Source organism: Amaricoccus sp. W119 (genome assembly GCF_047275745.1).
Classification (GTDB): domain Bacteria; phylum Pseudomonadota; class Alphaproteobacteria; order Rhodobacterales; family Rhodobacteraceae; genus Amaricoccus.
In genome coordinates this window covers 1-46,277 of record NZ_JBKQWU010000027.1, presented here as the reverse complement: position 1 = coordinate 46,277, position 46,277 = coordinate 1, and the positions used below count along the sequence as shown (strand labels likewise).

The 46,277-nt window shown below is 68.5% G+C and carries 44 protein-coding genes and 2 pseudogenes; 16 read left to right on the top strand and 30 right to left on the bottom strand.

The window, feature by feature from the left end; translation table 11 throughout:
* The 3 genes and pseudogenes from ACLJK8_RS14005 to ACLJK8_RS13995 all read right to left on the bottom strand — a co-directional run.
* Positions 1–136, bottom strand: a pseudogene (locus ACLJK8_RS14005) (IS5/IS1182 family transposase); the annotation flags it as partial.
* 328 nt (positions 137–464) lie between these two features.
* The gene (glgX, locus tag ACLJK8_RS14000) at positions 465–2,546 is read right to left on the bottom strand and encodes a glycogen debranching protein GlgX (RefSeq protein WP_413150920.1); all 2,082 of its coding nucleotides are present in this window, start codon (positions 2,544–2,546) and stop codon (positions 465–467) included.
* Between the two features lie 224 nt (positions 2,547–2,770).
* Positions 2,771–3,010 (bottom strand): hypothetical protein, encoded by a 240-nt coding sequence (locus ACLJK8_RS13995; RefSeq protein ID WP_413150918.1) that lies wholly within the window; start codon positions 3,008–3,010, stop codon positions 2,771–2,773.
* A gap of 265 nt (positions 3,011–3,275) precedes the next feature.
* Here ACLJK8_RS13995 and ACLJK8_RS13990 point away from each other — a divergent pair, with 265 nt between their 5' ends.
* From ACLJK8_RS13990 to ACLJK8_RS13970, 5 genes are read left to right on the top strand one after another with little or no spacing between them, the layout of a single operon-like run.
* Positions 3,276–4,490, top strand: coding sequence for an imelysin family protein (locus ACLJK8_RS13990; protein WP_413150917.1), 1,215 nt, complete (start codon positions 3,276–3,278; stop codon positions 4,488–4,490).
* Between the two features lie 4 nt (positions 4,491–4,494).
* Positions 4,495–4,662: a hypothetical protein gene (locus tag ACLJK8_RS13985; protein WP_413150916.1), complete on the top strand. Its 168-nt coding sequence runs from the start codon at positions 4,495–4,497 to the stop codon at positions 4,660–4,662.
* Positions 4,663–4,671: 9 nt separating this feature from the next.
* Positions 4,672–6,261, top strand: a complete 1,590-nt coding sequence (locus ACLJK8_RS13980; protein ID WP_413150914.1) for a di-heme oxidoredictase family protein — start codon at positions 4,672–4,674, stop codon at positions 6,259–6,261.
* A complete protein-coding gene (locus ACLJK8_RS13975) occupies positions 6,261–7,313 on the top strand; it encodes an imelysin family protein (RefSeq protein ID WP_413150912.1) in 1,053 nt (350 codons plus the stop codon). The genes ACLJK8_RS13980 and ACLJK8_RS13975 overlap by 1 nt, the downstream gene beginning before the upstream one ends.
* A gap of 22 nt (positions 7,314–7,335) precedes the next feature.
* Positions 7,336–8,442, top strand: a complete 1,107-nt coding sequence (locus tag ACLJK8_RS13970; RefSeq protein WP_413150910.1) for a DUF1513 domain-containing protein — start codon at positions 7,336–7,338, stop codon at positions 8,440–8,442.
* Positions 8,443–8,479: 37 nt separating this feature from the next.
* On the opposite strand, the gene ACLJK8_RS13965 is transcribed toward ACLJK8_RS13970, so the two are convergent.
* From ACLJK8_RS13965 to pqqA, 6 genes are all read right to left on the bottom strand, one after another.
* The gene (locus ACLJK8_RS13965; RefSeq protein ID WP_413150908.1) at positions 8,480–9,955 is read right to left on the bottom strand and encodes an NAD-dependent succinate-semialdehyde dehydrogenase; all 1,476 of its coding nucleotides are present in this window, start codon (positions 9,953–9,955) and stop codon (positions 8,480–8,482) included.
* Positions 9,956–10,056: 101 nt separating this feature from the next.
* Complete coding sequence (gene pqqE / locus ACLJK8_RS13960; protein ID WP_413150907.1) at positions 10,057–11,208, bottom strand: pyrroloquinoline quinone biosynthesis protein PqqE; 1,152 nt, start codon at positions 11,206–11,208, stop codon at positions 10,057–10,059.
* Positions 11,205–11,585: a pyrroloquinoline quinone biosynthesis peptide chaperone PqqD gene (pqqD, locus tag ACLJK8_RS13955; RefSeq protein WP_413150906.1), complete on the bottom strand. Its 381-nt coding sequence runs from the start codon at positions 11,583–11,585 to the stop codon at positions 11,205–11,207. The genes pqqE and pqqD overlap by 4 nt, the downstream gene beginning before the upstream one ends.
* Positions 11,582–12,436, bottom strand: a complete 855-nt coding sequence (gene pqqC / locus ACLJK8_RS13950) for a pyrroloquinoline-quinone synthase PqqC (protein WP_413150905.1) — start codon at positions 12,434–12,436, stop codon at positions 11,582–11,584. The genes pqqD and pqqC overlap by 4 nt, the downstream gene beginning before the upstream one ends.
* On the bottom strand, positions 12,433–13,332 hold the full coding sequence (gene pqqB / locus ACLJK8_RS13945) for a pyrroloquinoline quinone biosynthesis protein PqqB (RefSeq protein ID WP_413150904.1): 900 nt from the start codon (positions 13,330–13,332) through the stop codon (positions 12,433–12,435). The genes pqqC and pqqB overlap by 4 nt, the downstream gene beginning before the upstream one ends.
* A 47-nt stretch (positions 13,333–13,379) precedes the next feature.
* The gene (gene pqqA / locus ACLJK8_RS13940; protein ID WP_413150903.1) at positions 13,380–13,472 is read right to left on the bottom strand and encodes a pyrroloquinoline quinone precursor peptide PqqA; all 93 of its coding nucleotides are present in this window, start codon (positions 13,470–13,472) and stop codon (positions 13,380–13,382) included.
* A gap of 230 nt (positions 13,473–13,702) precedes the next feature.
* Here pqqA and ACLJK8_RS13935 point away from each other — a divergent pair, with 230 nt between their 5' ends.
* From ACLJK8_RS13935 to ACLJK8_RS13920, 4 genes are all read left to right on the top strand, one after another.
* Positions 13,703–15,079: an aldehyde dehydrogenase family protein gene (locus tag ACLJK8_RS13935; protein WP_413150902.1), complete on the top strand. Its 1,377-nt coding sequence runs from the start codon at positions 13,703–13,705 to the stop codon at positions 15,077–15,079.
* 294 nt (positions 15,080–15,373) lie between these two features.
* A complete protein-coding gene (locus tag ACLJK8_RS13930) occupies positions 15,374–16,948 on the top strand; it encodes a Re/Si-specific NAD(P)(+) transhydrogenase subunit alpha (RefSeq protein WP_413150901.1) in 1,575 nt (524 codons plus the stop codon).
* A gap of 10 nt (positions 16,949–16,958) precedes the next feature.
* Complete coding sequence (locus ACLJK8_RS13925) at positions 16,959–18,395, top strand: NAD(P)(+) transhydrogenase (Re/Si-specific) subunit beta (protein ID WP_413150900.1); 1,437 nt, start codon at positions 16,959–16,961, stop codon at positions 18,393–18,395.
* A 166-nt stretch (positions 18,396–18,561) separates the two neighbouring features.
* The gene (locus tag ACLJK8_RS13920; RefSeq protein WP_413150899.1) at positions 18,562–18,990 is read left to right on the top strand and encodes a Fur family transcriptional regulator; all 429 of its coding nucleotides are present in this window, start codon (positions 18,562–18,564) and stop codon (positions 18,988–18,990) included.
* 63 nt (positions 18,991–19,053) lie between these two features.
* On the opposite strand, the gene ACLJK8_RS13915 is transcribed toward ACLJK8_RS13920, so the two are convergent.
* The 6 genes from ACLJK8_RS13915 to ACLJK8_RS13890 form a co-directional block, all read right to left on the bottom strand.
* Entirely contained in the window at positions 19,054–22,329 is a 3,276-nt protein-coding gene (locus ACLJK8_RS13915) for a cadherin domain-containing protein (RefSeq protein WP_413150897.1), read from the bottom strand.
* A gap of 161 nt (positions 22,330–22,490) precedes the next feature.
* Positions 22,491–24,062, bottom strand: coding sequence for an argininosuccinate lyase (locus tag ACLJK8_RS13910; RefSeq protein ID WP_413150896.1), 1,572 nt, complete (start codon positions 24,060–24,062; stop codon positions 22,491–22,493).
* 295 nt (positions 24,063–24,357) lie between these two features.
* Positions 24,358–25,710 carry a sigma-54-dependent transcriptional regulator gene (locus ACLJK8_RS13905; protein ID WP_413150921.1) on the bottom strand — a complete coding sequence of 451 codons (1,353 nt, stop codon included), beginning with the start codon at positions 25,708–25,710 and terminating at the stop codon, positions 24,358–24,360.
* A gap of 381 nt (positions 25,711–26,091) precedes the next feature.
* The gene (locus ACLJK8_RS13900; RefSeq protein WP_413150895.1) at positions 26,092–27,066 is read right to left on the bottom strand and encodes an HpcH/HpaI aldolase/citrate lyase family protein; all 975 of its coding nucleotides are present in this window, start codon (positions 27,064–27,066) and stop codon (positions 26,092–26,094) included.
* A 133-nt stretch (positions 27,067–27,199) separates the two neighbouring features.
* On the bottom strand, positions 27,200–28,372 hold the full coding sequence (locus ACLJK8_RS13895) for a MalY/PatB family protein (RefSeq protein WP_413150894.1): 1,173 nt from the start codon (positions 28,370–28,372) through the stop codon (positions 27,200–27,202).
* Between the two features lie 191 nt (positions 28,373–28,563).
* The gene (locus tag ACLJK8_RS13890) at positions 28,564–30,537 is read right to left on the bottom strand and encodes a polysaccharide pyruvyl transferase family protein (protein WP_413150893.1); all 1,974 of its coding nucleotides are present in this window, start codon (positions 30,535–30,537) and stop codon (positions 28,564–28,566) included.
* A gap of 158 nt (positions 30,538–30,695) precedes the next feature.
* Here ACLJK8_RS13890 and ACLJK8_RS13885 point away from each other — a divergent pair, with 158 nt between their 5' ends.
* The 6 genes from ACLJK8_RS13885 (at position 30,696) to ACLJK8_RS13860 (ending at position 37,219) form a co-directional block, all read left to right on the top strand.
* Entirely contained in the window at positions 30,696–31,418 is a 723-nt protein-coding gene (locus ACLJK8_RS13885) for a class I SAM-dependent methyltransferase (protein WP_413150892.1), read from the top strand.
* Positions 31,415–32,599 (top strand): glycosyltransferase family 2 protein, encoded by a 1,185-nt coding sequence (locus tag ACLJK8_RS13880; protein ID WP_413150891.1) that lies wholly within the window; start codon positions 31,415–31,417, stop codon positions 32,597–32,599. The genes ACLJK8_RS13885 and ACLJK8_RS13880 overlap by 4 nt, the downstream gene beginning before the upstream one ends.
* A gap of 135 nt (positions 32,600–32,734) precedes the next feature.
* The gene (flhA, locus tag ACLJK8_RS13875) at positions 32,735–34,945 is read left to right on the top strand and encodes a flagellar biosynthesis protein FlhA (RefSeq protein ID WP_413150890.1); all 2,211 of its coding nucleotides are present in this window, start codon (positions 32,735–32,737) and stop codon (positions 34,943–34,945) included.
* Entirely contained in the window at positions 34,942–35,727 is a 786-nt protein-coding gene (locus tag ACLJK8_RS13870; protein ID WP_413150888.1) for a flagellar biosynthetic protein FliR, read from the top strand. Before flhA ends, ACLJK8_RS13870 begins: the two co-directional genes overlap by 4 nt.
* Positions 35,724–36,809: a flagellar biosynthesis protein FlhB gene (locus tag ACLJK8_RS13865; RefSeq protein ID WP_413150887.1), complete on the top strand. Its 1,086-nt coding sequence runs from the start codon at positions 35,724–35,726 to the stop codon at positions 36,807–36,809. Before ACLJK8_RS13870 ends, ACLJK8_RS13865 begins: the two co-directional genes overlap by 4 nt.
* Complete coding sequence (locus ACLJK8_RS13860; RefSeq protein ID WP_413150886.1) at positions 36,806–37,219, top strand: hypothetical protein; 414 nt, start codon at positions 36,806–36,808, stop codon at positions 37,217–37,219. The genes ACLJK8_RS13865 and ACLJK8_RS13860 overlap by 4 nt, the downstream gene beginning before the upstream one ends.
* A gap of 8 nt (positions 37,220–37,227) precedes the next feature.
* Here the strand turns inward: ACLJK8_RS13860 and ACLJK8_RS13855 are convergent, their stop codons facing one another.
* From ACLJK8_RS13855 to ACLJK8_RS13805, 11 genes are all read right to left on the bottom strand, one after another.
* Positions 37,228–37,719, bottom strand: a complete 492-nt coding sequence (locus ACLJK8_RS13855) for a hypothetical protein (RefSeq protein ID WP_413150885.1) — start codon at positions 37,717–37,719, stop codon at positions 37,228–37,230.
* A 119-nt stretch (positions 37,720–37,838) separates the two neighbouring features.
* The gene (locus ACLJK8_RS13850) at positions 37,839–38,000 is read right to left on the bottom strand and encodes a hypothetical protein (protein ID WP_413150884.1); all 162 of its coding nucleotides are present in this window, start codon (positions 37,998–38,000) and stop codon (positions 37,839–37,841) included.
* 126 nt (positions 38,001–38,126) lie between these two features.
* A complete protein-coding gene (locus ACLJK8_RS13845) occupies positions 38,127–38,651 on the bottom strand; it encodes a flagellar basal body-associated protein FliL (protein WP_413150883.1) in 525 nt (174 codons plus the stop codon).
* Positions 38,652–38,670: 19 nt separating this feature from the next.
* Complete coding sequence (flgH, locus tag ACLJK8_RS13840; protein ID WP_413150882.1) at positions 38,671–39,465, bottom strand: flagellar basal body L-ring protein FlgH; 795 nt, start codon at positions 39,463–39,465, stop codon at positions 38,671–38,673.
* Positions 39,462–39,887, bottom strand: a complete 426-nt coding sequence (gene flgA, locus ACLJK8_RS13835) for a flagellar basal body P-ring formation chaperone FlgA (protein WP_413150881.1) — start codon at positions 39,885–39,887, stop codon at positions 39,462–39,464. Before flgA ends, flgH begins: the two co-directional genes overlap by 4 nt.
* 4 nt (positions 39,888–39,891) lie before the next feature.
* Entirely contained in the window at positions 39,892–40,677 is a 786-nt protein-coding gene (gene flgG, locus ACLJK8_RS13830; RefSeq protein ID WP_413150880.1) for a flagellar basal-body rod protein FlgG, read from the bottom strand.
* Positions 40,678–40,705: 28 nt separating this feature from the next.
* Positions 40,706–41,428 (bottom strand): flagellar hook-basal body complex protein, encoded by a 723-nt coding sequence (locus ACLJK8_RS13825; RefSeq protein WP_413150879.1) that lies wholly within the window; start codon positions 41,426–41,428, stop codon positions 40,706–40,708.
* 90 nt (positions 41,429–41,518) lie between these two features.
* Complete coding sequence (locus ACLJK8_RS13820; protein WP_413150877.1) at positions 41,519–41,785, bottom strand: flagellar biosynthetic protein FliQ; 267 nt, start codon at positions 41,783–41,785, stop codon at positions 41,519–41,521.
* Positions 41,786–41,885: 100 nt separating this feature from the next.
* Positions 41,886–42,179 (bottom strand): flagellar hook-basal body complex protein FliE, encoded by a 294-nt coding sequence (gene fliE / locus ACLJK8_RS13815; protein ID WP_413150876.1) that lies wholly within the window; start codon positions 42,177–42,179, stop codon positions 41,886–41,888.
* A 28-nt stretch (positions 42,180–42,207) separates the two neighbouring features.
* The gene (gene flgC, locus ACLJK8_RS13810) at positions 42,208–42,600 is read right to left on the bottom strand and encodes a flagellar basal body rod protein FlgC (RefSeq protein ID WP_413150875.1); all 393 of its coding nucleotides are present in this window, start codon (positions 42,598–42,600) and stop codon (positions 42,208–42,210) included.
* An 11-nt stretch (positions 42,601–42,611) separates the two neighbouring features.
* Positions 42,612–43,007, bottom strand: coding sequence for a FlgB family protein (locus ACLJK8_RS13805; protein WP_413150873.1), 396 nt, complete (start codon positions 43,005–43,007; stop codon positions 42,612–42,614).
* A gap of 84 nt (positions 43,008–43,091) precedes the next feature.
* Here ACLJK8_RS13805 and ACLJK8_RS13800 point away from each other — a divergent pair, with 84 nt between their 5' ends.
* Positions 43,092–44,408: a FliI/YscN family ATPase gene (locus ACLJK8_RS13800; protein WP_413150871.1), complete on the top strand. Its 1,317-nt coding sequence runs from the start codon at positions 43,092–43,094 to the stop codon at positions 44,406–44,408.
* On the opposite strand, the gene ACLJK8_RS13795 is transcribed toward ACLJK8_RS13800, so the two are convergent.
* The 4 genes and pseudogenes from ACLJK8_RS13795 to ACLJK8_RS13780 all read right to left on the bottom strand — a co-directional run.
* Positions 44,401–45,246, bottom strand: coding sequence for a DUF1217 domain-containing protein (locus ACLJK8_RS13795; RefSeq protein WP_413150870.1), 846 nt, complete (start codon positions 45,244–45,246; stop codon positions 44,401–44,403). The two genes, ACLJK8_RS13800 and ACLJK8_RS13795, sit on opposite strands and share 8 nt — an antisense overlap.
* Before the next feature lie 22 nt (positions 45,247–45,268).
* Positions 45,269–45,679: a flagellar biosynthesis repressor FlbT gene (flbT, locus tag ACLJK8_RS13790; RefSeq protein ID WP_413150868.1), complete on the bottom strand. Its 411-nt coding sequence runs from the start codon at positions 45,677–45,679 to the stop codon at positions 45,269–45,271.
* Positions 45,676–46,056 carry a flagellar biosynthesis regulator FlaF gene (flaF, locus tag ACLJK8_RS13785; RefSeq protein WP_413150867.1) on the bottom strand — a complete coding sequence of 127 codons (381 nt, stop codon included), beginning with the start codon at positions 46,054–46,056 and terminating at the stop codon, positions 45,676–45,678. Before flaF ends, flbT begins: the two co-directional genes overlap by 4 nt.
* Positions 46,057–46,180: 124 nt before the next feature.
* Positions 46,181–46,277 (bottom strand): annotated as a pseudogene (locus tag ACLJK8_RS13780) (IS5/IS1182 family transposase); the annotation flags it as partial.

The following is a 46,277-nucleotide window of genomic DNA, read 5'->3' as shown; positions in this document are numbered from 1 at the left end:
CGTAGCCGAGACCCTCAACCAGCCAGCCCCGGAAATATTCGAAATCGACCGTCGCGGCGAGCACCTCCAGCGGGTCACCGTGCGCGCTCAGCTTCTCGAGGTGCTCCGACAACCCCAACAGGGAACGCTGCTCCATCTCACCCCTCCGATCTCGACGGAGCCAGTGAATCACGACCGCCCTTCAAAGGGGAGGGTTATTGCGGGCGTCCAGATGGGTCACCTCGGCGGTCGGATGCGGGAGTTGATTGATCCCGAGTCCGAGGTTCGTCAGCTTTCATGCGACGACAAAAGTCGGAGGATGGCGTTTCTCCACGCCACTCATCTCCTTCCGTCCATGACCGCAGCACCGAGAATCGAACCTTGATCATCGAGGGTGCGATCTCGGCTGCTTCGGCGTTTCCCGTGCACCGGCACACTGGCATTCGTCGCTGCTGCGAGACGGGCGTGTGGTCAGGCAGCGTCGATCAGACGGCGGAGAAGAGCAGGATGGCGCGGCCCGGCATCGGGATGGTCTCGCCCGCGACGATGCGCTTCACCTCGGGGTCGATCTTGCACGTCCCGCTGTCGAGCCGGAGGCGCCATTTCCGGTCCTGCCCAGCCTCGGGCGCGACCACGGAGATCTCCTGGTCAGAAGAATTGGCGATGATGAAGACCGCGGTCTCGGTGTCGCGCAGCACGACCGCGACATCGCGATCCTCCGCGTTGGCCCAGTCGGCCTGCGTCGTGTCGGCGCCGTCGCGGCGGAGCCAGCGCACGTCGGGCGGGCCGCCCTCGCAGACCGGATCGCCGTGGAGGTAGCGGTCGGAGCGGAGGGGCGGGAGTTCCCGCCGAAGCCGGATCGCGCCCGCGACGAATTCCTTGAAGGCCATCGCCCGTTCGTCGAGTTCCCAGGCCATCCAGGTCAGCTCGCTATCCTGGCAGTAGGCGTTGTTGTTGCCCTGCTGCGAATGGCCGATCTCGTCGCCCATCAGGATCATCGGCGTGCCGTTGGAGATGATGAGCGCCGAGATCGCCATCCGCCGCATCCTGTCGCGCAGCGCGATGATCGCCGGGTCGTCGGTCGGCCCTTCGACGCCGCAGTTCCAGGAGCGGTTGTCGTTGTGGCCGTCGCGGTTGCCTTCGCCGTTCGCCTCGTTGTGCTTCTCGTTGTAGCTGTAGAGGTCCATGAGCGTGAAACCGTCATGCGCGGTCATGAAGTTGACCGAGGACCAGGGTCGGCGCCCGCGGCGGTCGAAGATGTCGGCCGAGCCCAGCAGATGCGTGGCGAAGGCCGGGATCGCGCCCGGATCGCCCTTCACGAAGCCGCGCATGTCGTCGCGGAACCGCCCGTTCCATTCGGCCCAGCCGGGGGGGAAGCCGCCGACCTGATAGCCGTTCGGCCCTACATCCCAGCTTTCCGAGATCAGCTTCACATGCGCGAGCACCGGGTCCTGCGCCACCGCGTCGAGGAAGGGGCTGTTTGGATCGAACCGGTCGCGGTCGCGCGACAGCGTCACGGCGAGATCGAAGCGGAAGCCGTCGATATGGCAATCCTCGACCCAGTAGCGCAGCGAATCCATCACCATCTGCAGCACGCGCGGGTGCCGGACGTTGAGATTGTTGCCGACGCCGGTCGTGTCGAAGATGTAGCGCGGGTCGTCGGCCGGCACGTAGTAGCTGAGGTTGTCGATGCCCCGGAAGCTCAGCGTCGGCCCGAGATGGCTGCCCTCGGCGGTGTGGTTGTAGACCACATCCATGATGACCTCGATCCCGGCGTCGTGGAGCCTTTGCACCATGAGCTTGAAATCGTGCAGGTCGTGGCCGTGCGCGATGTAGCGCGGCGCGGGCGCGAAGAAGCCGAGCGTGGAATAGCCCCAGTAGTTGCGTAGCCCGGTCTCGGTCAGATAGCGGTCGTCGAAGAAGGCATGGATCGGCAGAAGCTCGATCGCCGTCACGCCGAGGGTGGCGAGATGTTCGATCACGCCCGGCGTCGCGAGGGCGGCGAAGGTGCCGCGCAACTCCTCCGGAACGTCGGGCTTGCGCGCGGTGATGCCCTTGACATGCGCCTCGTAGACGATCGTTTCCGACCATGGGCGCCTCGGCCGCTTGTCCATGCCCCAGGTGTGGGCTGGATCGATGATCTGGCATTTCGGCATCGCGCGCGCGCTGTCGCGCCGGTCGAAGGAAAGATCCTGTTTCGAATGGCCGATCCGGTAGCCGTAGAGGGAATCGTGCCAGCGGATCTGGCCCTGGATCTGCTTCGCGTAAGGATCGAGCAGGAGCTTGTGCGGATTGAACCGGTGCCCCGCTTCCGGGGCATAGGGGCCGTGGACGCGAAGCCCGTAGAGCTGGCCCGGCCGGAGGTCGGGGAAATAGCCGTGCCAGACCTCATGAGTGAACTCGGGAAGCGGAATCCGCGCCGTCTCGCGCTTGCCGTCGACATCGAAGAGACAGAGTTCGATCTTCGTGGCATGGGCGGAGAATACGGCGACGTTCACGCCGATCCCGTCCCAGGTCGCACCAAGAGGATAGGGCAGGCCGGGCGCGACGCGGATGGTCTCGGGCATGGAATGACGAACCTCGTTCTCGATGTGAAACAGCGCCGGGGAAACGTTCTCGCCGCGGGCCGGTTCCACCTCGCTTGCCCTGTGCGCGTCGGGTCAAGCGTGATCGCCCGCGGAATTGCTCACCGGCGGGGCGCACGCGCGCGAACTGCATGAATTCGCGGCAGGGCGAGCGGTTTGCAACCATCCCCCGCCACGATCATGAGCGCCGCGCCCCGCGTGCGGCCTCAGGCGCCGCCGAGCTTCTCCTCGATTTCGTCGAGCTTCCTGTGCGCGCGATCATGGACTTCGTCGCGTTTCTCGGGGGGGTGGCCTCGGGCCTCTTCGATATCCTCCGACAGATCATGGAGAATCGACCCGATCTCGGCCCATTCCATCTTCTCGCTGTCGGCGAGCCGCTGACGCGCGGCATCGATCCGAGCCTGCAGCGAGGCGGTCCGATCCGATGATTTGTCCGTGTCAGCCATCTGGCATCACTCCGTAATTGTTCACCCAGGCGGCCGGGCGCATGTCCCGAGCCGAGATCCAGACTGCGGCATCGGGCGGGCTGTTCCCAGAGAAATCGCCGAACCCCCGCGACAAAAAGGGCCCGCAATCCCGACAAACTTCATTGGGATTGACTTAGCTGACCGGAAGAGTCAGGCATTGTGCGGATTTCAGCCATCGGGTGTTGAACGCCGATGGAACCGCCGCCCCCGCGAGGGCCGGCGATCGCGCATGGGGAGGGATCGAATGCGGGTTCTGATGGCAACTCTGGCGGCGGGGGTTCTGGCCACGCCGGGCTTCGCGCAGGACAAGGCGGCGGTCGTGGCGACCTACGCCGATATCGCCGAGGCCGGGTACTCGGACAGCGCGACGACGGCGAAGCGTCTCCAGGAGGCGGTCAAGGCGCTGGTCGATACCCCGTCCGCCGAAACGCTCGCGACGGCCAAGGCGGCGTGGGTCCAGGCCCGCGTGCCCTATCAGCAGACCGAAGTCTACCGTTTCGGCAATGCGATCGTCGACGACTGGGAGGGCAAGGTGAACGCCTGGCCGCTCGACGAGGGGCTGATCGACTATGTTGATCCGACCTATGGCGGCGCGACCGACGAAAACCCGATGGCGGCCTTGAATGTGATCGCGAATCCCGCGCTCCAGATCGGTGGTGAGGAGATCGACGCCGCGACGATCACGCCCGCGCTTCTGGAGGAGAGCCTGCAGGAAGCGGGCGCCATCGAGACCAATGTCGCGACCGGCTATCACGCGATCGAATTCCTGCTCTGGGGTCAGGACCTGAACGGCACCGAGGCGGGCGCGGGCGTCCGGCCCTGGACCGACTTCGCCGCCGGCGAGGCCTGCACCAACGGCAATTGCGACCGCCGCGGCCAGTACCTGACCGCCGCCACGGATCTGCTCGTCAGCGACCTCGAATGGATGGCGGCGCAATGGGGCGCGGAAGGCGAGGCGCGCCAGGCGGTGACGGCGAACCCGGATCAGGGCGTGGTTGCGATGCTGACCGGCATGGGGAGCCTCTCCTACGGCGAACAGGCGGGTGAGCGGATGCGGCTCGGCCTGATGCTGAACGATCCCGAGGAGGAGCACGACTGCTTCTCCGACAACACGCATAACAGCCACTATTACGACGGGCTTGGCATCCGGAACGTCTATTCCGGCCAGTATGTCGGGGTCGACGGGCGGGTGATCGAGGGCGCCTCGCTCTCCGATCTCGTGAAGGCGGCCGATCCGGCGGTGGACACCGATCTGACCGCTGCGATCAATGCCTCGGTCGCGCGGCTCGGCGAGTTGAAGACCGTGGCGGAATCCGGCACCGCCTATGATCAGATGCTGGCCGCGGACAACCAGGTCGGAGGCGCCGTGGTGCAGCGCGCCGTCGACGCGCTCGTCGCTCAGACGCGGGAGATCGAACGCGCGGTCTCGGCGCTGAAGCTCGATCAGANCCGCCTATGATCAGATGCTGGCCGCGGACAACCAGGTCGGAGGCGCCGTGGTGCAGCGCGCCGTCGACGCGCTCGTCGCTCAGACGCGGGAGATCGAACGCGCGGTCTCGGCGCTGAAGCTCGATCAGATCGCCTTCGAAGGGTCCGACAGCCTCGACAACCCGAGCGCCGTCTTCCAGTAGGATGATGCGATGTGGCGCATAGTGGCGGCGGGCCTCGGCCTCGCCGCCACCGGCCTGATCACGGCGGCGATCGCCGGTGGGGTCACGGGGGGGATCGCCGGGGAGAATGCCGGAGGCATTACCGGGGCGGCGGAGCTGCCGGAGCTTCGCGACGACCACCTCTCCGTTGTGCCGAGGACCGAGGCCGAGGCGGCGCGGATCGGCAAGGTGCTCGCGCCGCTCGACCCTCTGGCCCTGCCGCCGCCCCTCGCCTTCGAGGCGCTGCCGGGTGGCGCGGCGACGGCCAAGCCGCGCGCCTTGAACCGGCAGGCGTTCAGCCATCCTTCCGGCAACATGGATTTCGAGAAGCGGGCGGACTTTTTCGTCGGCAACGGCTTCTTCCAGAAGCTCTGGGTCACCGCGCCCTCCTCGACGCTCGGCTCGGACGGGCTTGGGCCGCTCTACAACGCGCGGTCCTGCCAGCGGTGCCACCTGATGGACGGCCGCGGCCACCCGCCTTCGGGCCTTCCGGACGACGACGCGGTCTCGCTCCTGCTGCAGCTCGGCCGGCCCGGCGGGCCGGAGATGCCCGAGATACCGGACTACCTGCCGATGGAGCCCGATCCGGTCTACGGCCACCAGATCCAGGACTTCGCCGCCCCCGGGCTCGCGCCGGAGGGGCAGGTGGTGCTCGAATACGAGGAAGTGCCGGTGGAACTGGCCGGCGGCGAGACGGTGGCGCTGCGGAGGCCGAGCTTTTCCATCCGGGACTTCGCCTATGGCCCGCTCGATCCGGAGACCCGGATCTCGGCGCGGATCGCGCCGCCGATGATCGGCGTCGGGCTGCTCGAAGCCGTGCCCGCCGAGCGCATCCTCTCGCTCGCCGATCCCGAGGACGCCGATGGCGACGGGATCTCGGGACGGCCCAACGTGGTCTGGTCGCGGGAGACCGGCGGGCCGGCGCTCGGGCGTTTCGGCTGGAAGGCCGGGCAGCCGACCGTCGCGGCGCAGAGCGCGGTCGCCTTCTCGAACGACCTCGGCATCTCCTCGCCGACGCAGCCCGCGGCCTGGGGCGATTGCACCGCCGGCGAGGAGACCTGCCGGACCGCGCCGATGGGGGCGGTCGGGGGCGAGACGGAGATCGAGGCCGAGGCCTTCGACATGGTGGTCTTCTACAGCCGCAACCTCGCGGTGCCCGGACGGCGGAACGCGGATGATCCTGAAGTGCTCCGGGGCCGCGAGATGTTCCACGCGGCCGGCTGCGCCGCCTGCCACGTGCCCTCGCATGTGACGGCGCGGCTGAGCGACCAGCCGGAGCAGAGCTTCCAGCTGATCTGGCCCTATACCGACATGCTGCTGCACGACATGGGGCCGGATCTCGACGACGGGAAGCCCGAGGCGCGGGCGACGGGGGCCGAGTGGCGGACCGCGCCGCTCTGGGGGATCGGCCTGACGGAGATCGTGAGCGGCGAGGTCGCGCTCCTGCACGACGGGCGGGCGCGCAACGTGTTGGAGGCGGTGCTCTGGCATGGCGGAGAGGCCGCGGCGGCGCGGGAGCGGGTAATCGGGCTCAGCCCCGAGGATCGCGCCGCGCTGATCGCATTCGTGGAGAGCTTGTGATGCGGTTCTGGATCGGACTGGCGCTCGGAGCGGCGGTTGTATGCGCGGCGCCCCTCGCGGCGGCGGCGCAGGATCACGCGGCGCTCGCACGGCGGGCCTATGACGCGCATGTGCTGCCCCGCTTCGAGGCTTTCGACGCCGCCGCCACCGCGCTGGGCGAGACGGCGCGGGAGTATTGCGCGCCGGGGGATACCGCGCTCCGCGACGCCTATCAGACGGCCTTCGACGCCTGGATGGGGGTCCAGCACCTCCGCTTCGGCCCGACCGAGGTCGAGGACCGGGTCTATGCGCTCGCCTTCTGGCCAGACACGAAGGGACGGACGCCGGCGGGGCTGAACGCGCTCCTGAAAAAGCAGGACGCGGGCGTCGTGACGGCGGAGGGGATCGCCAGTCAGTCGATCGCCGTCCGCGGCTTCTTCGCGCTCGACTACCTGCTCTATGACCCGGCCGCGGCCGGTGTGGCCACGCCCTATGGCTGCGCGCTCATTCAGGCGATCACCGGTGACATCGCCCGGATCGCGCGGGACTTCGAGGCGGAATGGGCCGGGCCCTATGGCGAGTTGTTCCTCAGTGCCGGGGCGGAGGGCAACACGGTCTATCTCGCCCCGCGTGAGACCACGGTCGCGCTCTTCACGGCGCTGATGACCGGGCTGGAGGCGAACAAGGACCAGCGTCTCGGCCGGCCGATGGGCACGTTCGAGGCGCCGACGCCGCTTCGCGCCGAGGCCCGCCGCTCGGGCCGGCCCCAGCGCAACCTCGTCCTGTCGCTCGAGGCGCTGACCGAACTCGCCGAGATTCTGGCCGATGGCGCGGCCACGCTGCCCGAGGGGGCGGAGACGCCGGAAAGGCTCGATCTCGCGACCGCCCGCGCGCTCCGCCTGGCGCGGAAGCTGACGCCGCGGTTCGAGGAGGTGGAAACGCCCTCCGGGCGCCTGCGTCTCGAACAGGACCAGCAGGCGATCGCGGCGGTCTCCACGGCGATCCTGCAATACGTCGGCCCGGTCCTCGGCGTCTCGCAGGGCTTCAACGCGCTCGACGGCGATGGGGGGTGAGGTTGGGTACAAGGGAGGCGAGATGACCACGCGGCGTGGATTCCTGCGCTACCTCGGCGCGGCGGGCGCCGGGGCCGTGGTGCCGACCCTCGCCTGGGCCGATCTCGGGGCGCCCGCCTGGCTCGCCGCAGCGCGCCGGCCGGACGGGCGGTTCGCGCTCTACGGCGTCGATGCCGAGGGGGCGGATCTCTTCTCGGTCGATCTGCCCGACCGGGCGCATTCCTCCGCGATCCATCCCCGGCTCGCGCAGGCGGTGGTTTTCGCGCGGCGGCCGGGGACCTACGCCGTCGTGCTCGACTGCGGGACGGGGCGGGTGCTCAACGAGCTGGCCGCGGCGGAGGGCCGTGTCTTCTGCGGGCACGGCGCCTATTCCCCGGACGGCCGCCTGCTCTACACGAGCGAGGCCGAGGCCGAGACCGGCGAAGGACGGATCGGCATCTGGGACATCGCCGCGGGGTTCCGGCGGGCGGGCGAAATGCCGTCCGGTGGCATGGGGCCGCACGAGATCCTGATGCTGCCGGGTGGCGGACTCGCGGTTGCCAACGGCGCACTGGAGAATGGCCCGGACGGGCGGCCCGATCCGATCGCGCTCAGCGAGATGGCCCCGAACCTCGCCTATCTCGATCCCGCGGCGCGCGAGATCACGCAGGTGGTCGAACTCAGCGGCCCTTTTCGGCGCAACTCGATCCGCCATCTCGCGGTCAGGCCGGACGGGCTCCTCGCCTTCGCGATGCAGTGGCACGGGGCGGAAACGGAGGCTCCCGCGCTGCTCGGGTTGCACCGGCGCGGGGAGGCGGCGCCGAAGCTCGTCTCCGCCGGCGCCGAGGCGCAGTTCGCGCTCAAGGGCTATGCCGGGAGCGTCGCCTTCTCGGGAGACGGGCGGCGCGTCGCGATCTCGTCGCCGATCGGCGGGCTCATCGACGCGTTCGAGGCCGATACCGGCGCCCACGCCTGGCGCTGCCGCCGGGCCGATGTCTGCGGCCTCGCGCCGGCGGCGGGCGGGTTCGTCGCGAATACCGGGACGGGGGACTGGCTCATGCTCGACAGGGGCGGGCCGGAGCCGCGCGGCATCGTCACCGCCGAGGTGGGCCGGTCCTGGGACAACCACATGATGGCGCTCCGGGGGTAAGGCGGACACCTGTCCGCCCCGCGGGGCCTCGCCGGGATCAGATCCCCATGCAGAGATACTTGATCTCCATGTAGTCCTCGATCCCGTGACGCGAGCCCTCGCGCCCGAGGCCGGACTGTTTCACCCCGCCGAAGGGCGCGACCTCGGTCGAGATGAGCCCGGTGTTGATCCCGACCATGCCGTATTCCAGCGCCTCCGCCACGCGCCAGACCCTCCCGAGGTCACGGGCGTAGAAATAGGAGGCGAGGCCGAAGATCGTGTCGTTCGCCTGTTCGATCACATCGGCCTCGTCCTCGAAACGGAAGAGCGGCGCGACCGGGCCGAAGGTCTCGTCATTGGCGACCAGCATGTCCCGCGTGATCCCGGTCAGCACGGTCGGCTGGAAGAACGAGCCGCCGAGTTCGTGCCGCTTGCCGCCGGTCAGCACCTTCGCCCCCTTGGAGAGCGCGTCGGAGATATGCGATTCGACCTTCTCGACCGCCTTCGGCGTGATGAGCGGCCCGGCCGTCACGCCGGGCTCGAACCCGTCGCCGACCTTCATCGCCGCGGCCTTCGCCGCCAATTTCTCGGCGAAGGCGTCGTAGACACCGGCCTGGACGTAGATGCGGTTCGCGCAGACGCAGGTCTGGCCGTTGTTGCGGTACTTCGAGATCATCGCGCCCTCGACCGCCGCGTCGATGTCGGCGTCGTCGAAGACGATGAAGGGCGCGTTGCCGCCAAGCTCCATCGACATCTTCAGAACCTGCTGCGCGCCTTGTGCGAGCAGGATGCGCCCGACCTCGGTGGAGCCGGTGAAGGTGAGCTTCCGCACCTTCGGATGCGAGCAGAAGATCTTGCCGATGGTCGAACTGGAGGTGGAGGTGATCACGCTGAAGAGCCCGGCCGGCACGCCCGCCCGCTCGGCCAGCGCCGCCATGGCGAGGGCCGAGAGCGGCGTTTCGGCCGCGGGCCGCGCGACGAAGCCGCAGCCGGCGGCGAGCGCGGGAGCGACCTTGCGCGCGATCATCGCATTCGGGAAGTTCCAGGGTGTGATCGAGGTGGCGACCCCGATCGGCTGTTTCAGGACGATGATGCGCTTGTCGGGCTGGTGGCCCGGGACGGTCTCGCCATAGACCCGCTTCGCCTCCTCGCCGAACCATTCGATGAAGCTCGCGCCATAGAGGATTTCGCCCCTCGCCTCCGCGAGCGGCTTGCCCATCTCCGCCGTCAGGATCGCGGCGAGATCTTCGGCGTTCTCGACCATGAGATCGCGCCACTTCCGCAGGATCTCCGCCCGGGTCTTCGCGGTCTCCCGCGCCCATGCGCGCTGGGCATCATAGGCGGCATCGATGGCGCGCCCGGTCTCGGTCTCGCCGAGGTCGGGCACGGCGCAGATAACGTCGCCGCGCGCGGGGTTGGTGACGGCGAAGGTCGCGCCGTCGTCGGCCTGCGCCCATTTGCCGGCGACATAGGCCTGCGTCCGCAACAGATCCCTGTCGCGCAGCATTGATCTGAGATTGGTTTCGTCGAGCATCATTCACCTCCCCGGCCCGGCCTCGGATGACCGGTCCTCCCGCCGCCAGAGGTTGGAGCGGCGCGGCGAGGGCGTCAACCGGTCCAGCGTGATGCGATGGTTCAGCCGGCCTTCGCCGGAAAGGCCCGGTAGACCAGCGGCGCGTCGGGGGCGGAGGTGAAATCGGCGGTCAGTTCACGGAGCCGGTCATGCGCCGGAGCCTTCTCGCAGACCGGGTCCGCCTCCGCCGGATCGCCCGCGATCGCCATCGCCTGGCAGCGGCAGCCGCCGAAATCGACCAGCTTGCGCTCGCAGGAGACGCAGGGCTCCTTCATCCAGTCCGTGCCGCGAAAGGCCTGGAAGGCCGGACCCCCGGCCCAGATCTCGGCGAGCGGCGTGTCGCGGACCGACTGGAAATCCAGCGAGGGGATCGTCTGCGCCGCGTGGCACGGCAGAACGAGCCCGTCGGGGGCCACATTGAGCCCGGTCGAGCCCCAGCCGCCCATGCAGGGCTTCGGATAGCGCGCATGGTAATCGGCGGGCACGTAGTCGATCACCAGCCGCCCCCTGAGCGCCACCCGCGCCTCGGCGACGATCCGCCCAGCCTCGCGCGCCTGTTCGCGCGTCGGCATCAAGCTCGCGCGGTTCGCCATCGCCCAGCCGTGGAACTGCACCGTGGCGACCTCGATCCGCCGCGCGCCGTATTCGACGGCCATCTCCAGCGCGCGGGGCAGCTGGTGGAGGTTGCGGCGGTGCATGACGAAGTTGAGCGTGAGCGGGAAGCCGACCCGGGCGATCCAGCCGAGGACCTTGAGCTTGCGCTCGAACCCGCCGCGATAGCCGCCGATCATGTCCGCCATCGAAGCATTCGTGCCCTGAAGCGAGAGCTGGACATGATCGAGCCCGGCGGCGTCGAGCTCGCCGAGCCGTCGCTCGGTCAGGCCGATGCCCGAGGTGATGAGGTTGGTATAAAGCTCCGCCTCCCGAGCCGCCGCGACCAGGGCGGTGAGATCGGGCCGCGAAGCCGGTTCGCCGCCGGAGAGGTGCAGCTGCAGCACGCCGAGCGCCGCCGCCTGCCGGAAGACCGAGATCCAGGTCGCGGTGTCGAGCTCGGACTCCTTCCGCGCCAGTTCCATCGGATTGGAGCAATAGGGGCAGGAGAGCGGGCAGCGGTGCGTGAGTTCCGCCAGCATCGCGATCGGAGGATTCGGCCGGTCCGCGCCCGTGGTGGCCTTCGCGGAAGCTTCACGGACGGATGGATCATGCGCGGTCATGGGCGAAGCTCCAGAATCCGGCGATCCAGCAGTTGCGAGAGATAGCCGGCGCTGTCGGCGAGGATCCGGTCGAGCGGCGCGTCGAAGGTCGCGGCGAGGTCGCGGGCGATCGCATCGAGGCTGCGCGCGCCATCGACGCGGGACAGGATCGCATGGCCGATGGCATCGAGCCGGAGCGCCCGTTCGGGGGCGAGCAAGACCCAGGCCCCGCGCACCTTGTCGAAATGGAGCCGGACGCCTCGCGGCAGGAACGGCACAGCCTCGGGCGAAAGCGCGGGTGTCGGTTGGCTCGCGGCTTTTCGCGCGGGTGTCCCCTGCGCGGGCACCCCCTCGACAGGGGCTCCCTGCCGCCGCGCCGGGACCGGCCCGCCGCTCATTGCGCGGCCCGTGGCGGCGTGGCGAGGCCCTCGCCCGGCTGCCAGCCGCCGGGCGGAATCCGGCCCGGGGTCACATAGGCGCCCTCGAGCGCGTCGAGCTGGGCCCAGAGCACCTCGGTCTTGAAGGTCAGCGCCGCCGCCGCCGCGTCCTGCTTTTCGAGCGTGTCGGCATGGTCGAGCACGTAGGCGAGGCCGAAGGCCACGTCCTTCGGCGCCTCGGTCAGCCGGTTGCGGAAATAGGCGAGGCTTTTCTCATCGGCGAAGGCGTAGTTCGCGAGCAGCCCTTCGATCCTTCGCGCATGGATCTTCGGGGCGAAAAGCTCGGTCAGCGACGCGGCGATCGCCTCGAGGAGCGTGCTGTCGCGGACGAAGCGGACATAGGCGTCGACGGCGAAGCGCGTCGCGGGCAGGACGCCCCTGGTGCTCGCCACGTAGTCGGGGTCGAGCCCGACCGCCTCGGCGAGCCGCAGCCAGCGGCGGATGCCGCCCTCGTTCGTCGCCGTCCCGTCGTGATCCTCGATCCGCGACCGCCAGGCGCGGCGCAGGTCGGGATCTTCCACGCGGCTCATGAAGGCGGCGTCCTTCATCGGAATTCGCGACTGATAGTAGTAGCGGTTGATGACCCAGGCCCGGACCTGATCGGGCGTACAGCCGCCGGAATGCAGCAGATGATGGAACGGGTGGCGGTCGTGGTAGCGCTCGGCGCCGATCCGGCGCAGGCGGGCCTCGAAATCCTCCCGACCGTCGGGCAGGGCACGGCCGGGAAGGGCGGGGTCACTCCGGTCAGTGGGGGCACGGCCAGAGGTGGCACCGCCAGAGGGCGCACGGTCAACAAAGGCGCGGTCGGTCATGCGCTGATCTCCATCCCGTCCTGGCCGATGGTCCAGCCGGCAGCCTCGGCCTCGGCCCGCTCGGGCGAGTTCGGGCGGAGAACGGGGTTGGTGTTGTTCATGTGGACGAAGACGCGCCGGCCGATCGAGAGCGGCGCCAGCGCGGCGATGGAGCCGTCCTCGCCGCTCATCGAGATATGGCCCATGCGCCGGCCGGTCTTGGTCCCGACGCCGCTCCGGACCATTTCTTCGTCCTGCCAGAGCGTGCCGTCGAAGAAGACGAGCGCGGCGCCGTCGAGCCTCCGGGCGAGCGCGGGCGTCACCCTGGCGCAGCCGGGGATGTGGAAGATGTCCCGCCCGCCGGCGCGGAGGTGCGCCCCGACGGTCTGCTCGCCGATCAGATCGGTGCGGACCTCGGCCTCCGCGCCTTCCATGTAGAGCGGCACCTTGCCCGGCACGGCGAACAGCTCGGCGGTCAGTCCGGGGGCGATCTCGACCTCGGTGTCGAGCGCGAGCGGCCGGCGCGTCACCTTTTCCGGGGCGAGGGCGTCGAAGATCGGGTTGGCCGCGATCACCGCGAGGATCTCCGGTGTGGCGAACAGCGTGAAAGGCTGCTGTTCCCGCAGCGTCAGAAGGCCCGCGACATGGTCGATATCGCCGTTGGTCAGCAGGACCGAGCGGATCGGAACCTCGCGGGGACCGGTCGGATGAAGCTCGGGCGTGGCGACGAGCTGGCCGCGGATGTCGGGCGATGTGTTCAGGATCGCCCAGAAAATCCCATCGCCGCTCACGGCGAGGGATGATTGCGTCAGCGAGGGGATTTCACCCCGCCGGGCGGCCTGACAGTTGGCGCAACCGCAGTTCCATTGCGGAAGCCCACCTCCGGCCGCGGCCCCGAGTATGCGTGCGCGGAACATGGCAGGTCAGCTTTGCTCCGCGCCCCGGAGTCTCGGCGCCGGGAAACTCAGAACAGGACCCCGTCGTCCTCCGCCGGGCCGTACATGTTGATTTCCATGCCGCAGTTGACTTCGAGCAGTTCGGGTTTGGTCCAGGCCATGTGGTGTCCTCCCAGGTTGTTGACATCTGGTCCGGGGAGGCTGCGTTGTTTCTGATATCGAGTCAATTGGACCATCGGCCCGGCTCACAAAGTTTTGGGCGGATACAATACTTTGGTCGCAAGTGCGCCGGGACCGTCGTCGTCATTGCCTGGTCCCCGCTTGCGCGGTGTTTCGCGGCCGGGATAGCTTGGGCGGATCGTGCGCCGGAGGGCGCGGAGGGAAGCGCGCCATGAGCGATATCACTTGCGTCTCGCCGGTCGACGGGAGCGTCTATTTCACCCGCCCGGCCGACGATGTCGGATTCGCACGCTCGAAGGTGAAGGCCGCGCGGAAGGCGGCGAAGGACTGGGCGCGGCTGCCGCTCGCCGAGCGGATCGCGCTGGTCGAGGAAGGGATCGCCCGGCTCGACGGGGTGAACGCTGATCTCACGCGGGAACTCGCCTGGCAGATGGGACGGCCGGTGCGTTACGGCGGCGAGATGGGCGGCGCGCGGGAGCGAACCGCCTACATGGCCCGCATCGCCGCCGAGGAACTCGCCCCGCGCGTGATCGAGGACAGCGAGCGGTTCAAGCGTTTCCTCGCGCGGGAGCCGCTCGGGGTCGTCCTCGTGATCGCGCCCTGGAACTACCCCTATCTCACCGCGATCAACACCATTGTCCCGGCCCTGATCGCGGGCAATGTCGTGGTGCTGAAACACGCGAGCCAGACGCCGCTCGCGGGAGAGCGGCTCGCCCAGGCCTTCGCGCATCTGCCCGAGGGCGTCTTCACCAACCTCTTCCTCGATCACGAGACGGTGGCGGCGCTGATCGGCGAGGGCAGGTTCGATTTCGTGAATTTCACCGGCTCAACGGCGACGGGCCGCGAGATCGAGCGCATGGCGGCGGGCACCTTCACGGGGCTGGGGCTCGAACTTGGCGGCAAGGACCCGGGCTATGTCCGGGCCGACGCCGATCTCGACGCGGCGGTCGAGACGCTGGTCGATGGCGCCTTCTACAATTCCGGGCAATGCTGTTGCGGGATCGAGCGGATCTATGTCGCCGACCCGCTCTACGACGTTTTCGTCGAGAAGGCGGTGGCGCTCGTCTCCGGCTACCGGCTTGGCGATCCGCTCGATCCGGAGACGACGCTCGGGCCGATGGCGAATCGGCGCTTCGCGGACGCCGTGCGGAAGCAGGTCGCCGACGCGCTCGCCCAGGGCGCGCGGCAGTTGATCGACCCGACGGCCTTCCCGCGGGACAACGGGCAGGACGCCTATCTCGCGCCGAGGCTGCTCGTCGATGTGGACCATTCGATGCGCGTCATGAAGGAGGAGAGTTTCGGGCCGGTGGTGGGCATCATGAAGGTGCGCGACGATTCCGAGGCCGTGGCGCGGATGAACGACAGCCGCTACGGGCTGACGGCCAGCGTCTGGACCTCCGACACCGCCGCCGCGGAGGAGATCGGCGCGGCGCTCGAGACCGGAACCGTTTTCATGAACCGTTGCGATTACCTCGACCCGGCGCTGGCCTGGACCGGGGTCAAGGATACCGGGCGGGGGGCGAGCCTCTCCTATCTCGGCTACCTCAACCTGACGCGGCCGAAGTCCTATCATCTGCGTAAACTCTGAGCGTACCGACCGGGCCGCGGCCGGCGTCCCGGTCGGTGGGGCGCCAGCCCGCGATCAATAGCGCGCGAGATGAGCCCGGAAAACACGAATTCAATCTCAGGTAGAGAATGGCGCCCGCCGGTCGTGGTACGCGCCGGCACCGCCGGTCGCGAGCAGGTGTTTTCGCAGCGCCGTTGGACGTTCGCAGCGTTTGACAGGGAGCGGAGGGCGCCCCATACAAGCCGAGCCACACCGACACATACGCGTGATCGCCGCCCGCGGCCGCGCAGACCCGTCAACACAGGGAGGAAGGCCTTGATAATCGGAGCGCCAACCGAAACCGTTGAGGGCGAGAAGCGCGTCGCCCTGACGCCGCAATCCGCGCTCGCGCTCAAGAAGCTCGGTTACGACACCGTCGTGCAGGCCGGCGCCGGGGAATCGGCGCAGTTCACGGACGACGCCTATCGCGAAGCCGGAGTCGAGGTCCTGCCGACCGCGGCCGATGTCTGGGCCAAGGCGGATGTCGTCACCAAGGTTCGCCCGCCGAGCCCGGAGGAAGTGGAGCTGACCCGCTCGGGGCAGATCGTCATCTCCTTCGTCTATCCGGCGCAGAACGAGGAACTGCTTGAATCGCTCAAGGCGAAGGGCGTCACCGCGCTCGCGATGGACATGGTGCCCCGCATCAGCCGCGCGCAGAAGATGGACGCGCTCTCCTCCATGGCGAATATCGCCGGCTATCGCGGCGTGATCGAGGCGGGCAACAACTTCGGGCGGTTCTTCACCGGCCAGATCACGGCGGCGGGCAAGGTTCCGCCGGCGAAGGTGCTGGTGATCGGCGCCGGTGTCGCGGGTCTCGCGGCGATCGGCACGGCGACCTCGCTCGGCGCGATCACCTATGCCTTCGACGTGCGGCCGGAAGTTGCCGAGCAGATCGAGTCGATGGGCGCGGAATTCGTCTATCTCGACTTCGCCGAGGAACAGACGGACGGCGCCGCGACCGGCGGTTACGCCGCTCCGTCGAGCCCGGAATTCCGCGAGGCGCAGCTCAAGAAGTTCCGCGAACTCGCGCCCGAGATGGACATCGTCATCTCGACCGCGCTCATTCCCGGCCGTCCGGCGCCCAAGCTCTGGCTCGAGGACATGGTCGCGGCGATGAAGCCGGGCTCGGTCATCATCGACCTCGCCGCCGAGCGCGGCGGCAACTGTGACCTCACGGTACCCGACCAGATCGTCGAGAGCCCGAACGGCGTGAAGGTGGTCGGCTATACCGATTTCCCGAGCCGGATGGCCACGCAGTCCTCGACGCTCTATTCGACGAACATCCGTCACATGATGGACGACCTGACCCCCGGCAAGGACGGGACGCCGGTCGTCAACATGGAGGATGACGTCATCCGGGGCGCCACCGTGACCCACGAGGGCGCGGTGACCTTCCCGCCGCCGCCGCCGAAGGTGCAGGCGATCGCGGCGCAGAAGCCGAAGGAGAAGGCGAAGGAGCTCACGCCCGAGGAACGCCGGGCGCAGGAGGTCGCGGCCTTCAAGGCGGAGACGAAGAGCCAGGCCATGCTGCTCGGCGGGGGCGGCCTCCTGCTCCTGCTCGTGGGCCTCGTGGCGCCGGCGAGCTTCATGTCGCATTTCATCGTCTTTGTGCTCGCCTGTTTCGTCGGCTTCCGGGTGATCTGGAACGTGGCGCATTCGCTGCACACGCCGCTGATGGCGATCACCAACGCGATCAGCTCGATCATCATCCTCGGCGCCTTGATGCAGATCGGCTCGGGCTCGGCGCTCGTCGTGGTTCTCGCCGCGCTCTCGATCCTGATGGCCGGCATCAACATCTTCGGTGGCTTCATGGTCACCCGTCGCATGCTCGCCATGTTCCAGCGGTCGTAAGGAGAGCATCATGGAATACGGTTTCACGACCGCCGCCTATGTGGTCGCCGCGATCCTCTTCATCCTGTCGCTCGGCGGGCTGTCGGGTCAGGAGAGCGCGAAACGGGCGATCTGGTACGGCATCGTCGGCATGGGACTCGCCGTGCTGGCGACGCTCTTCGGGCCGGGCGCGGGCAACTGGCTCATCTCGGCGATCATGATCGCGATCGGCGGCGCCATCGGCTGGGTGGTCGCCAAGCGCGTCCAGATGACCGAGATGCCGCAGCTGGTCGCCGCGATGCATAGCCTCGTCGGTCTCGCTGCGGTCTTCGTCGGCTTCAACGCGCAGCTCGAACTCATCCGGGTGATGGAGGCCGCCGGCGCGGTCGAGGGCTTCCGCGGCTTCGCCGCGGTCCTGACGCACAAGACCCCGGCCGAGATCAACATGCTGCAGATCGAGGTCTTCCTCGGCGTCTTCATCGGCGCGGTGACCTTCACCGGCTCGATCGTCGCCTTCGGCAAGCTCGCGGGCAAGATCGACGGCAAGCCGAAGAAGCTGCCCGGCGGGCACATGCTGAACGCCAGCGCGGCCGCCGGTTCGCTGATCCTCGGCCTGCTCTACTGCGCCGACATCGGCCCGTCGGTGTTCTGGCTCATCCTGATCGCGCTGCTCGCCTTCTTCATCGGCTGGCACCTGATCATGGGGATCGGTGGCGCGGACATGCCCGTCGTGGTCTCGATGCTCAACTCCTACTCGGGCTGGGCGGCGGCTGCGATCGGCTTCACGCTGTCGAACGACCTCCTGATCGTCACCGGCGCGCTGGTCGGCTCCTCGGGTGCGATCCTCTCCTATATCATGTGCAAGGCGATGAACCGGAACTTCGTCTCCGTGATCCTCGGCGGCTTCGGCGGCACGACGGGACCGGCGATGGAGGTCGAGGGCGAGATGATCGCGACCGACGCCGACAGCGTGGCGGATGCGCTGAAGGAAGCCGACTCGGTCATCATCGTCCCGGGTTACGGCATGGCCGTCGCGCAGGCGCAGGGCGCGGTCTCCGACCTCACCAAGAAGCTGCGCGGCATGGGCAAGGAGGTGCGCTTCGCCATCCATCCCGTCGCCGGCCGTCTGCCGGGGCACATGAACGTGCTGCTCGCCGAGGCGAAGGTCCCCTATGACATCGTCATGGAAATGGACGAGATCAACGACGACTTCCCCTCGACGGACGTGGCGATCATCATCGGCTCGAACGACATCGTGAACCCGGCGGCGCAGGAAGACCCGAACTCGCCGATCGCCGGCATGCCGGTTCTGGAAGTCTGGAAGGCGAAGCAGGTCTTCGTCTCCAAGCGCGGCCAGGGCACGGGCTATTCCGGGATCGAGAATCCGCTCTTCTACAAGGAGAACACGCGGATGCTCTACGGCGATGCGAAGAAGTCGGTGGACGACCTCATCCACAGGATCGACTGATCCCACTCGGCCTCGAGGCTCTTCTCCATCTGAACGGCGCCGGTCATCCGGCGCCGTTTTCCGTTCTGGCGGTGCCTAAGCGCGCGGACGACCCGAGACAGGTGGCCGGGAGGATGGCGCGATGCCCCCTTCGCATCCTCCCCCGCCGCGGCTATTGTTCCGGCCCATGAAACCCTCGGTGAAACAGGCCAAATACGAGGCGGTCCTGCGCGACGCGGGGCTCAGGATCACCAAGCCGCGGCGGGTGATCCTGGAAGTGCTGGACCAGACCGAAGGTCATCCCGACGCGGCGCAGATCTTCGAGCGAGCGGTGGCGATCAACAACCGCATCTCGCTCGCGACGGTCTACCGCACGATGAAGGCGCTGGAGGAGAGCGGGGCGATCGAGCGGCACGCCTTCGCCGGCGGCCCCGCCCGTTTCGAACAGGCCCGCGAGGGCGGCCACCACGATCACCTCATTGATCTCGACACCGGGCAGGTTTTCGAATTCGCCAATCCGATGATCGAGGCGCTGCAGGAGGAGATCGCGGCCAAGCTCGGCTACGAGATCGTCCACCACCGGCTGGAGATCTACGGCCGCAAGATCAAGGGCTGATCCGTCGTCGGTGCCTGCGAGGCGGGGCCGACACGCCCCGAAGGACGTATCGGCCACCCGTGATCAGGCGAACTGCAGATCGTCGAAGCTGCTCACGCCCTGGAAGACGAGAATATCCGCGTCGTCGCCGATCTCGACGCGGATGGCGCCCGCGTCCTCGGTCACGGAGGTGATGCTCGCATCGTCGATTTCGATCGTGTCGACCGAGTCATAGCCCAGAACGTACAGTTCGCTCGCCTCGCCGTTGGACAACTCGTCGGTGAAGACGAAGGTGTCCGCTCCCTGACCACCGTCGAGACGGTCGCCGTCACCCAGCCCGCGGATCAGGTCGTCGCCCTGATCACCGCGGATCGTGTCGGCGCCTTGTCCCCCGGAGAGGGAATCGTCGCCTTGCCCGCCGGACAGCAGGTCATCGCCGGCACCACCGTCGAGACTGTCCGCGCCATGGTGTCCGTCGAGACGATCGTCTCCTTCGTCGCCGGTAAGCGCGTTCGCGCCCTGATCGCCCTTGATCCTGTCGTCGCCGGAGCCGCCGATCGCGTTTTCGATCGAGTTCAGCGAAGCCCGGCCGATCTCCGAACCCGAGATCCTTCCGGCCAGCAGGTCGATCGTATTGTCGGACGCCGTCGCCGAGAGGTCGACCGTATCGGTTCCCGCTCCGCCGTCCAGAGAACGGCCGCGTGCGGCGACGCCCGGCAGGAGGCTGATCGTGTCGTCCCCAGCGCCCGCGGATACGGTGAGATTGGTGGCACCGATGATGATCGTATCGTTGCCCGGCGTGCCGGAGACGACCGCCTGCCCAGGCTGCCCGATGATCGTGCTGTCGGCTTCGTCGGTCACCTCGACGCTGATCGACTGCGTGTCGGCGGCGTTCCCATCGCTCGCCTGGACGACCACGTCGTAGACATTGTCGCCGCCGGCGTCGGTCGGCTGCTCGTAGTCGGGCGCCTCGTTGAAGCTCAGCGCGCCGGTCACCGCGTCGATCGCGAAGGCATCCGCGTCGGCGCCGCCGGCGATCGAATAGGTGGGCGCGGCACCTTCCGGATCGGTGGCGACGACCGTCGTCACCTCGGTCTCGCCCTCCGGAACGCTGATCGTCACGCTGTCGGCGCCGCCACCCGAGGTCACCGTCGGCGGGCCGTCCGAGGTGCCGTTCAGCGTCACCTCGATCTCGCGCGTGGAGGAGTCGCCGCCGCCGTCCGTCACCGTCAGGAGGAAGCGCTCCACGCGGGTTTCTCCGGGTGCGAGCACAGCCGAGGCGGCGTTCTCGACGGTATAGATCCAGTTGACCGCGCCGCCGGTGCCGTCGCCGGTGGAATCGGTGTGGATCTCGGCGCTGAGCGCGCCGAGCGCGTCCGGCGTCAGCGGGGTCACCTCGACGGTATGGCTCTCGGCGGTGTCGGAATCCGAGAAGCCGAAGGCGCCCGCCGTCGCGAGCAGGCCGGCGCCGCCCTCGACTTCGGTGACCTGCCCGGGCGCCGTCCAGTGCGCGTCGAGCGACAGGCCGAGCGTCGCGGCCGCGATCTCCTGCAGCGCGGTGGCCTCGGCCTCGGTGATGCCGAGATCGGACGCCGCCCTGTCGCCGGCGCCGAGCGCGCGCGGGTCGACCCCGGTGATGGTCCCGAAGAGCGTCAGCCCGCTCAGGTAGGAGCCGTACTTGCTCGCATGAAGATTATCGTCCCACCAGAGATCGACCCTGCCATCGGTTCCCGCGTCGGAGGCATAGGGATCGCGCGTCGCCACGCCCCGCTGCACCGCCAGCATGAAGGCTTCCCCGACCGGCGCGACGCCTTCGAAGATCGGATTGGCCTCCGCGAGTCCACGATAGGCGTCGCGCAGATCGTCGGTCATGTCCTCGAGCGAGAGGTAGTATTCCGGCGCGTGCGTCTCGTAGGTCGTCACATCGCCGGTTTCCTCATCCGTCGAGGCTTCGCGCGCGCCAACGACGAGGTTGGGGCGGGCCCAGGTTTCATAGAGGAACACGTCGGTCGCGGCGTTGGCGTTCGGATTGGCCGGAATCTCGCCATCCGCCGCGCCGCTGGTCGCATATTCCGCGAGCTTGACGGCGTAGATGTTGAAGGCTTCGAGATCCGGGTTCTCCGCGCCGCCGGTGGTGAAGCTCTCCGCCCCCGCGACGCTGAAATCCTCCGAGGGAAGGGTCCCGGTTCCGCCCACCTCGAAGCCGACCGTCAGCGCGTCGGCCGCCGAACCCGTCCGCTGGAATTCATAGACCAGATTGCCGTCACCGTCCTCATAGACCGTGGCCGAGGACAGGCCGAGGCTGACGCTCGACACCGAGGGGTCCGTGCCGGGCTCGAGATCGTCATTCTGGATCGTCGCGCTGATCGGCCCGGGTGTGCCGACATTGTAGGCGTCATTGTCGGCGAGCGTCAGCCGCATGGCCTCGTCGCTCTCGATATCGGTGTCCGCGCGCGGCTCCAGCGTGAAGGTCGCGCTGCTGGCGCCCGCCGGGATGACGACCGAGCCTCCGCCGCTGGTGAAGCTGAGGTTGCCTTCGGTCTGCGCGCCGTTGGCGGTGAAGCTGGTTCGGAACTGGCTGACGAAGTTCTCGAAATCACCCGTCGAGGTGTTGACCGAGGGGGCGGTGCTCCCGTCGCGATCCGCGAGGAAATCGATCGTCAGCGGCTCCGCGGTCGGTCCGGTGCGGGTGAAGGTGTAGACGAGGTTCTCCGACCCGTCCTCCTGCACCGCGGACGGCGAGGCGGCCAGCGTCACGGTCGGAAGCGACGGGTCGATCACCGGGGTGGATTCGTCGTCGTCGAGAATCGTGCCGATGATCTCGCCCGTGGTTCCGACGCGGTAGCCCGCGCCCTCGGCGAGCGTCACGCTGACGGTCTCGTCGGTCTCCAGCTTCGCATCCGCCGTCGGGTCGAGGATCAGCCGCGCGACCGTCTCGCCCGGCGCGAAGGTGATGGTTCCGCTGCCGGAGGGGAGCGGCCGGGAACTGTTGTCCTGCAGGATCAGCGTGTCCCAGGACTGGCTCGCCACATTGCCGCGCAGATCCCAGCCGGCGGGGCTGCTGTTGAGATAGTGGCCCTGCAGCGAGGCGGCGTTGCGCGTGGAGATCGCCACGTCGTAGTCGAGCCCGACCTGATCGGTGAAGACCTCGAAGATGCCGGGAACGCCGCCCCAGGGATGCGGCTCGAAGACGTTGCTACCGGTGGTGTCCTCGAAACTCGTGCCGGGCACCGGCGCGGTCAGGTCCCTGACGTTCTCGGTGTTGTAGCTCATGACCGGATCGACCCGGCCGAAGGTGAAGCTGTTCCCCACGAAGAGGATGGAGGCGGTCGAATTCATCTCGATCGTGTTGTCGGGCATGGTTTCCTCGCATGTTCGTTGGCGCTGGGCCGCCGTTGATGGCGGTCCAGTTCAGGCACCGGCGGTTCGCGCCGGGTCGTGCGGCTGGTCAGTTCGCGTGCTCGCCTGAACGCATCATCCGAGCACAGCAGTTCAACTTGTGGCTGATGATCGCCTGGGCTTCAATTGCCAAGAAGCGCGCCGAACTCCGTGTCCAGCTTGGCGAGCGATGCGTCGATATGGCCGCGCCGCTCGGCGATCCATGCATCCCGCGCGGCGATCCGGTCGCGGGCTTCGCCGAGCATCCGCTCGACTTCGGCGGGCTGCGGCCCTCCCGAGGTCGCCCGGTTCCGCACGATGGCGACCGGATCGAGCGCGGCGCGGAACTGTTCCTCGCTGAGCGGCAGTTCCTTCGGATGATCCGTTCCCGCGACGGTCTCGGCATAGATGCGCCGGGCCTCCGCGTAGGGGAAGTCGAGCGGGCCGATGCCTTCGGCGCGGGCGTGGCTGACGATCTCGGAGGCGACGTGATGACCTTCGCGGAACGGCAGCCCGTGATCGCGCATCAGGATGTCGGCGACCTCCTGCGAGGCGGTCCAGTCGCTGTTCAGCTCCTCCAGCGCCCGTTCGGGATTGATCCGAAGCGCCTTCAGCACCCGGTCGAGCCGCGACAGCGTGTCGATCCCGGCGGCGACGACGGCGGAATTGTCCTCGACATCCTTCGGATCGCTCATCCCCGGGGTGATGTTGTGGGTTTGCAGGACCGGCCCCATGGCGAGCGTCACCGCCTTCGAGGCATCGCTCCGGGCCGAATTCAGGATGCCCGGATTGCGCTTCTGCGGCATGGCCGAGGAGACATAGGTGTTGTCGCCGCCTTCCTCCAGCAGGATCCAAGGCCGGCTCTGGGCATATTGGGTCATCACGTCCTCGACGAAATTGCCGGTGTGGAGCGCGATCGAGGTGACGATGGAGGCGACCTCGACTGGTTGATCCATCGAGGAGATCTGCGAGGCGTCATAGGCGTTGTCCACCACCGCCGCGAAGCCGAGATAGTCGGCCATCCGCTGCCGGTTGAGAGGCCAGCCCGTGCCGTTCAGCACGGTGGTGCCCATGGCCGACCGGTCGATCCGGGCATAGGCCTCGCGGATGCGCTGGGCGTCGCGGTCGAGCCCGGCGGCATGGCCCAGCAGGTAGTGCGCGTAGCTGTTGGGCTGCGCCGCCACGCCGTTGGTGTAGTTGGGCACGATGGTGTCGACATGCTGCCCGGCCAGCTCGACCAGCGTCCCGGTCGTCGTGTTGAGCTGATCCGCGAGCGACAGGAGTTCGTCGCGCAGGATCGCGGCGCGGTAGGTGGCATGCATGTCCTGGCTCGACCGGCCGGCATGGATCAGCGTCACCTCGACGCCGCCTTCCTCGATCAGGAGCGGCTCGAAGGTGATGACGGTGCCCGGCCGCTCGGCATCGGGCGCGTTCCCGTTCTCGATGACGGTCTCGAGCGCGCTCGCGATCTTCGGGGCCAGTTCCGGGCTGAGCAACCCTTCCTCACTGTTGATCAGCGTGGTCGCCTTGTTGATCTGGCCCAGCCAGAAGAACTCGTCGCGCTCGGGTACGGGACCGGGTACAGGCTCGGGCGCCTGGGCGGCGGCGAGGCCGGCCTGACAGATCAGCGCGCCCGCGATCGCGAGGCTGGCAAGGCGCGGCGCGGGTCTCCGCGGGAGGCGGGCCGGTCGCGGGTGGGATTGGTGCATGGTCATCTTGTCTCCTCCCAGAGTGATCGCGGACCGCCGGGGTCATCCGGGCCAGGTGATCCGGGGCCGGGGTGATCCGGGGCTGGTGTCCCCAGCGCTTGTCGACCGGATCGCCTCGGCACGGCGGGCCGAGAAGCGCGAAACCGCGGGTCGGATGCCCGTGGGATGCCATGTAGAAACAGCCCCGGCGTGATTGTCGCAAGACGCGCGGGTACCGAACCGTCGGGAAAACCGGCGGCGCGGCGCGGGAATGGGTGGAAATGGTAACATCGGCTGCGACGCGTGTACCGATCGGGCCACATCAATCGCCGGTGTTATCCTCGTCTGTGCCGAACTGGCTCTTGTCGATCCCGTATTTCCGCAGCTTCTCGTAGAGCGACTTGCGCGACAGACCGAGCGATTCGTAGACCGGCTTCAGCTTGCCCCCATGCGCCATGAGCGCGCCGGCGATGACGTTCCTCTCGAATTCGGAGACCTGATCGGCGAGGCGCACCGGTTCCTCGCCCTGGCCGCCCGCGGGTTGCAGCGCGACGCCGATCGCGTAACGATCCGCCGCGTTACGCAACTCGCGGACATTGCCCGGCCACGGACGGGCGTTGATCTCGCCGAGAAGCCGCGGCGACAGTGTCGGCGGCTCGCAGCGATAGCGGCCCGCGGCTTCCCTCAGCAGCCTCGTGAAGAGCAGGGGAATGTCCTCGCGCCGTTCCGAGAGCGGCGGCACCGCCAGCGTCACCACGTTCAGCCGATAGAGCAGATCGGCCCGGAAACGCCCGGCGGCGACCTCGGGCTCCAGGGCCGCGCGGGAGGTCGCCATGAACCGCACGTCGAGCGGCCGCTCGTCATGCGATCCGAGCCGCGTGACGACACGATTCTCCACGACGCGCAGGAACTTGCCCTGCACATCCAGGGGAAGCGACCCGATCCCGTCGAGCAGGATCGTGCCGCCGCGGGCGTGTTCCAGCTTGCCGTAGCGTTCGCGCATCGCGCCCGCGAAGGCGCCGGCCTCATGCCCGAACAGTTCGGATTCGATCAGGCTGGCGGGCAGGGCGGCGCAGTCGATCGAGATGAAGGGTCTCGACGCCCGGGGCGACAGGCCATGCAGCGCGCGGGCGACGACCTCCTTGCCGACCCCGGTCTCGCCGACGATCAGCACATCGGCATCGGTCGGACCGATGGTCCGCATCCTGCGGCGCAGGTCGACCATCACGCTCGACCGTCCGATCAGCCGCTGTTCGAGATCGTCTGCCTGACCGGCGGCGGCGCGCAGCACGCGGTTCTCGAGGAGGACCCGCCGGAACTCCATGGCACGGGCCGCGGTTTCGATCAGCTGTTCGGTCTGGAACGGCTTCTCCAGGAAATCATGGGCGCCTTCCCGCATCGCCCGCACGGCGAGCTGCACGTCGCCATGACCGGTGATGAGGACAACCGGGATCTCGGCGTCGATCTCGGCCACCCGGTTCATCAGGCTCAACCCGTCCAGCCCCGGCATCCGGATGTCGGTGACGATGATACCGGGGAAGCCGAAGCTGACCAGATCGAGCGCGGATCGCGCGTCGGAGAAGTCCTCGACCGTGAAGCCGGCCAGATCCAGCGCCTGTGTCAGGGCGAGCCGGATGTCGTCGTCGTCATCCATCAGCAGAATCCGACCGTTCATGCCCATGCCGCGTCGCCTCCTCCGCCCGGCGAAGCTCGATACCGCCGCCGCCGGTCCCGGCGTCCGCGCAGCGCCCCCTGTGATCGCCGGAAATCTCGGGGCCGAGCGGGGTCAATGGCCGGCTCCCGCGGTTCCGCTCCCAGAGTTGCGCGTCGGAGGGTCGGCCGCAACGTCTGTCCGCGCGAGGTTGACGGAGGCACTCCCGCGGAGGCGGGCAGCGGGGGGCAGGTTGGGGGGCGTCTTGGGGGTGGCGCCCTCGCAACGTGGCGCCGCCCGGGGCGCCCCGGCGACGGACAGAGTCTGGTGCGCTTCGAACCTCACCGCGGGGCTCGGGGGTTCGGCTCGGAAAGAGCCCGGCCGACGGTCGGCCGGGCCGGTGCCTCAGGCGCCCATCATCTCGGCCTGTTTCACGATCACCTCGGCCTGCTTGATCGAGGCGATGTCGATCAGGCGGCCCTTGTAGGTGGTCGCGCCCTGACCGCTCTTCGTGGCTTCTTCCATCGCCTTCAGGATCTCGCGGGCCTCGGTCACCTGCTTTTCGGAGGGCGTGAAGACCGAGTTGGCGAGCGCGACCTGCTTCGGATGGATCGCCCATTTGCCGACCATGCCGAGGGTCGCCACGCGGCGGGCCTGGGCGATGAAGCCGTCGTCGTCGGAGAAGTCGCCGAACGGCCCTTCGACCGGGAGCACGCCGTTCGAGCGGCAGGCGGCGACGATCGCCGACACCACCGAATGCCAGGCGTCGCCGAAGGCCGGCGCGCGGTCGCCGTCCGAATCCTTGGGCGGCAGCACGTAATACCCGTCCTGCGTGCCGCCGATCCCGGTCGTCTGCATGCCCATCGAGGCGGCGAAATCGGCCGCGCCGAGATGGAGCGACTGGAGCCGCTTGCTGGCGGCGGCGATCGCATGGACGTTGGAGAAGCCGAGGGCGGTCTCGATGATCGCCTCGAAGCCGATCTTCTTCTCGCTCTTCTTCGCAAGCTCGATGGAGGAGACCAGCGCGTCCACCGCGTAGAGGTCCGCGGCGACACCGGCCTTCGGGATCATGATGAGATCGAGCCGGCCGTTGGTCTGCTCGACGAGATCGACGACATCGCGATACCAGAATTCGGTGTCGAGCCCGTTGATGCGGACCGAGAGCGTCTTCTTGCCCCAGTCAATCTCGTTGATCGCCTTGACGGTATTGGCGCGGGCCGCCGCCTTGTCATTGGGCGAGACGCTGTCCTCGAGGTCGATGTTGATCACATCGGCCTCGGAAGCCGCGAGTTTCTCGAAGAGCTCCGGCCGCGAGCCGGGACCGAACAGCTGGCAGCGATTCGGACGGGCGGGCGGGCTTGGGGGAATCGTGAAGCTCATGCACGGGTCCTTTCGGTGATCACGCAACAATCTTTCGTCCGGGTAGTAAATGCCGGGTCCGGAGGCGTCAACGCATCCGAACGTGCCGGTATCCTTTTGGACAAGACCCGCGCGCGCGACCCGTTCCGGGGCGTCACTGAACGTCGGCGAAGGCCTCCCGAAGCCGGCCGACGGCCTCGATCACCCGCGACCGCGGCGTCGCGAGGTTGAAGCGCAGAAAGCCCTCGCCGCCCGCGCCGAAGGTCGGCCCGTCGTTCGCGGCGATCCGGGCCCGGCCCCGGACCCGGGCCTTCAACTCGTCCTCGTCCATGCCGAGCGCCCTGAAATCGACCCAGGCGAGATAGGTCGCCGCGAGCTTCATCGATTTCGAACCCGGAATGGCTGCGATCCCCTCGTCGAAAATGCGCGCGTTCCCGGCGATATAGTCGCAAACCGCGTCGCACCAGGCGTCGCCATGCGCGTAGGCCGCCGTCGCCATCGCGATCCCGAAGCGGTTCGGGGAGGAGCCCGCCGCCGCCTGCGCCTTGTGGAAACGTTCCTTGAGGCCCGGGTCGGAGATGATGACATTGCCGGTCATGCCGCCCGCGAGATTGAAGGTCTTGCTCGGCGCCGTCAGCATCACCAGCCGCTCGGCGTGTCCGGGCGCCGCGAGCGGCGCGACGGTGTGGCGGTTGCCGGGCAGGATCAGGTCGTGATGGATCTCGTCCGAGACGAGCAGCAGGTCATGCGCCGCGCAGAATTCCGCCAGCGCGCGGGTCTCCTCGGGGTCCCAGATCCGCCCGCCCGGATTGTGCGGCGAGCAGTGGATCACGATCTTCTCCCGGCCCGTGAGCCTCGCCGCCAGCGCGTCGAGGTCCATTTCGTAGCGGCCGTCGCGCTCCACGAGCGGGCTCTCGACCACCACGCGGTCGTTGGCTTTGATGATCCGCGCGAAGGCATGGTAGACGGGCGTGAACAGGATCACCCCGTCGCCCCTCTCGGTATAGGCCCGCAGGCAGAGCGCCACGCCCGCCACGAGGCCATGCGAGGTGGCGATCCAGTCGGGATCGACCTCCCAGCCGTGGCGCCGGGCCATCCAGCCCTGGATCGCGGCGCGATAGGCCCGATCATCGCCGAAATAGCCGAAGACGCCATGATCGATCGCGGCGCGGAGCGTGTCGGTCACCGCGGGCGGCGGGCGGAAGTCCATGTCCGCGACCCACATCGCGATGCCGTCCTCGGCCGGGACGTCGAAGATCGGCTGCATCATGTCCCATTTCGAGCAATGCGTGCCGCGTCGGTCGATGATCTCGTCGAAATCGAACATGGGCTCACAACTCCTTCGGCTTGCCGTGCGCCATCTTGACCAGCGATCCATCGGGCGCAAGGCCCCGGCGCGCGCGTGCCGGAGCGCCGGGCGGGCCCGCGGGCGTTCGTTCTCGAGTTCTGGCCCGAGTTCTGGCCCGAGTTCGGACCTGAGTTCGGACCTGAGTTCGGACCGGCGTCCGGCTCTGGAGCTCAGCCGCGCGAGGACCGTGCCGCGCCGAGCGCGCGCCGGGTCAGGCCGGCGATGCGGCCCCAGGTCGTCGCCCCCGCGCGGAGCCGTTTCAGTTCCTCATGAACCTCGGGCAGGATCGGGAAGGGCGCCGCGTCGAGCAGGGCCTGAAGGTCGATCCGCTGGACCGGGTTGTCGTCGCAGGCCGCGGCGAGCCCGGCGTCCAGCCTGCCGATCGTCGCGAGGTTCAGCGGCGCCACCTCGCGCAGCCCGATGCTGAGGAAATAATCCTCGAACTTCGTCCCGTCGCCATGGATCTGCCGGTCGCCATCGTCGAAGGTCGCGAGCCGGGCGGGGATGCCGTAGGCGTTGGCGATGATGAGACCGTGCAGCGAGGTGGAAACGATCGCCTCGCAGTCCAGCATCTCGTCGAGGAAGGCTTCGATGCCGGCGCGGCCGTTCCGGACGATCTCGATCTCGCGCACGCCCTCGCCGAGTTCCATCGGACGGTCGCGATGGGTGAAATGCCGGATCAGCCCGACACGCGACGTGCGCGGAAGGCCGCGGTCGGGATGGACCAGCGGCAGCAGCCAGGCGGGGTCGCCATAAACGGGCGGACATTCGCCTCCGGCGTCGAGCACCATGCGCCGGGTGAGCGGACCCCGGACGGCGTGGAACACGGCCTCCGGCTCGATGACCTGATCGGCCGAGGGGCAGCCGGCGCCCCAGACCTTGTCGCCGGCCCTGGCGAAGCGGATGATCGAGCCGATCGCGATCACCCGCTCGCCGCGCGCGGCGAACTTCGGGGGGATTCCGGTCAGCTTCCCGACCAGCCAGGGGTTGATCATGTCGCCGAGGTTGCCGGGGAAGGGCCGCTCCCACCACCACATCGCAACGCGCTCGGCATCCTCGATCCCGCGGGCGCGCGCTTCCTCGTCGAAGCTCAGGCGGAACTGGCGGCTCTGGACGAACGCCCTGTCGGCCGCGTTGTCGGCAGGGTTCCCGGCGGTCTCGCCCAGAGCCTCCATCTCGCGCGCGAGTTCGGCGGCGAGATCGAGATCCTCCTTGCCCGCCGCCACCTCGTAGCGGTGGCGCAGCACGGCGCGCGCCAGTTCGGGCTTCGCGGCCGACCGCCTGATCAGCGCCGCGTGCTTCTTCTCCCATCCGAGCTTGGCGTAAAGCTTGAGGAGCCTGACGACGATCGTGGCATCGCCCGGATCAAGGCGCAGGAGCTCGCGCAGCAGCGGCTCGGCGTCGCGCGGGCGCTTCTCCCGCAGATGCCCCTCGGCGGTATCGAGGAACACCCGCTTGCGCCGTTCGGGCGTGAGCAGAACCGCCTCGTGCTGCGTGGCGGCCGCGACGTTGAGACCGACGTTGCCGCTGTCGCCGTGCTGGAAGATCGCCTCGGCCCGGTTCCGCGACTCGTTGGAGGAAACGATGTAGCTCGGCGGGAAGAGCTCGATGCTGAGGTTGTGCGCGTGGCCGAGCAGCGCCTCCTGCAGCACATAGTCGTCGGTCCCGGCCGGATCGCCGGTCCGGTCCACCTCGCGCAGCGTCCCGATGAAGGCGCGCGCGCGTTCCGAGCGTCCGAGCAGGATGTATCCCGGATGAAGCAGCCGGGAGTAGCGCAACGGGTCGAAGCCCACGAGATATTTGAAGTTGCGCAGGAAGGCGCCGAGATCGGCGTTCGAGCGAAGCACCGGCCGAGGGTCCGCGATGATCTTCGAGTCGACATCCACCCACACCACGGGACGGTCATACTGCTCCGACTTGCCGGTATAGAAGTCGATCTTCTTCCTGCAGATGTTGATCCAGCCCTCGGCATCGGCGGGAATGTATTCGCAGATGTCATGGGAGATGCCGAGCGCCTCGCACTGCTCGGCGAGCCGGGTCGCGCAACGCTCGTAATAGGGATCTCCGCCATAGAAGCTGACGACAATCGCATCTCCGCCGTGGTCGCGATCGGAGAGAATTCGCGTCTTTGTGCTTTTGAACATCTTGTGCTTCACCGCTCGAAACCGCATGGAAACTCGGGAACGCGACACCGCGACACGGTGACACGAGCGAGATCCCAATGGACCATCCTGAATTTCGGACTACCCCCGGACGCCCTGAGCGGCTTCCTAGCACACGAGGATCGGGCAAGGGAACGAAAATGGCCGACGCGGCGGCCCGCGAACCCCTGGTCATCGACTGCGAGACAGCGCGTTCCGACAGCTGGTCGGTCGAGCGGCTGCGCCGGCTGGTGGACCGGAAGCTGCGCAATCCCGTTCTCGATCTGATCGAGGTCCGGCGGCGCGAGCTGGGCGGGCTGTCGCCCTTCACGCTGCACAGCAGCTACGAGGGCACCAACGCCCACGCTGGCGAGGCCTTCGTCACGCCGAAGACGATCTCGCTGCCGCGCCGCTACGGGCGGGTTCTCTATTCGATCTCGGTCGAGTTGCGCCCCCGCCTCACGCTGGAAGCGGGCGCGGGCCTCGGCATCTCGGGCATGTATCTCGCCGCCGGGACATCGCTGACGCGGACCGGGCGCTTCCTGAGCTTCGAGATCGGCGAATATGCCCCGGTGGCGGAGGAGTCGATCCGGCGTGTCCTGCCGACGGCGGAGGTGCGCCAGGACGATTTCGCCAATTTCCACCGCCATCTCACCCCGATGGCGAGCGTGGATCTGTGCTTTCTCGATTCCAAACACGACGCCGACACGGTCCTGCGCGACTACAAGTCGCTGCTCGGCTGGATGCGGCCGGGCGGCGTCATCATGATCGACGATGTGCGCTCGACGCCCAGCAGCCAGCGGGCATGGGAGATGATCCTCGCGCGCGGCGACCGCGCCTTCGCCGCCTGCATCCAGAACCGGATCGGATTCCTCGCGGCATGACCGGGATCAGCGTCCTGATCCCGGCCTATCGCTGCGCCGAGGTGATCGGGCAGGCCATCGACAACGTTCTGGAACAGACGCTGCTTCCGGACGAGATCGTCGTGGCCGATGACGGGTCCGACGACGATCTCGCCGCCCGGGTGGAGCGGTCGCGGCCGCGGTGCGCGGCGGGCGGGGTCGCCCTGACCTATGCGCGCTTCGCCGAGAACCGCGGCCGGGGCGCCGCGCGCAATCTCGCGCTCGGCGCGGCGCGGGGCGATCTCGTCGCCTGGTTCGACGCGGATGACCTGTGGGCGCCGGAGAAGCTCGCGACGCAGGCCGCGGATTACGCCCGGCTCGCGGGCGAGCATCCCGCGGGTCAGCTACTGCTCACCTGCGACTATCTGCGCCGCGATCCGGTGACGGGCGGCGCGCGCCACATCCGACCGGGTGCGGTCCTTGCGATCGGCGATATCGTGGCCCTGCACACCCGCCGGCATATCCAGCTCCAGACGGTGTTCGGGCCGCGCGAGACCTTCCTGCGCATCGGGTTCGACGACGCGTTGAACCGGGCGGAGGATTTCGATTTCGCGCTGCGCTTCACCGCGCAGGGCGGCAAGTTCATGAACCCCGGCGGCGCGGATCGCGAATGCGCGGGCTTCGAGTGCGATGGCACGCCGCTCGTGCATTACTTCCGGAGCAGCGAGAACTACGGCGCGGAGGGCAAGGCGTCCAACCGGTGCGTCGTGGCCAAGAACGCGGCGATCCTCAGAAGCAATCACATCGACCCCGAAGCCTTTCTCGCCCACAAGCTCGGCGTGGCGCTGGCGAACGGAATCCGGCCGGTGGAGACGCCCCGGACGCTGGCTCCCGGGCCGGTGTTCGACATCCCCGCGGACGATCCCTTCGCCAGAGCCCGGCCGCGGCTCTGGCGTCTCGAGGACGGGGCGATCAGGATCGAGCTCGCCGGGGGCACGCGGGCCGAGGGCATCGTCGTCGACGCGGGCGGCGGCGAGATCCTGCGCTCCGAACTGGGCGAGGCGCCGCGGCAATCCCTGATCCGCGACTGGTTTCTCGCCGGTGCCCGGTGGTTCCTGATCCGGCCGCTCGCCGGCCCATGGTTCCCGACCGAGCATCTGCTGATCGCGCGTGCCGATTCCGGGCTGATCTCGCTCGCCGCGCCCGGACGGGTGAAGGCCTGACGGGAGAAGGCTCGACGCCCGCGGGCCCGACGCGTGCGAATCCGACCCATTCGAATCCGACCGGGGCCGGCTAACCCTTCGTCAACCATGGCTCCTTAGACCCGGAGGCGGGACGGTCCGAGGAGAACCCCAATCATGGCGCCCGAAAGCCTGACAGATCCGCGCCCCGCCGATGGATTCAAGGCGGAGGGATTCAGGGCAGAGGGATTCAGGACCGGGAGTTTCAGGACCGGGAATTTCAGGACCGGGAGCTTCAACGTCGGCGGCATCACCCTCGACACGCGCGCGCTGTTCCAGCCGACCGTGCTGCTCGCGATGGCGCTGATGGCGGTGATCGCGATGATGATCCTGCCGATCCCGACCTGGCTGCTCGACATGGGGCTCGCGGTCAGTTTCGCGCTGGCGATCCTCATCTTCACGATCACGCTCTTCATCAACCGGCCGCTCGATTTCTCGACCTTCCCGACCATCCTGCTCGCGAGCCTGATGCTGCGGCTCTCGCTCAACGTCTCGACGACGAAGCTCATCATCGGCGACGGCCATACCGGCACCGGCGCCGCGGGCCATGTGATCGAGGGTTTCGCCAATTTCATCATGGGCGGCTCGGTCTTTCTCGGCCTCGTGATCTTCTGCGTGCTCCTCATCGTCAATTTCATCGTGATCACCAAGGGCGCGGGCCGCATGGCCGAGGTCTCGGCGCGTTTCGCGCTCGATGCGATGCCCGGCAAGCAGCTCGCGATCGACGCTGACATGGCCGCGGGCGCGATCAGCCATGCCGAGGCGCGCGACCGCCGCCGGATCGAGCAGGAGGAGACCACCTTCTTCGGTTCGCTCGACGGCGCGTCGAAATTCGTCAAGGGCGATGCGATCGCGGGCCTGCTCATCACCATGCTGAACCTCGCCGTGGGGCTCGCGCTTGGCGTGCTGGTCCATGGCCTGCCGGTGGGTGAGGCTTTCGAGACCTATTCGATCCTGACGGTCGGAGACGGGCTCGTGACGCAGATCCCGGCCGTCATCATCTCGATCGCCTCCGCCATGCTGCTCTCGAAGGGCGGCACGGTCGGCTCGACCGATCGCGCGCTGACGCGTCAGCTTGGCGGGCATCCCGTGGCGCTCGCCACGGTCGGCGTGCTGATGGCGCTCTTCGCCTTCGTGCCGGGCCTGCCGTTCATCCCGTTCATGATCGCCGCCGCCTGCCTCGGCGGGGCCGCGCATCTCGCGAAGCGCGCCGAGGTGAAGGCCGCCGCCCTGGAGGCCGAGCCGAAACCCGAGGCGACCGCGGCGCCGAAGAAGTCGCTCGGCGACCTGCTCGACGTGGACGAGATCCATATGGAGTTCTCGCCCAATCTGGTGCCGGTGGTGATGGACGCGGCGACCGGGCTCGACGCGCGCATCCTCAACATGCGCAACCATATCGCGCAGAGCTTCGGGCTCATCCTTCCAGAGATCCGGCTTACCGACAATCCGGGCCTCCCGCCGGGCACCTACACGATCCGCATCCAGGGCGTGGAGACGGCGCGGAGCCGGATCGAGACCGAGATGGTGCTCGTCCTCCTGCCCGACGACAAGGCCCCCGCGCCGGACGGGATCAGCGTCGCCGAGCCGGTCTATGGCGCCCCCGCCCGCTGGATTGCCCAGGGATCGCAGGAGGACGCGGCGCTGATGGGGCTGACGGTCATCACCCCGACAGAGGTGGTCGCGACGCATCTGCTGGAGATCGTGAAGCAGAACTTCGGCCGGCTCTTCACCCGCCGCGCGCTCCGCAAGCTGATCGACGAATTCACCCGCCTGAGCGACACCAAGCGCGCCGAGGCGAACCGCAGGATGCTCGACGAATTCGTGCCCGACCGCTTCCCGATCGACACGCTTCAGGCGGTGCTGCGGCTTCTGCTCGAAGAACGGGTGTCGGTGCGCAATCTCCCCCTGATCTTCGAGGCGATCGCCGAGGCGCATTCCTCGCAGACCAGCGCCGCAGTGGTGACGGAACATGTGCGCCACCGGCTCGGCTTCCAGCTCGTCGCCGAGGTGCGGGAGCCGGACGGCGCGCTGCCGCTCATCCAGCTCGCGCCCGCCTGGGAGGAACTGTTCCAGAAATATCAGCTTCCCGACGGATCGGGCATCGTCGATGTCGCCCTGCCGCCGAACGAGTTCAATCGGCTGGCGAATTCGGTCGCCGAGAAGATCGCGGCGGCGGGGGTCCAGGGGCGCTATCCGGCGGTCGTCACCTCGACGAAACGCCGTCGCTTCCTGCGCACGGTGCTGAGTTCCAAGGGCATCCGCAACCCGGTACTGAGTTTCGAGGAAATCGCGACGGCGTCCCGGCCCGCCGTGCTGGGCCTCGCATGATCGGCGACCTGGGGCGGCTGCTCGCGCTGACCGAAGGGGCGGTGGCGGGGTTCATCCTCGTCTTCGCCCGCGTCGGCGGCGTGATGGCGCTCCTGCCCGCCTTCGGGGAACAGACGATCCCGGCGCGTGTCCGGCTCGGGCTCACGCTCGCCTTCGCCATGGTCGTCTGGCCGATCGTGGCGGGCGAGGGGTTCGGCTCCCCGGCGGACCCGGCGCGACCCTTTCTCGCGATGCTGATCACCGAGGCGCTCGTGGGTGTCATCCTCGGCATCGCCGCGCGGTTTCTCGTCCACGCCCTGCAGTTCGCGGGAACGATCATCGCGCAGTCGACCTCGCTCTCCCAGATCCTCGGCGGCGGCGTGACGCCCGATCCGATGCCGGCGATGGGCACGCTCCTCGTGCTGGCCGGGCTCACGCTCGCGGTCGCGACCGGGCTTCATGTGAAGGCGGCGATCCTGATGGCGCGGAGCTACGAGGCGCTGCCGATGGGGCTCATGCCCCCGGCCGAGGATGTCGCGGCCTGGGGTGTGGCGCGGCTCGCCTCGGCCTTCGCGCTCGGCTTCTCGCTGGCGGCGCCCTTCGTTATCGCGGCTTTCGCCTATAACCTCGCGCTTGGCGCGATCAACCGGGCGATGCCGCAGCTCATGGTCTCCTTCATCGGCGCGCCGGCGGCGACGGCGGGCGGCATCGCGCTGCTCCTGCTCGCCGCGCCGGTGATCCTGCGGCACTGGAACGGCGCGCTTGACGCGCTGCTCGCCGCGCCGCTGGCGATGCCGCGATGAGCGAGGGCGGCGGCGAGGATGCCGGCGAGAAGAGCTTCGAGGCGACACCGCAACGCCTCGCGGAAGCACGCGCCAAGGGCGATGTCGCGAAATCGACCGATGCGACGGCGGCGGCGGGCTATCTCGCGCTTCTGATCGCGATCACGCTCGCGGGCGCCGCCGCGGTAAGCGCCACCGGTTCGACGCTGATGATCTTTCTGACGAACGCGGACCGTCTGCCGCTGCTGGCGCCCGGAGGGCCGGGGCTGGCGCTCGGCATCATCGGCGCCGCTGTCGGCCCGCTCGCGCCTTTCTTGCTCGCGCCGATGGTCGCGGTCGCGCTCTGCCTGCTCGCGCAGCGCGCGGTGGTGTTTTCGGGCGAGAAGTTGACGCCGAAACTGTCGCGGCTGTCGCTTCTCTCGAATGCGAAGAACAAGTTCGGAACGAGCGGTCTCGTCGAATTCGGCAAGGCGGTCCTGAAACTCGTCGCGATCGCCATCGCGCTGTCGCTCTATCTCGGCCGCGAGGTGGACGAGATCACCGGCGCCGCCACGGCCGACCCGCGAGTGCTCGGGATCATGATGACGCGGACGCTCGTCACCATGCTCGCGATCACCGCCGCCATCGCCATGGTGATCGGCGCCGCGGACCTGATCTGGCAGCGGATCAGCCACGCCCGCAAGCTCCGAATGACGCTCCAGCAGGTGAAGGAGGAGCACCGCAAATCCGAGGGTGACGGCCATACCAAGGCCGAGCGGCGGCGCCGCGGGCAGGAAATCGCGCTCAACCAGATGCTGGCCGATGTCCCGACCGCCGATGTGGTGATCGTGAACCCGACGCATTACGCCGTGGCCCTGAAGTGGAGCCGGGCGAAGGGCAGCGCGCCGGTCTGCGTCGCGAAGGGCATGGACGCCGCGGCGGCGAAGATCCGCGAAGTGGCGGAGGCGTCCGGCGTGCCGGTACATGGCGATGTGGCGACCGCGCGCGCGCTCTATGCGACGGTCGAGATCGGCCAGGAGATCCGGCCCGAACAGTATCGCGCGGTCGCGGCGGCGGTCCGATTCGCCGACCGGATGCGCGAGGCGGCGCGGGGGCGGCTGTGACCCCCGACCGGCTCGAAGCGCTCCGCCGGCTCGCCGAGACGCGCAAGGCGGCGGATCTCGCGGCGCTGGAGAAGCTTCTGCGCGCCGAGCGGGATTGCGCGACTGAGATCGAGGCGATCCGCGCGACCCGCGCGGCCGAACTGGCGGAACCGTTCGGCGCGAGCCCTCCGGGGGCGCTCGAGGCGCGGTTGCGCTGGGCGGATCAGCGGACGGCGGAGCTTTCGCACCGCAGGGCCGAGATTGGGGAGCGCATCCGGGCCGCCCGCGCGGCCGCGGCGGTCAGTCTCGGCAAGGACAAGGCGCTCGGCGAGTTGCGCGACCGCGCGGCACGGGAAGCGGCGCGGGCGCGGCTGGCGCGCGCGGAACGCGAAACGCCGCCCGGGGAGGGGCGGCGCGGGGAATTCGAGTGAGGGTACCGTCAGGCGAGGACCGAGGCGATCTTGTCGAGCGCGGCCTTCTCCGCCACGCTGACCTTCTCGCCGCCGAAGCCGAGGAAGCCACCCTCGGTTCCGGCCTCCGCCACCTTGTTCGCGATTTCGCCGAGCCAGGCCTTGAAGCCCGCCGCCTGCTCGGGCGTCTTGGTGGCCACGAGCCGCGACACCTCGGTCAGTTCGGCGATCGCCGCCTCCACGACCTCGGGTGGCTTCAGGCCGTGCGCCTCGTGCTTGAGTACGTCGCGTGCCTGACTGCGACCCTCCGGCGTCTCATAGGCTTCGACGACGGCGTCGATCAGGGCGTTCTGCCCGCCCTCGCTCTTCGCCTTGCCGACGGCGCTGGCGACGGCGAAGCTTTCCTTCACCGCGCCCCAGAGCCCGCCCGGCTCAGCGGCGGTCACCGCTATGCCCGAGATCATCGGAGCCGCGACCACGCGCGCCCATTCCTCGGCCGTGAAACTTTCCTTCAAAGTCATTTCCGCCTCCCGCCGGCCCGGCGTCGATCCGCCGTGTTGGTCGTGCGGGCAGTCTACGGGAGGCGGCGCCTCGCTCCAAGCCGCATGACGGGTGGCATGACGGGGAGCGGAGCCCCGACCTATTTCGAGCTGCCGGCTTTGGGAGTGATGCCGAAGGCGGGCGCGTACTGGGCGAACCAGGCCGCGGCCGGGTTCTCGGACCGGAGGTTCACGGGTTTCGCCTGCGTCCGGGGCTGGACTTCGAAGGCGCGGTAGAACTGTTCATACGAATCCAGGATCATTTCTTTTTGCCTTTCCGGGTTCATCGTTGTCCGAAATCTAGGCATCGGATGAGCGCCGGAGAAGCTCTGGTTTCGCAACCTCGTCATGCAAGGGCGGCATGGCTCGGACAAGTTCAGGCGCGGTCCTCAGCTCTGGTCCTGGCGCGCGATCTCGGTGACGAGGACGGCGCCGGTCGGCGGCAGCGGAAGCAAGGTTCGCAAGGTCTTGCGGAGCGCGGCCTTCAGGTCGTCCATCTTGGCGCCGGTGGTGAAATCGCCATCGAAGCCGCCCGAGCCCGCGTGGCGGAACATGACCTTGAGAAAGCCGTCGCGCAGCTTCGGCTCGGCCGCGGTGACCTCCTCGGCCGCCTCGGGCTCGACCTCGATCGCGAGCGAGAGCACGACCATGGCGGTGGTCGCGCCCTCATGGAACACCGGCACAACGAAGGGCTTGCCGAAGGGCACGGCCACGAACCCGGCCGCGTTCTCGTCGAGCACCTCCTCCTCCGACCCCAGGTCCGGGCCCCCTTCCGGGTTCGCCTCGGCAGCGGCCGCATGCCCGGAGTCGGTCTCCGAGGCGGTCTCGGGCGCGGGCCGGAGCGCCAGTCCGGCGCCGACCCCGGCCCCGAGACCCAGGAGCGCGAGAAGCGCGGGAAGGAGGATCTTCTTCATGGGGGGACTCCGGCGCGGTTCAGAAGGGCAGGATCTGGTCGGTGATCTGCTGACCATAGCGCGGCTGCTGCGCCGTGGTGAGCTGGCCCCGCCCGCCATAGGAGATGCGGGCCCCCGCGATCCGGTCGTAGTCGATCTCGTTGTGGCGCGAGATGTCCTCCGGCCGCACGATGCCCGAGACCTGCAGGTCGCGCAGTTCGTTGTTCACCCGCACCTCCTGGTCGCCCTGGATGACCAGCTGCCCGTTGGGCAGCACCTGCACCACCGTCGCGGCGACCCGGAGTCGCAGCTTCTCGTTGCGCTTGGTCGAGCCATTGCCCTTGAAGCTCGAATCCGAGTTTATGTCGAGTTCGGGCGTCACCTTGGTCGAATCGAGGTCGAGGATATGGGAGAGCCCGAAGGCCGCGTTCATGCCCACGCCTTCGCTGCCCTCGCGGGCGCGGCTGGTGGTGTTCTTCATCTCCGCCTGTTCGTCGATCTCGATCGAGACGGTCAGCAGATCGCCGAGGGATTTCGCCCGCCTGTCGCCGAGCAGGCCCTTCGGGCCGGTATTCCAGAGCGATGCCTGCTGGTAATCGTAGCGCGCGGCCTGCGGCGCGGGAATGGCGAGCGCGGCGCGCTCGGGCGTGATGATCTCGCGATCGACGCCGCCGGTGCCGATGGCCGACATCTCCGGCGGTTGCATGATCGGCGTGCAGGCCATCATGAGGACGGGGAAGAGCACGGGGGCGAGAAGCGGCGCCAGCCGCGGGAGCGCCCGGGTCATCGGCCGCGTTGTCGGCGGGATCATCGGCGGGGTTACTGCCTGGGTCATCGCATCACCATGACGCCGCCCTGGGGCGTCACCTCTCCGGTCACGACCTGGCGGGAAGTCAGATTCATCACGCGCACCTCCTCTCCGACGCCGGCGCGGTCGAGCGCGCGGCCCTCGGTGGTGATCGACAGGGACCCTGCGGCATAGGTCATCCGCACGAGCTGGTTACGCTCGACGAGCGCCGGGGCGCCGATCTGCGACGCGAGGATCGGCCGGCCGGTATAGAGCGTCACCTTTGCCTCCTTGCCCACCGCCTCTTCGATCGAGGCGAGCGCGCCCGGGGTGTCGCCGTCGCTGAGCGTCAGGTCGGCGGGGGACAGGATCGACTGGCCGCGGATCGGGCGGAGCGGGACCACCGTGTCCGCCGGGGCAGGGGGCGCCGCGACGAGGGCGGCGAGAACTGCGAGAGCGAGGCGTTTCATGGGCTTAGCGGATCTCGACCGTGGCGGAGAGCATCTGGTCGGCGGCGGTGATGACCTTCGCATTCATCTCGTAGCCGCGCTGTGCTTCGATGAGGCCGGTGATCTCGCGCACCGCGTCGACCGAGGAGGCTTCGAGATAGCCCTGGCGGAACGTGCCACGCCCGTCCTCGCCCGCGGTCCCGACATTGGCCGCGCCTGAGGCCTCGGTCTCCCGGAAGAGGTTGCCGCCCATGGCTTCGAGCCCCTTCTCGTTCGCGAAGCTCGTGAGGTTGAACTGCCCGAGCAGCTGGGCCTCGGTTTCGCCCTCGAAATAGGCGTAGACCTCGCCGGCGGCGTTGATCGTGATCTGTTTGACATCCTCGGGAATGGTGATCTGCGGCTCGACCGCGAAACCCTCGGAGGTGACGATGAGACCGTCGCCCGTACGCTTCAGCGCGCCGTCGCGGGTATAGGCGGGCTCGCCCGAGGGCAGGGTGACTTCGAGATAGCCCGTGCCCTCGATCGCGAGATCGAGGGAGCCACCGGTTTCCGAAAGCGTGCCCTGCTGGATATCGACCGAAACCGCCGCCGCGCGCACGCCGAGCCCGAGCTGCACACCGGCGGGCAGCACGGTGCCGTCGGTCGCATTGATCGTACCGGGGCGCGAGACCTGCTCGTAATGCAGATCGGCGAATTCGGCTCGCCTCGGATTGTAGGCGGTCGTGCTCATGTTCGAGAGGTTGTTCGAAATGACCTCGACCCGGGTCTGCTGCGCCGCCATCCCGGTCGCCGCGATATTCAGTGCACGCATGGGTTCTCTCCTTCGCCGGGCAGGGGGGTCAGCTGTTCGAGCCGAGGGTGCGGACGACGAGGCGGATGCGCGCATCCTCCTGGTCCATCAGCTTCTGGCCGTATTCATAGGCGCGCTGGACCTCGATCATCCGCGCGATCTCGAGGATCGGATTGACGTTCGACTGTTCGAGGAATCCCTGGAGCACCTTCGCGGTCTCGGCGGGCGCGGCATCTCCGTCGAAACGGTAGAGCGTGCCGGATTCGCGGAAGAGCTTCGTCTGATCCTCTACCGTCACCAGACCCACGCGCGCGACCGGCTGGCCGTCGGCCGAGATCGTGCCGTCGGCGGCGATGCCGATCGAGCGCACCTCGAAGGGGATGGCGATCGCGCCGCCGCCCTCGTCGAGCAGGAGGCCGCCGTCGGGCGTCACGATCTGCCCGTCCGCGTCGCGCCCGAAGGCGCCGGCCCGGGTGAGGCGCTGGCCCTGGGCGGTCATCACGGTGAAGAAGCCGTCGCCCTCGATCGCGAGATCGAAGGTGCCGTTCGTCTGTTCAAGCGCGCCCTGCGCCGCGTCGGTGTAGCGCGCGCGCGCCGATGTCATCGCGACCGCGCCGCCTTCGAGCGGCAGCGCGCGCACCTCCTCGGCGAAGATCACACCCTCGCGGCGAAAGCCGGTGGTCGAGATATTGGCGATGTTGTTCGCGACGGATTGCATCTCGCGGGCGAGACCCGATTGACGCGTCAGGGCGACATAGCCTGCAAGATCCATCGCGATACTCCCGCCTTCGGCGCCTTCGAAGGGCGCCCCCAACACATTGGGACTTTTCGTAAAAATTCGGTCAATTCGGTGGGGTGCGCCCTATCGACCGATCACCCGGGGGATGATCTCGTCCTCGTAGAACTTCGTCAGCGTCTGGCCGGAGAAGCTCATCGTGACCCAGAAGACGACGAGGATCGCGCCAAGCTTCGGCACGAAGGTGAGCGTCATCTCCTGCACCGAGGTCAGCGCCTGCAGGAGGCCGATCACGAGACCGACGACGAGCGCCACCGCGAGGATCGGCGTCGAGACGATGAGCGCGGTCCAGAGCGCGGAGCGCAGGATGTCGAGCAGTTCCGCCTCGGTCATCGCAGCGCCCCTTCGGGCCGATGCCGGACCGCCGTGCCCTGCGACGCGGAATGACGCGCCAACATCCGGGGCCAGCTTGCCCGGCGCCGTGCGCGCACCGTCAGACCGGCATCCGCAGGATTTCCTGATAGGCCTCGACCACCTTGTCGCGCACCGCGACGGCGGTCTGCACCGCCATCTCGGTCGCGGCCAGCGCCTCGACCACCGCCTGCGGGTCGGCGCGGCCGGCGAGGCCGGCCTGCACCGTTTCCTCACCCGCGCGCATGGTCTCCATGAAATCGGCCCCCGCGGCCGCGAAGGCCTGCCCGGGCGACTGGGGCTCCACCGGGGCCGGCTTCGCGGCGACGCGGGTCTGGCCATAGACCTGGGAGGCGAGGGTTGCGCGGATATCCATGATGCGCCTTTCTGGCAGGAGTGAGGGGTCAGCGCCGCAAGAGGCCGATGAGCGAGCTCGCCATCTGCCGGGCCTGATCGAACATGCGAAGGTTGGCCTCGTAGGACCGGTTCGCCTCGCGGGAATCGGCGATCTCGACCATCAGATCGACATTGGAGCCGTGGATGTAGCCGTTCTTGTCCGCGAGCGGATCGTCGGGCGCGAAACTGCTCTGGAACTCGCTCTGGTCGAGCATCACCGGACCCGTCGCGACGGTCGGCGCATCGCCCGCGCGCACGAAGGCTTCCTCGAAGCTCACCGTCTTGCGGCGATAGCCGGGCGTGTCGGCGTTGGCGATGTTCTCGGCGCCGAGACGGACGCGCGTCGCCTGGGCGCGCATCCCGCTCGCGGAGGTCGCGAGCGTCTTCATCAGATCATCCATTTGATCCGTTCCTATCTGGTTCCGATCGACGCGCGCAGGATCTCGAGCGACTTGGAATAGACCCCCATCGCCATCTCGTGGCTCTGGCGGACATTCGCGGCGCGCATCATCTGGTCCTCGATCGAGACGGAATTGCCGTTCGGCGCGTCGGCGCCCTCGATCGCGTCGGGGCGCGGTTCGGCGCCGAGGATCGCATCGGCGCCGAAGGCGATGTGTTCGGGCCGGGTCAGCTTCGCCGTGAAGGCAGGAACCGCCCGGTCGAGCACCGCGCCGAAATCGGGCAGGTCGCGGGCACGGAAACCCGGCGTGTCCGAATTGGCCATGTTCTCGGCGATCAGCGCCTGGCGCTGGGCGGCATGGGTTGCAAGGCCGCTCGCGAGGCGCAGAACGTTCAGGTTCAGGTCCATCGGGCGGTTCTCCTCATGCGTGACAACCGACCCTTAACCTCGAGTGGTTGAAAAACTGTAATCGAATGCTCGCGGATCAGGATCATGCACACGGACTTCTCGGCCCTCGCGGCGGAACTCTCGCGCCTCTCCAACGCCAGCCGCGTCGGCCGCGTGGCAACCGTCGGCTCCGCCGCGATCGAGATCGAGGGGCTGACCCATCACGCCCGGACCGGCGATCAGGTCGAGGTGGTGGCGGGCGGCGGCCGTCTCGGCGGCGAGATTGTCGGCCTCGGCGCGACGCGGGCGCGGGCGATGACCTATGGCGCCATCGACGGGGTCGCGGTCGGCGACGCGGTCCGGTTGATTGGCCCGGCCGGCGTGCATCCGGATCTCTCCTGGATGGGCCGGGTCGTGGACGCCTTCGGCCAGCCGCTCGACGGTCGGCCGCTCGGCGCGGGCGCCGCGAGCGCGAGCCTTCGCGCGGCGCCGCCTCCGCCTGCGAATCGCAAGGGCCTCGGGACACGGCTCGCGACGGGCTTGAGCGTTTTCGACACGATGCTGCCGCTCGCGCGCGGACAAAGGATCGGCATCTTCGCGGGCTCCGGCGTGGGCAAATCCACGCTCCTCGCCGATCTCGCGCGCGGGATCGAGGCGGATGTCGTCGTGCTCGCGCTCATCGGCGAGCGCGGACGGGAGCTGCGCGACTTCGTGGACCACGTGCTGGGGGCGGAGGGGATGGAGCGCTCCGTCGTCATCGCCGCCACTTCGGATCAGGCGCCGCTCATCAAGCGGCGGGCCGCCTGGATGGCGATGGCGGTGGCGGAGGTGTTCCGCGATCAGGGACGGCACGTGCTGCTGCTGATCGATTCGCTCACCCGCTTCGCCGAGGCGCATCGCGAGATCGCGCTGACGGCGGGTGAGGCGCCGAGCCTGCGCGGCTTCCCGCCCTCGGTCTCGAACCTCATCGCCGCGCTCTGCGAGCGGGCGGGGCCGGGCGTCTTCGGCAGGGGCGACATTACCGGGGTTTTCAGCGTGCTCGTCGCGGGCTCCGACATGGACGAGCCGATCGCCGATATCGCGCGCGGCGTGCTCGACGGCCATGTCGTGCTTGATCGCGGCATCGCCGAGCGCGGGCGCTTCCCGGCGGTCGATGTGCGCCGCTCGGTCTCGCGCAGCCTGCCGGGGATCGCGACCGAGGACGAGAACGCGCGAATCCTCCGGACCCGGCGCATTCTGACGGCCTATGAGAACGCGGCGCTGATGATCCAGACCGGGCTCTATGTCCCGGGAAGCGACCCGGCGATCGACGAGGCGACGCGGCTCTGGCCGCGGCTCGACGGGTTCTTCACGGAAAGGGCGCCGGCGGGCGTCGCGGACAGCTTCGCCCGGCTCGGCGCGATCCTCGACGGACCTATCTGAGCGACATGAGCAGGTTCAGGATACCCTGCGACCCGCTCGACCCGCCCGACTGGAGCAGGCTCAACGCGGGCGATGCGCCCGCCGTGCTGGTCGGGCCGGTCTCGAGCTGCGAGCGCGCGAGGAAGCGGTCGATGAGCTTGCTCACGTTGGCCGGGTCCTGGAAGACCGAGAGGTCCGAGGAGCCGAACATCGCATCGCATTTCTTCATCAGGATGTCGCGCTGTCGGTCGACGTCGAGCGTGCCGAAGGATTTCGTGGGCAGGCCGAAGGCCTGTTGCACCACCTGGCCGAGCGTCTTGGAGCCGATGATCGAGTACCAGCTGCCGCCGTTCTCGCCCTCGGCGCCTGCGAGACCGGCGATCTCGCGCTTGAAATTGAGGGCGAGCCGCATGTTCTCGTCGGTATCGCCGACCGCGGCCTCGAAGGCGCGGGTCCTGTAGGCGCCGGTGATCTCCGCGGCGAAACCCTCGGCCGCCGTCTGAGCGCCCTTGGCATCGCCGAAACCGAAGGCGGCGGAGAGCTTCTTGAAATTCGGCTCGGAAAGCCTGCTCGCGAGCGCCTTCGGATCGGTCATGCCCTCTTCGAGCACCTTGCGGATGAAGGCCTTCCTGTCGATCCACTCATCGAGCCCGAAGGCGCCGAGCGCGACCTTCAGGAGCCGCCGGTCCGCCATCAGGTCGGCCGCGGTCTCGACGGAGCCGATGTTCTTCTCGAAATAGGCGGTATCGGCCTTGATCTGGGCGCTCTGGTCGAAGGCGGCCTGTTGCGACGCCTGTGTCCTTTGCAGGAGGCGCCAGCCGGCGATGCCGGATAACGGAACCTGTGGCGTGTAGCTCATGGCCTGCCTCCTTCGACGCCGGTCAGGTCGCCGGCTGTGCCACTCCGAGCAACCGCGCCTCGCGCGGCAGCAGATTTCTCAGGCCCCGCATCGCCTGGTAGAACCGGCCCTCGACGACCGCGGCCGTCGCGCCCGTCAGATGCGAGCGGCTGTCCGGGTCCTGGAACACCTGGCTCAGCTGTTCGATGCCGCGGAGAAGCTGGCGCCGGCCTTCCTCCGCGTCCGCTTCGCCCGCGAGGACGAGCTGCGCGATGTAGCAGACGCGGCGCACCGGCGTATTCGCCTCGCCCGGATGGATCGCGTCGCGCAGGCGCAGGACATTCGCATCCGGCGTGATCACGTTCAGCCGGGCACGGCGGTCGCCATTCTCCATGACGACCCCGTTGATCATGACCCGCTCGCGCGGGCCAAGTTTCAGGACAAGGCCGCTCACGCGCTGGCCTCCGCCTTTCCGCGGAGTCCGCGCATGATCGAGGTGTTGATGTCGATGAGCGCGGCGATCGAGCCCTTGCCGGCCAGCACCTGGAGGCTGTGCTTGCGGACGAATTCCGCGATGCCGATCAGCTGCGCGCGCAGGCCGATGGGAAGCGCGTTGCCGTCGTGCATCAGATCGGTGCGAAGCGCGCCCCAGAGCCGCTGATTGTCGCAGACGGCGGCGGCGAGCCTGGGGAAGGAGCTCTTGTCGCTTTCGTCCAGCTCGTTCAGCCGGTGGGTGATCTTCGCGAAGATCGCATATTCCGCGCCACGGTCGGTGCGGATCGGCGCCGCGGCGGCGCCATAGCCCGAGCGGGCCTCTGAGTTCAGGTTCATCTGGAAACCCCTTGGGGATCCCGCGCCAAACGCGGGGCAGGTTACGCCGATGGAGGGAAAGGAGGACGGGGCGAAGCCTCAGGCTCCGCCCCGTCCGGGGTCTCTTAGAGCCGGACTCGAAACTCTACGCGCCGTGCCAATACCTTGCGAGGCGCCTGGTCAGGACGCGGATATGGGCGATGAATATCCACGCCTCGGCGGAAGCGATGGATTTCTCCCAG

Excerpts from the sequence above, each read along its gene's own strand:
- glgX (WP_413150920.1), bottom strand. The coding sequence starts at position 2,546 with ATGCCCGAGACCATCCGCGTCGCGCCCGGCCTGCCCTATCCTCTTGGT.
- ACLJK8_RS13995 (WP_413150918.1), bottom strand. The coding sequence starts at position 3,010 with ATGGCTGACACGGACAAATCATCGGATCGGACCGCCTCGCTGCAGGCT.
- ACLJK8_RS13985 (WP_413150916.1), top strand. The coding sequence starts at position 4,495 with ATGCTGGCCGCGGACAACCAGGTCGGAGGCGCCGTGGTGCAGCGCGCC.
- ACLJK8_RS13980 (WP_413150914.1), top strand. The coding sequence starts at position 4,672 with ATGTGGCGCATAGTGGCGGCGGGCCTCGGCCTCGCCGCCACCGGCCTG.
- ACLJK8_RS13975 (WP_413150912.1), top strand. The coding sequence starts at position 6,261 with ATGCGGTTCTGGATCGGACTGGCGCTCGGAGCGGCGGTTGTATGCGCG.
- ACLJK8_RS13970 (WP_413150910.1), top strand. The coding sequence starts at position 7,336 with ATGACCACGCGGCGTGGATTCCTGCGCTACCTCGGCGCGGCGGGCGCC.
- ACLJK8_RS13965 (WP_413150908.1), bottom strand. The coding sequence starts at position 9,955 with ATGCTCGACGAAACCAATCTCAGATCAATGCTGCGCGACAGGGATCTG.
- pqqE (WP_413150907.1), bottom strand. The coding sequence starts at position 11,208 with ATGACCGCGCATGATCCATCCGTCCGTGAAGCTTCCGCGAAGGCCACC.
- pqqD (WP_413150906.1), bottom strand. The coding sequence starts at position 11,585 with ATGAGCGGCGGGCCGGTCCCGGCGCGGCGGCAGGGAGCCCCTGTCGAG.
- pqqC (WP_413150905.1), bottom strand. The coding sequence starts at position 12,436 with ATGACCGACCGCGCCTTTGTTGACCGTGCGCCCTCTGGCGGTGCCACC.
- pqqB (WP_413150904.1), bottom strand. The coding sequence starts at position 13,332 with ATGTTCCGCGCACGCATACTCGGGGCCGCGGCCGGAGGTGGGCTTCCG.
- pqqA (WP_413150903.1), bottom strand. The coding sequence starts at position 13,472 with ATGGCCTGGACCAAACCCGAACTGCTCGAAGTCAACTGCGGCATGGAA.
- ACLJK8_RS13935 (WP_413150902.1), top strand. The coding sequence starts at position 13,703 with ATGAGCGATATCACTTGCGTCTCGCCGGTCGACGGGAGCGTCTATTTC.
- ACLJK8_RS13925 (WP_413150900.1), top strand. The coding sequence starts at position 16,959 with ATGGAATACGGTTTCACGACCGCCGCCTATGTGGTCGCCGCGATCCTC.
- ACLJK8_RS13920 (WP_413150899.1), top strand. The coding sequence starts at position 18,562 with ATGAAACCCTCGGTGAAACAGGCCAAATACGAGGCGGTCCTGCGCGAC.
- ACLJK8_RS13915 (WP_413150897.1), bottom strand. The coding sequence starts at position 22,329 with ATGCCCGACAACACGATCGAGATGAATTCGACCGCCTCCATCCTCTTC.
- ACLJK8_RS13910 (WP_413150896.1), bottom strand. The coding sequence starts at position 24,062 with ATGACCATGCACCAATCCCACCCGCGACCGGCCCGCCTCCCGCGGAGA.
- ACLJK8_RS13905 (WP_413150921.1), bottom strand. The coding sequence starts at position 25,710 with ATGAACGGTCGGATTCTGCTGATGGATGACGACGACGACATCCGGCTC.
- ACLJK8_RS13900 (WP_413150895.1), bottom strand. The coding sequence starts at position 27,066 with ATGAGCTTCACGATTCCCCCAAGCCCGCCCGCCCGTCCGAATCGCTGC.
- ACLJK8_RS13895 (WP_413150894.1), bottom strand. The coding sequence starts at position 28,372 with ATGTTCGATTTCGACGAGATCATCGACCGACGCGGCACGCATTGCTCG.
- ACLJK8_RS13890 (WP_413150893.1), bottom strand. The coding sequence starts at position 30,537 with ATGTTCAAAAGCACAAAGACGCGAATTCTCTCCGATCGCGACCACGGC.
- ACLJK8_RS13885 (WP_413150892.1), top strand. The coding sequence starts at position 30,696 with ATGGCCGACGCGGCGGCCCGCGAACCCCTGGTCATCGACTGCGAGACA.
- ACLJK8_RS13880 (WP_413150891.1), top strand. The coding sequence starts at position 31,415 with ATGACCGGGATCAGCGTCCTGATCCCGGCCTATCGCTGCGCCGAGGTG.
- flhA (WP_413150890.1), top strand. The coding sequence starts at position 32,735 with ATGGCGCCCGAAAGCCTGACAGATCCGCGCCCCGCCGATGGATTCAAG.
- ACLJK8_RS13870 (WP_413150888.1), top strand. The coding sequence starts at position 34,942 with ATGATCGGCGACCTGGGGCGGCTGCTCGCGCTGACCGAAGGGGCGGTG.
- ACLJK8_RS13865 (WP_413150887.1), top strand. The coding sequence starts at position 35,724 with ATGAGCGAGGGCGGCGGCGAGGATGCCGGCGAGAAGAGCTTCGAGGCG.
- ACLJK8_RS13855 (WP_413150885.1), bottom strand. The coding sequence starts at position 37,719 with ATGACTTTGAAGGAAAGTTTCACGGCCGAGGAATGGGCGCGCGTGGTC.
- ACLJK8_RS13850 (WP_413150884.1), bottom strand. The coding sequence starts at position 38,000 with ATGATCCTGGATTCGTATGAACAGTTCTACCGCGCCTTCGAAGTCCAG.
- ACLJK8_RS13845 (WP_413150883.1), bottom strand. The coding sequence starts at position 38,651 with ATGAAGAAGATCCTCCTTCCCGCGCTTCTCGCGCTCCTGGGTCTCGGG.
- flgH (WP_413150882.1), bottom strand. The coding sequence starts at position 39,465 with ATGACCCAGGCAGTAACCCCGCCGATGATCCCGCCGACAACGCGGCCG.
- flgA (WP_413150881.1), bottom strand. The coding sequence starts at position 39,887 with ATGAAACGCCTCGCTCTCGCAGTTCTCGCCGCCCTCGTCGCGGCGCCC.
- flgG (WP_413150880.1), bottom strand. The coding sequence starts at position 40,677 with ATGCGTGCACTGAATATCGCGGCGACCGGGATGGCGGCGCAGCAGACC.
- ACLJK8_RS13825 (WP_413150879.1), bottom strand. The coding sequence starts at position 41,428 with ATGGATCTTGCAGGCTATGTCGCCCTGACGCGTCAATCGGGTCTCGCC.
- ACLJK8_RS13820 (WP_413150877.1), bottom strand. The coding sequence starts at position 41,785 with ATGACCGAGGCGGAACTGCTCGACATCCTGCGCTCCGCGCTCTGGACC.
- fliE (WP_413150876.1), bottom strand. The coding sequence starts at position 42,179 with ATGGATATCCGCGCAACCCTCGCCTCCCAGGTCTATGGCCAGACCCGC.
- flgC (WP_413150875.1), bottom strand. The coding sequence starts at position 42,600 with ATGGATGATCTGATGAAGACGCTCGCGACCTCCGCGAGCGGGATGCGC.
- ACLJK8_RS13805 (WP_413150873.1), bottom strand. The coding sequence starts at position 43,007 with ATGGACCTGAACCTGAACGTTCTGCGCCTCGCGAGCGGCCTTGCAACC.
- ACLJK8_RS13800 (WP_413150871.1), top strand. The coding sequence starts at position 43,092 with ATGCACACGGACTTCTCGGCCCTCGCGGCGGAACTCTCGCGCCTCTCC.
- ACLJK8_RS13795 (WP_413150870.1), bottom strand. The coding sequence starts at position 45,246 with ATGAGCTACACGCCACAGGTTCCGTTATCCGGCATCGCCGGCTGGCGC.
- flaF (WP_413150867.1), bottom strand. The coding sequence starts at position 46,056 with ATGAACCTGAACTCAGAGGCCCGCTCGGGCTATGGCGCCGCCGCGGCG.